Here is a 57,671-nt window from a genome sequence, read left to right as displayed (position 1 = left end):
GTCTATATCTGTGGGGCGGCGTCGGGCGCGGTAAAACCTATTTGATGGATCTGTTTTACGAAGCGTTACCAGGGCAACAAAAGCTGCGGGCGCACTTTCACCACTTTATGTTGCGTATCCATCGCGAACTTAACGATCTCAAAGGCGTGCAAGATCCTTTGCTAGTGATTGCTAAAAGCATGTCGAAGCAATATCGCGTGATCTGCTTTGATGAGTTTTTTGTGCAAGACATTACCGACGCCATGTTGCTCGGCACCTTATTTACCGCCTTATTCGAAAACGGTGTGGCCTTGGTGGCGACCTCGAACATCATTCCCGATGACCTCTACCGTAACGGTTTGCAGCGGGCGCGTTTCCTGCCAGCGATTGCGCAAATTAATGCTAACTGCCAAATCCTTAACGTTGATTCTGGCATCGATTACCGTTTACGCACCTTAGAACAAGCGGAAATTTATCACTATCCACTCGATGAAACCGCCCAATGCAATCTGGCACGTTATTTCGAACAACTCACCAACGGCGCCGAGATCAGCACTAGCCCGCTACATATTGATGGCCGCGATATTCGCACGGTAAAACAGGCCAATGGTGTGCTGTGGTTAGATTTTCGCGCCGTTTGCGATGGCCCTCGTAGTCAACTTGACTACATGGAAATTGCCACTGCTTATCACACCGTGTTGTTGGCTGGGGTAGAACAGATGGGCGCACAGCAGACCGGTGATGACATTGCCCGCCGTTTTCTCGCGTTAGTGGATGAGTTTTATGAGCGCCGGGTAAAGCTGATCATTTCATCGGCGGTGGCCTTAGAACAACTCTATACTGAAGGCTTACTTAGCTTTGAATTTCGCCGTTGTCGCTCGCGTTTGGTGGAGATGCAATCGCGCGAATATTTGGCGCTGGAACATCTGCCGAGTGAGACACCATAATCTCGCTAATTTCTGATGATTTTGCTCAAAAAAGCAGGTGATTTTTAACTCAGCTTTGTCTATAATCCACGCCCTGCCCACGTTACTCCGTCCGTGTTGGGCGGATTAAATGCCAAAATATATTCGAAGGGGTATATCGAAGGCGTGTATTGCTGAGTCATGTTGATTCAGCATGTGACAAATTTTAACTTTGGGTTTTTGTAATAATGAAGACTTTTACTGCCAAGCCAGAAACTGTAGCTCGCGACTGGTATGTTGTTGATGCCGAAGGTAAGACTTTGGGCCGTATCGCCACTGAAATCGCATTGCGTCTACGTGGTAAACACAAGCCTGAATACACTCCTCACGTAGACACTGGTGATTACATCATCGTTGTTAACGCTGAGAAAGTAACCGTAACAGGTAACAAAGCCTTTGGTAAGCAATACTACTCGCATTCAGGCTTCCCAGGTGGAATCAAGCAGATCAACTTTGAAAAACTGCAAGCGCACAAACCAGAGATGATCATCGAGAAAGCAGTTAAAGGTATGCTGCCAAAAGGCCCACTGGGCCGCGCTATGTTCCGTAAACTGAAAGTTTACGCTGGCGCAGAGCACAACCACGCTGCACAACAACCTCAAGTTCTTGATATCTAAACGGGATTAAGCAAATGGCTGCAACTCAGTACTACGGCACTGGCCGTCGCAAAACTTCAACTGCCCGCGTATTTGCCAAAGCAGGTAGTGGTAATATCGTTGTTAACAAACGTCCACTGGACGTTTATTTCGGTCGTGAAACTGCTCGCATGGTAGTTCGTCAACCACTTGAGTTGGTTGAAATGGCTGAAAAACTGGACATCTACGTGACCGTTAAAGGTGGTGGTATCACTGGTCAAGCTGGTGCAATCCGTCACGGTATTACTCGTGCATTAATGGAGCTGGATGAAGCTCTGCGTCCTTCTCTGCGCGCTGCTGGTTTTGTTACCCGCGATGCTCGTCAAGTTGAACGTAAGAAAGTGGGTCTGCGTAAAGCACGTCGTAAACCACAATTCTCTAAACGTTAATTTGCACAATGCGAATTGCAAAAGCCCGGCTATATGCCGGGTTTTTTTATGGAATGTACCTATAAAGGAAACGCACATGAATGGTCACACACTACTGCTAGCGCTGGGGTTAGTGCTGATTATTGAGGGCATTGGCCCATTACTGTTTCCAAAAAGGTGGCAACAATATTTAGCCGAAATGTCACGCCAACCCGCAGCCACGCTACAGTGGCTAGGTGCTGGGTTAGCACTGGTTGGTGCAGTTATTCTGATTATTTTTTCATAAACCGTACCCCCTGAGGTTCAAATCTGTTAGAATTCTTTTTTAACCGCAACCTTGCAGCAAACAATGGGCAAAAATGTAGTTGTTCTCGGCACACAATGGGGTGACGAGGGAAAAGGTAAGATTGTCGACCTTCTAACAGAACAGGCAAAATACGTCGTTCGGTACCAAGGTGGCCATAACGCTGGTCATACACTGGTTATCGATGGTGAGAAAACCGTCCTTCATTTGATTCCATCAGGTATCCTGCGTGATAACGTGAAATGCGTTATTGCCAACGGTGTTGTTTTAGCACCAGATGCGTTGATGAATGAAATCAATATGCTGAAAGAGAAAAATGTTCCCGTTGAAGAACGTTTGCTGATCTCTGAAGCATGTCCACTTATCCTGCCATATCACTGTGCGTTAGATAGTGCCCGCGAAAAAGCGCGTGGTAACAAAGCTATTGGTACGACTGGCCGTGGTATTGGACCAGCATATGAAGACAAGATCTCTCGTCGTGGCCTTCGTGTAGGTGATCTGTTCAATCCAACACTGTTCGCTGAAAAGCTGAAAGAAGTGATGGAATACCACAACTTCACGCTGACTGAGTACTACAAGTGTGAACCTGTGGATTATCAGAAAACCTTAGAAGATGCGTTAGCACTGGCTGACTATCTGAAAGGCATGTGTGTTGATGTAACAGAAATGTTGGATAACGCGCGTAAAGCGGGTGAACCGATTCTGTTCGAAGGTGCTCAAGGTACCATGCTCGACATCGACCACGGTACTTATCCATATGTGACTTCATCAAATACTACTGCTGGCGGCGTCGCTACAGGTAGTGGTATCGGTCCGCGCCACCTCGATTACGTTATGGGTATCATTAAAGCCTATAGCACTCGCGTAGGTGCAGGTCCGTTCCCAACTGAACTGTTGGATGAAATTGGTGATCACTTAGGTACGAAAGGCCAAGAGTTTGGTGCGACTACTGGTCGTAAACGTCGCCCAGGTTGGTTAGATGCTGTGGCAATGCGTCGCGCAGTGCAAATCAACAGTCTTAGCGGCTTCTGTTTGACCAAGCTAGACGTGTTAGATGGCCTGAAAGAAGTGAAAATCTGTGTGGCTTATGAGCTGCCAGATGGTACCACGACTAAAGCGGCTCCTTTGGCGGCTGAAGGCTACGAGTTGGTTAAACCAATTTACGAAACCATGCCAGGTTGGAGTGAGAACACCTTTGGTGCCACTTCACTGGAACAGCTGCCTCAAGCGGCGCTGGATTACATTAAACGGATTGAGGAACTGCTGGAAACGCCGGTTGATATCGTTTCCACTGGACCAGATCGCAATGAGACCATCATTCGCGTCAACCCATTTAGTGAATAATCGAAAAGGCCGCTTAGCGGCCTTTTTTATTGGGGCTAATATAGCCAAGTATTACGATGTCGCTTTAGATTTAGATTATACTGCCGATGATCAGTTATCAGACCCATCATTCAGGTGCTAACTATGCTACTGCGGATACTCTTGTTACTGTTATTGAGCGCGACGGCGTTAACCGCTAAGGCTGAACTCAAGGCGGTAGATATTTATAGTGACGAAGAGTTGTTGCAGTTGATCCGACAGAACACTTATCTGCAGCGGGTCAAACAGGATGATTGTCAGATCGTCAAAGATATTGAAGCACATGCCAGTGTGTTGCAGGAGCCGTTGTACCAGATTTTATGGGGTGAAATGCTCAACTATGGCGTGTGCGTAGCGGCGCAACCTTCACGCGGTGTGGAATGGTTACGCCGGGCCGCAGAGCAAGGCAGCCCAGAGGCGATGCTCAAACTTGCCGAGTATTACGAGCAAGGTAAGTTTTTAATGAAAGATCCCGAGCGAGCGGTGTATTACGTATTCCCTGCCGCATCGGAAGGTAACCTCGCAGCACAGATGAAACTGGTTAAGTTGCTCGGCGAGGGCTACGGTACGCCAAGAGACTATGTATTGGCCTACCACTGGTTATATAACCAAACCTTTGCTGATACGAAGACGCAGCGGCAAAGTGAAAAGTTACTGGCTAAATTAGCGCAGCTGATGCCTGCCAGCCAGTTAGAAAGAGCTAAAGCAGTTCAGCTACACTAAAGACAGCTGAACGCAGAAAATGGAAATTGAATGACTAAAGATCCTCATTTTGAGAGAGAGCAAGATAAATACGACAATCCTATTCCTAGTCGGGAATATATTCTGGAATACCTCCAGTCGCAAAAATCACCCCTCAACCGTGACAGCATCGCTCAGGCACTGGGCATTACCATCCAAGATGAAGAGCAATATGAAGCGCTGCGCCGCCGTTTGCGCGCGATGGAGCGTGATGGCCAGTTAGTATTTACTCGTGGCCAATGTTACGGCTTACCTGAGCGGATGGATTTAATCACCGGTAGCGTGATTGGTCACCGCGATGGCTATGGTTTTTTCCATCCTGATGAAGGTGGCGAGGACCTATTTATCCATCATGGCGATATGCAACGTTATTTTCATGGTGACCGAGTGCTGGCGCAGCGCGCTGGTGTTGAGCGTAAGGGCAAAAGCGAAGCTCGTATTGTACGTTTGCTTGAAGAACGTAAAGCGCCATTGGTAGGGCGTTTCTATGTCGATGGTGGCATGGGCTTTGTGGTGCCAGACGATAAACGTATCGCCCAAGAGATTTTGGTTGAAAGCGCCGACAAAAATGGCGCGCGTGCGGGCGATGTGGTTGTCGTTGAGTTAACTCGTCGTCCTGGTCGCTATGTGAAAGCAGCCGGTAAAGTGACTGAAGTGCTCGGCAAAGAGATGGCACCGGGGATGGAAATTGAAATCGCGCTGCGCAACTACGATTTGCCACACACTTGGTCGAACGTCATCGAGAAAAAACTGCGTAAGATCCCCGACGAAGTACAAGACGAAGATAAAGTCGGCCGTGTTGATCTGCGTGATTTACCGCTAGTGACTATCGACGGCGAAGATGCGCGCGACTTTGATGATGCGGTGTATGCCGAACGCAAACGCGGCGGTGGCTGGCGTTTGTGGGTCGCTATTGCTGATGTCAGCCATTACGTGCGTACCGAATCGGCGTTGGATAAAGAAGCCCGTGCTCGCGGTAACTCAGTGTACTTCCCATCGCAAGTGATCCCGATGTTGCCTGAGAAGTTGTCGAACGGCCTGTGTTCGTTGAACCCCGGCGTTGACCGCTTGTGTATGGTGGCGGAGATGACCATTGCGGCTACCGGTAAGTTATCTGGCTATAAATTCTATCCAGCGGTGATGCATTCGCATGCCCGTTTGACTTACACCAACGTAGCGGCAATGCTGGATACTGGCGAAGTGCCAGAGGAATACCAAGCGTTGTATCCGCACCTGCAAGTGTTGCAAGAGCTGTATTTGACCTTGGATGAGCAACGCCACCAACGTGGTGCGATTGGCTTTGAAACTGAAGAAACCCAATTCATCTTTAATGAGCTGCGTAAGATTGAACGTATTGTGCCGCGTTCGCGCAACCAAGCGCATAAGATCATTGAAGAATGCATGATTATGGCGAACGTGGCCGCAGCCAAGTTCGTGAAAAAACATCAAGGCGAAGTGCTGTATCGCGTGCATGAGGCGCCGTCGGAGCAGAAGCTGACAAACTTCCGTGAATTCCTGCGGGAACGTGGTTTGCAGCTTGGTGGCGGTTTAGATCCGCAACCGATCGACTTCCAACTGCTGATGGAGCAGGTGCGTGAGCGCCCTGATGCCGAGCTTATCCAAGTGATGTTGCTGCGTTCCATGCGCCAAGCGACTTATACGCCAGATAATGACGGTCACTTTGGTTTGGCATTGGAAGAGTATGCCCATTTCACCTCGCCAATCCGCCGTTATCCAGACTTGGTATTGCACCGCGTGATCCGCTATCTGCTGGCCAAAGAGCAGGGCAGTGCCGAGAATAAATGGACCGAAGACGGTGGTTACCATTATCAAGCGGATGAACTGGATTTACTCGGTGAGGAGTGTTCCAATACCGAGCGCCGCGCCGATGAAGCGACTCGCGATGTGTCTGACTGGCTCAAATGTGAGTTTATGCAAGACCATGTCGGTGACGTGTTTGAAGCGGTAGTTGCTTCGGTCACTAGCTTTGGTTTGTTTGTGCGTCTCAAAGAGCTGTTCATTGATGGCTTAGTGCATATCTCAACCTTGGGCAGCGATTATTACCAATACGATCCTGCGCGGCAGCGTCTGCTCGGCGAACATTCAGGGAAGGTTTACCAGATTGGTGATCCTGTCACGGTAAAAGTCGCCGCGGTGAATTTGGATGATCGCCAAATTGATTTGCTGATGGCTGATGAAAGCAGCCGTGGCCGCAAACGTGTAAGCGGCAAGCCTCGTCCGTTGACGGCGCGTGAGCGGGTTAACTTGGAAGGCGCCAAAATCAGTGCCAAAAAAGGCCGTGTTGCCGATAAAAAAGGTGGCAAGTCCGCCACCAAAAAACAGTCCAGCGCCAAGCCTGCTAAAGGCAAAGCGGTTAAACGACCAAAGAGAAAGAAATAGTCGATGAAAAAGCAAGAATTGGTGTTTGGTATTCACGCCGTCTCTTCATTACTTGATCATGCTCCTGAGCGTGTATTAGAGATGTGGCTGATGTCTGGCCGTGTCGATGAACGTATCCAGCCCTTGTTAGCAAAAGCTGCTGCTGTTGGCATTCGTCCACAGCAAGCGGCACGCAAAACCTTAGATGAGAAAGCAGATAGCACGCAGCATCAGGGCATCGTGGTACGAGTCCGTCCCGCTAAAGTGCTGACTGAAAACGATTTAGAAGCGCTGCTAGATGCCACCGCAACACCGTTTTTATTGATCTTGGATGGCGTAACCGATCCGCATAACCTCGGTGCTTGTTTGCGTAACGCCGATGCAGCGGGTGTGCATGGGCTGATTGTGCCCAAAGATAACTCAGCCAGCATTACGCCAGTGGTGAGCAAAGTTGCCTGTGGCGCAGCTGAGACAGTACCGCTATTTCAAGTGACTAACTTGGCTCGCACCATGAAACGCTTACAAGAGCGTGGCGTATGGATTGCGGGGACTGCGGGTGAAGCGGATAGCAACATCTACCAAGCCAACCTGACTGGGCCGTTAGCGATTGCTATGGGCGCGGAAGGTAAGGGCTTACGTCGCTTAAGCCGTGAAGGCTGTGACACCTTGATCTCCATTCCGATGGCGGGCTCGGTTTCTAGCCTTAACGTGTCGGTGGCGACCGGTATCTGCTTATTTGAAGCGGTACGTCAGCGCTTGGGCGAGTAGCGTTGAGTTTTGCACTGAATACGAAAAAGGATGGCGTTTGCCATCCTTTTTGCTATATACCGGCGCAACTTATTGGAAGGTGTACAGCAGGTTGAAGGTGGTGATGGTATCGGTTTGCTCACTACCTTCAGGGACGATCTCGGTGTACTTCATATTGACACCAATTTTAAAAGCCCAGTCTTGGAACAGGGTATTCTTATAGCCGATATCCAGCGTCACGGTATTATTGTTCTCACCAATCTCAGCCGTCAGGTCGGCGTTAAAAGTGGTGTATTCGTGGATCTTTTGCTCAAATTTCGCCGCGGTACGCAAAATCACATCTTTTTCGGCATCCGGATTCGGATCATCTTCGGTGTCGATTGGCAGGTTATATCGATAACCGGGGCCGACTTCTAAACTGAGCTTAGTGCGGCCAGTGCTGATAGCATCGAAACCATAACCGCTCGAAACCGTATAGATATTGGTATATGAACCAAATTGGTCCCACACAAAATCACCACGGCCATACACATAGCCTTTAGTGAGTTTGTAGTTGGCCTGATATTGCAGATCGTATCGCTCAGCGGTGGTGCCTTCGTCATTCGCGGCATAATAGCCTTTAATGGTGCCTTCCTGAGTGGCTTTAGTGGTGTCATAAATCAGCTTGGTTCGTCCGTTGAAACTAGAGGAATCGGTGTTCCCTGTATTCAGCTGAAAGCCAGCTTCAATTTCTGCGCGAAAGTTGTTGGCAGGTTCATGGTAATCGGGCGGTACTAAAGCGAACGCTGGCAGTGAAATAACTGATAACAGCGCCAGTACAGGAGTTTTGGTCATTATTCTGGCTTTCTTCATGTTAGCGACTTCATATCTTGGGCAACATGATACCTGTGATGTGTGGTGAGGCAAAGTTATTGCTTGAGTTTGATGGCGCCTTTATGTACTATTCCGCGCCTAAATCAGTCACTTTACTTCGTTCCTTGCCTCTACGGGTCTGACTGAGCCAAGATGAGGCTAACAAACCGTAAGGAGCAATAAATGCGTCATTACGAAATCGTATTTATGGTTCACCCTGATCAGAGTGAACAGGTACCAGGTATGATCGAACGCTATAGCGGTGTTATCACCGAAGCGGGTGGTCAAATCCATCGTCTGGAAGACTGGGGCCGTCGCCAACTGGCATATCCTATCCAAGACCTGCATAAAGCTCACTACATTCTGTTGAACGTAGAAGCTACTGCTGAGTCAATCGAAGAGCTGGAAACAGCTTTCCGCTTCAACGACGCTGTGCTGCGTAGCTTGGTTATGCGCACTAAAGCTGCTATCACTGAAGCTTCTCCAATGGCTAAAGCAAAAGACGAACGTGATTCACGTCGTGCTGCTGCTAGCGAACGAGTTGCTGAAGAAGCTAACGAAGACTTGGCTGAAGAGAGCGCTGAGTAAGTTTCTCTGTGACCACCAATCATTTGGCGTTGTCAGGACGGGTTCTGCGTAGCAGAGCATTTGATAGTCCAGCAGGGATCCATCACACGGTACTGCAGTTGGAACATAAGTCGCTACGCGTAGAGGCTGATATGCAACGACACGTATATTGTGTGATTCAAGTGATTTTAAGTGGCCCACGCTTTGACAGCGTAACAGAAAAACTGAAAGCCGGTGTGGATATACAAGTTTCAGGATTTATCGCATTGCAACAAAACCGCAATGGACAGAGCCGCTTGGTATTACACGCCGAAAATGTCGAATTGAAAAATTAGGAGACTGTCATCATGGCACGTTATTTCCGTCGTCGTAAATTCTGCCGTTTCACTGCTGAAGGTGTAACGGAGATCGATTACAAAGATATCGCTACTCTGAAAAACTACATCACAGAAAGCGGTAAAATTGTTCCTAGCCGTATTACCGGTACTAGCGCTAAATATCAGCGCCAACTGGCTCGCGCTATCAAACGCGCTCGTTATCTGTCTCTGCTGCCATACACTGATTTGCATCAGTAATTGGCACTGAATTCATTGAATTAAGAGGAATTGATAATGAACGTTATTCTGCTTGATAAAATTGCGAACCTGGGCAACCTGGGTGATCAAGTTTCAGTTAAAGCTGGCTACGCTCGTAACTACCTGCTGCCACAAGGCAAAGCAGTTGTTGCTAACGCTGAAAACGTAAAAGTTTTCGAAGCTCGTCGCGCTGAACTGGAAGCTAAAGTTGCTGCTGAGCTGGCTGCTGCTAACGAACGTGCTGAAAAAATCTCTGCTCTGGAAGCTGTAGTTATCGCTTCTAAAGCTGGTGATGAAGGCAAACTGTTCGGTTCAGTAGGTACTCGTGACATCGCTGATGCTGTAACTGCTGCAGGTGTTGAACTGGCTAAATCAGAAGTTCGTCTGCCACTGGGCGCTCTGCGTACCACTGGTGACTTCGAAGTTGAAGTTCAACTGCACGGTGAAGTTAACGCGACTGTTAAAGTAACTATCGTTGCTGAAGCTTAATTCTTAGAATTAAGTTTAAAGAAAACACCGCCAATTGGCGGTGTTTTTTTATACCCAAAGCAATGCAATGTGTGTGGAGTAAAGTACGCTCAGTTATCTACAGATATGAAAAAGGCGTAACCGAAGTTACGCCTTTAATGTTCCAACTGCTTAAGATTTAGAATGCAACGTTGAAACTTACACGTACATAGCGTGGTGCGACAAACTCTTCAGCTAAGCCGTATGTCGGAGATGTTAGACCGCCTTCATCTAAATACTCATTAGTTTTCGTTACTGTTTGTGCATTAAACAGGTTGAAAACGTCAAGTTTTACGTTGGCGTTAACATCATCCCAGTAGTCAATATTGTAGGTAACGTTGGCATCAACCGTAAAGGTCCAAGCCTCTGTTCCCATACAACCTCGGCTACATTTTACCCCGAATGGGTAGAATGTATCGCCATATTGATATTCTTCTGGGTAATCATCAGGCAATGTCGAATATGACAGGGCATTTTTTGGACGGCCCGACTGGGCAGTGATATTGGTACCAACCGTGACATTGTCAGTTAACTGATAAGCACCAAATACTTTGATGGTATGGCGGCGATCGTTAGGCAAGTTACCGTATGCGCCATCCATCAGATATGGGTAATCCCAGTCAGTTGTTAAACCCGCATCATCTTGACCATTATCAGACTTCACATAACCTTCAGCATTACCATAGCTATGCGCCCATGTATATGATGCATTTAGCATCCAGTCATCATTCCAACGACGGTTTAATGTTAATTCTACAGAGCTATATTTACGTACAGCTTCTGGAAAACCGAGGTCTTCAGCACTTATATGAATTTGTTCTAACGTACCATCGCCATCAGTATCAAAGTAGACGGTCGCGTCTTTACCCGGATTTGACAGGATAAATGGATCGGAAGAACCATCATAGCCCATTGCTTCAAGTCCAGCTTTAATTGAAATATCATCAATTACACTTTTAAGGTCACGGTGTGTAAACTTAATACCCGCAGCCCAATCTTCATCCAAGTTTTGTTGGTAACCCAAGATATATTCATCTTGATACATAGGTTTAATATCTGAGTTAACAATTTCATCTGGAGACGCTGCTACACCATTGCCATAGACTTTTTGAGGGCCTAACGCAGCGCCTAAAATTGGTGTGTCATCCGCATTTACCCCATCTAACGCGTACCAATCACGGGTATATAGCTCTGTGCCTGCTAGACGAATGTTGGTATTTGTGGCAACCGGAATGTGATAGCGACCGAAGTTAGCGAACACTTTCGATTCACCATTATCAAACACATCCCAAGTTAACCCCAAACGAGGGGCCCATTGATTATCAATCTTGATAAAGGTTTGGTCGCTGGCATTCTTGTTTTCAAAAGATTCGTTACGAATACCGATACGCGCCGTTAAGTTGGGCAGAATTGACCAAGTATCTTCAATAAACCAAGCTAAAGATGCACTAGAGAACGTGCCTCCGTTAGTGTAGTTGGTGACTCGGACGTACTCCATAGCTTGATCTAAAACATAGTCGTTGTCTAATTTGTAATCTTTGTCATTAAAGTAATAGTTATAACCGACACCACCAGAATACACTTTCATTTCATTGGCGCTATCATCCTCGTAATCTACACCCAGTTTGATTTGATGATCATCGAAATAGTTAACATAAAAATTCATGTTGTACTGTTTACGCTTATCTGAAGACGCTGTAGGTTGGGCTGTCTGCCAGCAACCTAACGCAACTCCAGCACCGCTACGATAATCAGCAATATAAGGGCAGCTAGCATCTTCAGGTGATTGTTGGGTTGAATCAAACTCTACTTCTGCATACAAAGCATCCATTGACAGCCAGTCGGTAAATCTACCGTCATATTTTACTGACCATGTGGTGCCGCCTGTTTCTAGTACAGAGAATTTCTCGCTCGCTGTTCCTTTTACCCAAGCCTTGGTGCTGTTTTCTTGATCTTTTGCGTCAGAGAAACCCCATACCATCAATTTGTGGTCTTCACTTATCTGCCAATCAATGCGGCCCAACCAAAGTGGGTCATCAATTTTACGGTCAGTATAGGTCAGTCCATTCGCTGATGCGTTACGGTCTTTATAAGATTGCGGTTGAATCAACCCATAGATAAACAATTTATCTTTGATAAGTGGGCCCGAAATCGCTAATTCACCTTCGAATTTCTCTACTTCGTCATGGCTGTTATCTTCGTACATATCAAACGGTTTAATAGATGTACCGTTACCGATTGCGTAACGTACATCTGGGCGATCTTCTCGCAGAGCGTCTGGTTCCCAGCGGCCGTTTATCTCAAACTTCCACTCGTTACCACCACTCTTGGTTACCGCGTTAATTACCCCACCGGTAGAGCGACCAAACTGTGCCGAATAGCCACCAGTTTTCACTTGGAACTCTTCGTAAGCACTGAATGGAATGTCAGCAATGGCAAGACCATTACGGAAACCAGTAATATTCACACCGTTAACAATGTAGCTGTTTTCAGCCACTGAAGAGCCGCCGAAAGAGGCACGGTTACCGAATGCGCCATCACCTTTAGTTGTCCCTGGTGCTAGCAAGGCTACCGATGTCATGTCTTGAGAAATCGGTAAGCGTGCAATTTCTGAAGCAGAGATGCTCAATGCAATTTCAGGGCTGGCGGTATCGACCATTGCCACGCGAGAGCCAGTTACCGAAATACGTTCGATATCACCAGATGTCATAGTGGTGTCGATTGTTACTTCATTACCAATCGTTACGGTTGCTGCTTCGACAACTTGGGTTTCGTAACCCGGTTTTGAAATGGTGATTTTATATTCACCAATCGCTAGAGAGGGAACTCGGAAGTTACCATTTTCATTGGCAGTAACTGTTTTAGTCGCGCCGTTTTCTTTATTAACAATAACAATGGTTGCGCCAGCGAGAGAAGTATTATCTGCTGCTGTAACATGACCTTTAACGCCACCGGTGGAGTTACTTGCTGCGAATATTGGGGTGCTTATTGCGAATAACGCAGAGACTGACGCGGCTAATAGCGTCCGTCGAAACGTAGCTTGTTTCATAATTAACCTTCCGTGAAAAATTTGTTTTTAATGTTATCTTTTGTTTTGTGTGGTTTCCCTTTAAAACCATACAAACAATTACATTAATTAGCTAATTGTTTCAATAGTTGGGTGACAATGTTAATCGTTGGTGGCTTTGTGTGGGCGCTATTAATTTAATGTAACCCCCGCGGGTTGCGGGGGTTTTGGAAAGCCGAAAAGTTCAAAATAGTTTGAATTAATTTTGTGATGTAATTGTAAGCTCTTGTTTCAAACTGTCCGCATGGTCGACTTCATCCATCATCCACAGGATATAACGGATATCTACATGCACGGCGCGTGTTATTGATGTGTTAAAAAACCAGTCTTTGGTAATCGCTTCATAAGTTGAGTCAAAGTTTAGTCCTACCAACTCTCCGTTACCGTTAAACACGGGGGAGCCTGAGTTACCGCCAGTGGTATCAACACTCGATAAAAAATCGACAGGCACAGAGTTGAATTGCTCTGGCGCTGCATCACATGAGAACAGGCGACATAACCACGAGCGGTTATCTGGATAAACGCTTTGCACCAAATGCTCACCAAAGCGGCGCTCTTTAATTGCATCCAGTAGTTTCTGTGGTGAGTTATATGGCGCTACACCGGTGTTTTTCTCCAGAATGCCTTCTACGCGGGTGAATGGTTGTTTGTAGACGGCATCGCGCGATTGATAGCCATCGACCGTCCCGTAGCTGATGCGCAGGGTGCCGTTGGCATCCGGATAAACTGGCTTACCTTGGGCTTTGTTGTAGGCGATGATGGCCGCCATATACGCTGGGCGGGCGATCGATAGCTCACCAGCTAGCTGTTTATGTTGCTGCTCCAGCTGCATATTGGTGTCATACAGTTTCACGGCTAACTGAATGAACGGGTCGTCAGATTGCTCAAAAGCTGCTGGTGATTGCTGCATCCACGCTAGACGTTTGGCTTGGTCGGTCAGTTCACTACGTTGATACAGTTGCTCCACTAACTGCGGTAGGTCGGTTGTATCCTGCGCCGCTAACCATTGGTCAAAGGCGGCGATACGTGCATCTTGCTGGGTATACGCTTCAATATCCATTAACCACAGTTGTTTATCCACGCTGGGGGCAAATGAGGAGTCAATGCGTTTCAAGCGTGAGGCAAACATATCAAGATCACGTGCTTGGTAGCCGGGTTCGCGTTCGGCATCCGGTTTTTGCTGCTCTTTAGCAAGGCGATAAAGCCGAATGGCTGTATCTAGCAGGGTTGATGAGCTGACATTATCAAAGAAGAACTCTTGCTGATAAGCTTGTTGTTGCTGGTTTAGCAACTGCTCTAACGCATTGATTTGCTGTAACGCATTGTCATTCTTTTGTTGTTTTAGCCAGTCGATAAAGGCTTGTTGCTGTTGCTCGCGGATCCCCAGAATATCCGTTTTGTGAAAGCCATCGAGCAGGCCGTTCAGTTTTTTCATGCGATTGGCCATGCTGGCCATGGTGCCGGCATAGCGGATTTCCAGCGCTTTATCGGCGTTACCCATCTCGGTGATGGTATCTATGCGTGCTTGGTAGCGGCTGGCTTGCTGTGGATATTCCCACTCGCTGGCAAATTTCAGCTCTGACGGCAGTTTATAGCGGCTGGTACGTCCCGGATATCCCGCGACAAACACGCCATCGCCCGCTTTGACGCCGTTGCCATTAATTGTCAAAAAGCTTTTAGGCTGATAGGGCACGTTGTCTTCGCTGTACGGGGCCGGTTGCCCATCTTTTCCTACATAGGCACGCAGGAATGAGAAATCACCGCTATGGCGTGGAAACTCGTAGTTATCGATATCACCACCAAAAGCACCAATGCTTTCTGCTGGCGCATATACCAAACGCACGTCACGAATGATCAGCTGTTTGATGAGGTAGTATTCCAAGCCATCGTGAAAACTACGCACGCTACAGCGGTAATCATCTGAACTCTCGCAAGATTTAACCAACGCTTTGCTGCGATCTTCAATCATCTGGTAACGCGCAAGCGCGGCATCTGGCAGGGCATCAGTCACCTCTTTGGTAACGTCTTTGACCTCTTCCGTCACGTATAAGCGTTCGTTGGGGCCAGCCGATGGTTCTTTATCCATTGAACGTGCTAGAAAGCCTTCGTTCATGTAATCATGCTCGGCGCTAGAGTTATACTGAATAGCCCGAAAAGCACAGTGGTGATTAGTGACGACTAAGCCTTTTGGCGAAACAAAACTGGCGGTACAATACCCCAGTCCAACAACGGCATTCATCGGATATTGACTCAGATCCGCCAGTTGTTTTGCGGGAATGGTGATGCCGCTTTCCTTGAGCTTGTCGGCGATTGAAGGCATTTGGTAAGGTTGCCACTGACCTTCATCTGCGAAAGATGCATAAGATGACAGTGCCAGTGCTACAGCCAGAGCGATACGCATGAGTATTCCTTATGTGTTTTGTCCATGGTGGAGCCAATAGAGTTATTTGTATTCATAATTTGTCGCCGATTTTATAACACGTTTTACCCATCGATTGGAGATTCAGAATCGCTATGCCACAGCCTGCTGCTTTCAGCTCACGTGACAAACGCAAAGACGCGCAAACAGAAGCGTTAAAATTGCCACCTCATTCCATAGAAGCAGAGCAATCTGTATTGGGGGGCTTGATGCTGGATGCCGAAGCTTGGGACAAAGTGGCAGAAACAGTGGTGCGGGAAGATTTTTATTCACGCGCCCATAAGCTAATTTTTAGTGCCATGCAAAGTTTGACTGAGCAAGGCCAACCAATCGATTTGATTACGGTATCTGAGCAGTTGGAACTTACCGACGAGCTGGAAGATGCCGGTGGTTTTGCTTACCTTGGTGAGATTGCTAAAAACACCCCGAGCGCGGGTAACATTCTGTCGTACGCCTCCATTGTGCGCGAGCGCGCAGTGGTACGGGAGATGATCCGTGTAGCGCACGAAATTGCCGATGCGGGTTACAACCCTGAAGGGCGAGATTCCAGCGCTTTGCTCGACTTGGCTGAAACCAAAGTATTTAAAATTGCCGAACAACGTGCCAATGCCAACGAAGGTCCAGAAGGGATTAAAACCATTTTGGAAAAAACCGTTGATAAGATTGAGCAACTGTATAACAACCCACATAACGGCGTGACCGGGGTTTCTTCTGGTTTCGGCGACCTCGACAAAATGACCGCTGGCTTCCAATCGGGCGACTTGATCATTGTGGCGGCACGTCCATCTATGGGTAAAACCACCTTTGCGATGAACTTGTGTGAGAACGCTGCCCTGAGTGAAAACAAGCCAGTGTTGATCTTCAGCTTAGAGATGCCGTCAGAACAGATCATGATGCGTATGCTGGCCTCTGTTGGTCGCGTTGACCAAACCCGTATTCGTACCGGTCAGTTGGATGATGACGATTGGGCGCGGGTATCATCAACCATGGGGTTGATGCTTGAAAAAGGCAAAATGTATATCGACGATAGCTCCGGTTTGACACCGACGGAAGTGCGCAGCCGTGCCCGCCGTATCGCGCGTGAATATGGTGGCTTGTCGATGATCATGGTCGACTACCTGCAGCTGATGCAAGTACCGGCGTTGGCCGATAACCGTACCTTAGAGATCGCTGAGATCTCACGCTCACTCAAGGCGCTGGCGAAAGAGCTAGAAATTCCGGTCATCGCACTGTCACAGCTTAACCGCTCGCTCGAACAACGTGCTGACAAACGCCCAGTTAACTCGGATTTGCGTGAATCAGGCTCTATCGAGCAGGACGCCGACTTAATTATGTTTATTTATCGTGATGAGGTTTATCACGATGACTCGCCTGATAAAGGCACCGCCGAAATCATCATCGGTAAACAGCGTAACGGCCCCATCGGCCGCGTGCGCTTGACCTTCCAAGGTAAATTCTCTCGCTTTGACAATTATGCGGGTCCTCAGTTTGAAGAGGATTAGCATTGCGATGTTCGAGTGCGGTACTGCCGCACTTATTAGTATGTAATGAAGGGATAAATTGAAACCTTTTCCAAGAGCTGAAATCAGCCGCCAGGCACTACAGCACAACCTGACGCGTCTTCGTGAAGTTGCTCCCCACAGTAAAATAATGGCTGTTGTTAAAGCCAATGGTTATGGTCACGGCTTACTTAATGTTGCCCAATGTGTCAGTGATGCCGATGGTTTTGGGTTGGCGCGTTTAGGAGAAGCATTACAACTGCGTAATGGTGGCGTTAATGCCAAGCTTTTGTTGTTGGAAGGTTTTTTTAGAGCAGAAGATTTACCCCTGTTGGTAGAACACCACATCGATACCGCGGTGCACCACGAATTTCAGATTGAAATGCTGGAAAAGGCACAGCTTGCTGAGCCAGTCACCGTGTGGATGAAAATCGACAGTGGCATGCACAGGTTAGGTTTTTCACCCGCGCAGTTTGCCGAGGTTTATGCGCGGTTGAATCGTTGTGCCAATGTCGCCAAACCGGTCAATTTCATGAGTCACTTTGCCCGTGCAGATGAACCCGAGCAGCCTCACACCTTGCAGCAGCTCAGTATTTTTGAGCGCTTAGTGCGTGAATTGCCGGGAGAACGCACCTTAGCCAACTCAGCAGGCGTGTTGTTTTGGCCCGAAAGTCAAAAAGAGTGGGTGAGACCGGGTATTGCACTTTATGGCGTGTCACCAGTTAATGGTGATAACGGCCCGAAACATGGCTTAATACCCGCAATGACCTTAGTATCGCAGCTGATCGCCGTTCGACCGCACAAAGCCGGCGACCCGGTGGGTTATGGTGGTTACTGGACGGCGGAACGTGATACCACCTTAGGTGTGGTTGCCATTGGTTATGGTGATGGTTATCCACGTAACGCACCAGAAGGTACACCAGTGTTTATCAATGGTCGCAAAGTGCCGGTGGTTGGTCATGTCTCTATGGATATGCTGACGGTCGATCTTGGCCCTGATGCACAAGATCATGTCGGTGACAGTGCAATTTTGTGGGGCCGTGAATTACCAGTAGAAGAAGTGGCGGAAAAGATTGGCACCATCTCTTACGAGCTAGTGACAAAACTTACACCACGCGTTGCGGTTTGCCTTGAGTAATTCGTATAGCGCTAGGTACAGCTTTTTCCTAGCGCCAGTTTTATTGGTTAACGGCGGACACTAAGCACTTTCGAAACAGATTTCGATATAAGCCGTACCATAGGGCGAAGCAAACGGCACAATAATTTTTTTGCCGTTTGCTTTATGTGAAATGGTGTGGCCCGGCCCCGATACCACTGCGGGGGTAGCCATATCAAATTCGTAGCCTTTCTCAGATAACAGCTTTTTGGCGCCACCGGTGACCATATTGGTCAGCTCACCGACCAAATCTGAAACCTCTTCATTGATCTCGCCGGGGTTCTCACCCAACATCTTTTGCATAATCTCTAATATTAAACCTTGCTCAAAGGTAATCGACATTGAGCCGCGCGTTTGTGGGCCTACCATGCCCATCAGTCCCGATACGTCACCTTTAGCGTAGTGATCCGTCTTCAGCTTTGGTTTGCCAGGGGTGAGTTGTAGGCTCGCCATGGTGGCGGTGACATTCAATAGGGCGCTAAGAAAAGGATTAATAAATTCGACATTCATGTGCAACGACACCTTATCTCATTTAGTGACATTATTACGGGCGTCTAACTAGCTTAGTCCAGTGTTATAGATAGTGTGAGGCAAAGAGAATGTTTTTGAGGCAAAAGTACACGCTAGCGGATAAACACCACTATTAATGTCATGTGATTAAAGCGTTAGAGGTTCGGAACGGGGAACAGCTTGGAAATTGGCCCCTGAACGGGGAAGGCATCGAATGCTCAGACAGGCAATACCTGAAAGGTTGGAATATTACTTAGTGTTTGTTTTTGCAGCTTTTTTACGAGAGTTTTGCAAGTACAAGTGATAGTAGTTTTGCATACCGTAAACCATCATGTTCTCCTTCAGTTTCTATTAGCAAGTGGCAACGTTGTGAGCAGCAAATGCAGGCACACGTTGAGGTTTATCTTCAGTTGCTACTTTATTATTGGTCGCAACAACTTTAGCGTTTTTTACTGCTTTACGCGCTGGGCGTTCATAGTACAGGTAGGCGTAGTTTTGGGCACCGTATACCATAGTTTTCTCCTTGGGTTGAAAGTTAATTTCTTTTGTTGCGCTAATTATAGGCATATCTGTGCACTGTCGCAATATTTTTATGTAAAAAAATTACAGAATTGAATTATTTTTAATATATTATTGATTTTTAAGTATATTGTTATTTTTTGTCATTGTCTTTTATCGTTTTAGCATGCGAATTTTGTGGTTTTTATTGTCATATAATTACGAAAATTAGTTTTTTAACTGTCTGATCACCTATTTTTGTAATTGTATTACATTTTTCGGGGCGGAATGGGGAGCAAACTGAGCAGCCGCATTTTTTGCCCGTCAGCAATTGAGATGTCAGACTGGTTGAATGAGGTTTTAGGGGACTATTGCTGTGTATCGACACGGATGTGGCTGTCGTGCCCGCAAGGTTGCATTATTGCGCTACCAGCCAACAGTCTCTGTGTTGGTGCTTGCTTCCATGATGATGTCTCTGCTCTTTGTTGCGAAACTTTGCACCACGCAAAATAATTTCGCGATTGTAGGCGTAAAATTGCTGGCGAATTGCTAACAACGGAAGATCTACCCGCTCATGGACACAGTCTCACTACAGTTGACTGAAGACGGTTCGCACACCTTATATAATGAAGAACTCAACGAAACCTATCATTCCACTAACGGTGCTATCGCTGAAGCTGAATATGTGTTTATTCGTAGCGGATTGGATGCTCAGTTACCACATTGCTCAGACTCGTTAGCGATTTTAGAGATTGGTTTTGGTACCGGTTTAAATACCTTGATGACCTTAGGGCACATCTGTGAGCGACGAGCGACAGAGTGCTTGCCCGAGATACGCTATGTGTCGTTAGAGCCGTTCCCTATTGATAGTGGCGTGATCGCACGCCTTAACTATCCCGCGCTATTGCCGCGTTTATATCAGTCGCTGTTTACGCAAATTCACCAAGCGGCGTGGGACCAGCCAACGCAGCTGCAAACAGGCTTTAGTTTTACCAAGGCCAACACCACATTGGAGAGTTATTGCGCGGCAGCTGGATCGTTTGATCTGATCTATTTCGATGCTTTTGCACCAAATAAACAGCCAGATGTTTGGCGGCTGAGTAACTTTATAAAGTGTTTTGAGTTGCTGAAACCGAATGGTTTGCTAGTGTCATATTGCGCCAACGGGCAGTTTAAACGCAATTTGAAAGCGGCTGGGTTTACGGTGAAGCCCCATCCTGGTGCTTTGGGAAAACGAGAAATGACTCGAGCATGGAAATTGAATACTGCTGATATTGCAGCTGTTTTGAACGAAGTCACAAATTCGTCGGGAATTTACGCAGAATAAAATGACAGAGATGGACAAACGAATGTAACTATTTATTATTGTTGTCGGGCTCATTTTTATCGTGGGGGCGATTTAAATGACTTGCCCACCTCTGTCGAAACTTCAGCAGATCACTTTTTATTGTTAATCTTTGCCTAGCATGTGATCTGCTGCTTTTCCTTCCTTTCTTGCTTCCTTGTTATCGGTAACTTCCTCATCACCGTATGTATATTCCTTTAAATAAAAACCGACTTAAGTGAACTTAGAAGTAGCGCATTGTTATTATTGTTAGCACATTTTCTATCGTTGGGGGCGATAACAGAGTTCAGCCCACCCAAGTCGTAAAACTGGTTAAGCAATATTGCTGCTCAACCTTGTCTCAGTGTCCTACCGAAGACAGCGTATAAAAATGACAAGATTAAACGTAGAGAAGCGCGAATTTGGGGAGCACACTTTCATCTATCGTTGGGGGCGATAACACAAGGTTTAGTTTAATCTTGCCTAAAATGTTGCTACATCGATACCAAGCGCTTCAGCGCGGATATCCATGCGGCGAAACCATGCTCTGGCATATTGGCGGCGGATTTCTGCTCCGCTGTCCACATAAAGATTGTTTTGGTTGGCAGGCCATATTGCCGTGCAACATCGAAATGTAATTTGCCCAAGGAGATATCGCTTAGCGCTTTAGATTTGATATTAATGTCATTCATATCTGTCTCCTGTTACATTGCCCAAAACATCAGAGCGATTAATCAACATCCCACTGGCTTACGCCCAAGTGTTGAAGCTCACTCCAACACTGCCGACAATCTTTCAAGAATTCGAATAGCTGTTTCATTCTTTCCTCCTTGCCGAAGTGGTCTAACACTTTTGATATATGTAAGAAGTGTGCCAATTTTTAGTGTTAATTTTTTTTCATTAAAAACAGATAGTAACGATTAAGTGTTTAAAAACGCTGATTTTGACCTAGTACCATCAATGTGCACGATGAACCAAAATGGTGCACTTGTTGGTATTAATCTGGGGCAAAACCGAGTGAGTTGGCATGCTTTCATGTCGTCTGATATGGGAGTCATCGGATCAACTGAATGGTGACTGAATCTATCGAGATTAACTAATGAAAGTCATTTGTCAGTGACTAAGTCCCCTATATACTTTCCACATTAGGCTGTCCTAACAGACACTTTAGAAGCAATAAAAAAGGAGATAGTGTCGTGGCTTTTTCAACAAAATTACTCGCGGTATCAGTGATAACGGTATTGTCAGCAGGTTGTACGACAGTGAATCCATATACCAAAGAAGATCAAACGGCAAAGGCGAGCTCTGGTGCTGCAATTGGTGCTGTTGCTGGCGCTGTAATTGGCGTTGCCACCTCTAGCAAACACGACCGAGGCAAAGGGGCGCTAATTGGTGCCGCATCTGGTGCTGCTGTGGGCGGTGGTATCGGTTATTACATGGATGTACAGGAAACGAAACTGCGGCAGAAGCTGGATGCTACCGGTGTTAGCGTTACTCGTAATGGTGACAATATCATCTTGAATATGCCTAATGAACTGACGTTTGGCGTCGATAGTTCATCGCTGAGCGGCAGAGCGCAGTCTGTGTTGGATGGCGTGGCGCTAGTGGTTAACGAATATCAAAAAACTAGGCTCAATATTATTGGTCACACCGATAGCACTGGCAGTGCGTCTTACAACATGCGTTTGTCGCAGGTGCGGGCGTCAGCCGTCGGCAGTTATCTTATTTCACAAGGGGTGAACGGCCAACGCGTTGTGACCTCGGGGGCCGGCGAAAGTCAGCCTATTGCGTCGAACAATAGTGAACAAGGTCGTGCACAGAACCGTCGCGTAGAAATTATTCTGACGCCATTACAATAATCATCGCTTTGTGAGATTGGACTGACCAAGGGTGAGTCCAATCTCAATGCTATTTAATGAGGCTCAAGTAGCTTCATCGAAGCGGGCGTTAACCAATTCACAAATGGCATCTAATGCCGCTTCTGCTTCGGCGCCTTCGGCAACTAACTTAATCGTTTTGCCCATGCCGGTTTCTAACATTAACAACCCTAATACACTCCCTGCCGAGGCTTTTTTACTGCCCTGAACAATGGTGACGTTAGCGTCGAATGCGTTGGCCAGCATCGCGAGTTTGGTTGCCGCGCGGGCATGCAGCCCCAGTTTGTTAATGATGGTAACTTCGCGCTCAATTTTTTGGGTCACGTTGCAGCTCTCTGTGCTTCGCTTGAACGCGATATTTACCATGACTAAAGCGCTGTGCCAACTGTTCGGCAACGTATACTGAGCGGTGTTGTCCACCAGTGCAGCCGATGGCGATGGTCAAATAACTGCGGTTGTTACGTTCTAGGTGAGGTAACCAGGTTTCTATGAGGTTTTCTATCTGCCAGATCAGTTTGTTGACCAATGGTTGACGTGACAGAAATTCCTGTACTGGTTCATCTAGACCGGTATACGGCCGCAAGGCCACTTCCCAATGAGGATTGGGGAGAAACCTTACATCAAATACGAAATCGGCTTCTGCCGGTAAACCATGTTTAAAACCAAAGGACTCGACATTGATCACTAGCTCTTTGGAGGCCGTTCCCAGCAAAATCTCTCGCACCATATCGCTCAATTCGTAAATATTGAGGTTAGAGGTGTCGAGGTAATGGTCCATTAACCGAGAAATCGGCTCTAGCCGTTTACCTTCCTCGTCAATGGCTTCTTTGAGAGTGATATTTTCCTTGGAGAGCGGATGTAGCCTACGTGTCTCACTGTAGCGTTTGAGCAACACTTTATCCGAAGCGTTGAGGAAAAAACTGATCACCTCGGTATTTTCTGGCAGTTTCGCAAGTTGACTTTCGAGCAGTTTATCTTGATTTGGCAGGTTACGAACATCAACACTGATGGCGACCAACTCATTGCTGCCGCGCAGGTTTTCCAGCAGCGCGCCGATCATCTGCAATGGCAGATTGTCGACGCAATAATAGCCCATATCTTCCAGCACTCTCAGTGCAACGGATTTGCCTGAACCTGAGCGGCCGGAAACTATGGCTAACTTCATGCCGTGATCACCTGATAGAGTTCATGTTCGTCAGCGGCTTTACGCAGCTGTTTGAGGATCTGCTTGTCACTGAGCTTTTCAGCCATGGCTGAAAGCGTGCTGAGATGCTGCTGACATTGGTCGGCAGGTACGATCAGCGCAAACAGAATATCAACGGGTTGATTATCAATGGCATCGAATGCAATGGCCTCATCGCATTTGATCAATACGGCCACGGGGGTATCGATGTTTTCGAGACGTCCGTGGGGAATGGCGATGCCATTGCCAATTCCTGTACTACCCATGCGTTCCCGCGCCAACAGACTTTCGAAAATGGCTTGAGAAGATAGGTTGGGATACTGGGCTGCTGCGAGATCGCTGATGAGCTCCAGTACCTTTTTCTTACTGCCCGGAGTGGCACAGGTGGTACATTCCGGCCGCAGGATGGTACTAAGTTCCATCGTTAATATTAGTCAGCTTTTTGAGTTTGAGAACCTGACTTTCAAGCATAATCGCTTGGGAGTCAATGGTGGCGTACATGTCGTCATGTTGAATTTCTGCCATCACTTGGCCACAGATTAAGCGGCGCTGAGCTTTTGCAGTAAATAGTGATTTTTCAACAAGCAGCATGATGACGACATTATTGATCTGTTCGAAATAGCGTTCAAGTTTTGCGAGCAATGCGCAGCTGTAGTCGCGCAATGAATCGACGCTAGCGAGTGCATAAAACCCGGTGTAGGCAGGCATCGACTTTCCTCGCTAGGCCCGTAGATTATAGGCTTTTACGTTGGTTGGACGGTGGGATAAGCATCGCTTCGCGGTACTTGGCGATGGTGCGGCGAGCGACATTAATACCTTGCTCTGCAAGGAGTTGTGCCATTTTGCTGTCGCTGAGAGGTTTTTTAGGATTCTCAGCGGCCACCAGTTTTTTAATGAAAGCGCGAATGGCGGTTGATGAGCATTCGCCACCATCATCAGTGCCTACGTGACTGGAGAAGAAATACTTCAGTTCAAAAATGCCACGCGGCGTGTGCATGTACTTTTGCGTAGTCACGCGGGAGATGGTTGATTCGTGCATCTCTACCGCTTCTGCAATGTCATTCAATACCATAGGTTTCATGGCTTCTTCGCCATATTCAAAGAAACCTTGCTGGAATTGTACGATACAGTTGGCGACTTTGAGCAGCGTATCGTTACGGCTTTCTAAGCTTTTAATAAACCATTTAGCTTCTTGCAGATGACCACGAATAAACTGGCTATCGGATTGGCTGCGCACACTGCGCACCATGGTGGCGTACTGCTGGTTAATACTCAGCTTGGGCATGCAATCTGGGTTGAGTTCTACTACCCAGCGGCCGTTTTTCTTCCACACTGAGACATCAGGGATCACATACTCTTCATCGGCTTCTTGGATCAATAACCCCGGGCGTGGATTTAGCGTTTGGATCAAGTTGATAGCATCACGCAATTCATCCTCTTTGAGGCGGGTTTTGCGCATTAGCGTGCGGTAATCTTTGGCGGCGATCAGGTCGAGATATTCACCAATCAGCATTTTGGCATTGGCCAGATGCTCAGTGTCTTGGGCAAATTGGGCTAACTGGATGAGCAAACATTCTCGCAGATCGCGCGCTGCCACTCCAAGCGGATCAAAGTGTTGGACTCGTTTGAGAACCGCTTCTACTTCATCAACTTCGAGATCATCGATGCCAAGGGCCTCTACAATCTCTTCGACCGATTGGGTTAGATAACCACGCTCGTCAATCGCTTCGATAATCGCGGTGGCAATGGCTTCATCGGTTTCAGAAAATGGCGTGAGGTTTTTCTGCCACTCTAGGTGTTCATGCAGCCCTTCGCTGGTTTCACCTTGAAATGGCATATCATCGTCGCGCATAGCGCCAGAGCTGGAGGTGGGGGCGGCGGTAAACACTTCATCCCACGTGGTATCCATTGGCAATTCTTCAGGCAGCTCTTGGCTGTTGAGTGCATCGCTGGTTTCTAGTGATGAACTGTCTGGTTGCTCGTCATGCTCATGCTGGCCATCATCGTCGCTATCGTTGTTATTTGATGACGTTTGTTCGTCGTGCTGGTTATCGTCGAGAGAATCGCTATCTTCGGCGACTTCCAACATCGGGTTGGCATCCAGCGCTTGCTGAATTTCTTGCTGTAATTCTAGGGACGACAACTGCAGCAAACGAATGGCTTGCTGTAATTGAGGTGTCATGGTGAGTTGCTGACCCAGCTTGAGCTGAAGTGACGCTTTCATGTAACCGCTTGTCCCTAAAATTGATACTTATTGTAAACAGTCCAACAGAGCTGATTGTTTTACAAAATGTTTTTGCTCCCCGGCGCCTACTATAGCCTGAATTGTTCCCCTAAGTACACTGCCCTTACTTGTTGATTGTCGAGGATCTCAGCAGGGGTACCTTCGGCAATCAGTTCGCCATGGCTAACAATATAAGCATGTTCACATACATCAAGCGTTTCGCGCACGTTGTGGTCGGTGATCAACACGCCCAATCCCCGAGATTTCAACTGTTCGATAATTTTTTTGATATCGATAACTGAGATTGGGTCTACCCCAGCAAATGGCTCATCCAGCAAGATAAACTTAGGGTTGGCAGCCAAGGCGCGGGCGATCTCAACTCGGCGTCGTTCCCCCCCCGATAGCGCCATACCTAAGCTGTCGCGAATATGGGTGATATGAAACTCTTCCAACAGTTGTTCGAGGATCTCTTCACGCTGTTGTGAGTTGACATCTTTGCGTACTTGTAGCACAGCCATGATGTTATCGCGTACCGATAGCTTACGGAAAATACTGGCTTCTTGCGGCAGATAACCAATACCTTTGCGGGCGCGCAGGTGCATCGGATCTAAGGTCAACTCATCATCGTCGATGAAGATTTTACCGCGTTCACTTTGAACGAGTCCTACCACCATGTAAAAGGTGGTGGTTTTTCCAGCACCATTGGGGCCGAGTAAGCCAACAATTTGGCCAGTGTTTACTTGCAGACTGACATCTTTGACGACGGTACGTTTTTTATAGCTCTTGGCGAGATTTTGGGCTTTTAAAACGTTGGTCATGGCTGCTCCGGATCAGCATCTTGTTTCTTAGGGGCTGGCTGTTTTGGCAAGTTGTCAGGGCGGATCACTGTGGTTACCTGTTCGTTTTCGTTACTGAAGGCACGATATTGTTGCTTGTTCAGGTCGTAAACGATTTTGTCCGCGGAGTTCATGCTGCCATTTTGCTCAACTTTGGCGGTGCCGATCAGGGTCAGCAGGCGTTGGTTGATATTAAAGTGGATCTCTTGCGCGCTTGCCGTGGTAACAGTGCCATCTTCCTGTTTTTGTTTGAAAGTCGCGGGTTTGCCTTTGGCAATCAAAATACGGTCTTCTTCTTTAGATGGCGAAGAGGCGCTCAGCTCATCGGCGTTAAGGCGCAGTTGTCCCTGAGTCACCAATACTGGCCCCTCATATACCACGCGTCGATTTTTAATATCGGCAAACCAATTTTTGGCTGCAATTTTCACTTCTTGCTGCAGATTGATTTCTGCTGCGGTGGTCATAAAACAGGTGGTGCCGAGGAGGGCTGCCAGAAAAAATTTATTTACTCTCATAGGTACCTTTAATGTCGCTCAACAGTTTCACTTGTTGGGCGTTTAAATCGGCATAAAGCCCAATGCCTGATGTATAAAACCCGCTTCCAGTAATTTCGATCTGTTCTTTGGAAGTCATGATCATCGTCGTTAGATCAAGCTCAAGATACTTGGTGGATAACGACTGGATCGGGTCATCTGGGGTAATGGCGTCGATGATAACATCTTTTTGCAACACCACCTTATGATCTGTGCGGTTTAGACGCCCTTCAACCGCGGTCATTTTCCACTCAGCTTTATTGTTATTGGAGAAGATGTGATACACAGGTTCGGTAAACAGTGTGACATCATCTTTGGCATAATGTGCCATATGCTTAGCGGATACACGAGTTGCCATTTTGCCATTTTCATCAAAGCTGACACTTTTTAGATCAGATGCGGTGTAGTCGGGGCGTTCTTCGGTGCTAACAACTCGAGGCAGTTGCGTATTACGTTTACTCTGCACTTGCCAGTACAGCACCAGCGCGGCGGTGAAAAATGCAATGATGGCGATGGTGACTCGATTCATACACTCATTCCGTGGGCTTGCTGCAATAGATTTTGACTCAATAATAATAGGTCAGCGAGTTCGCGTACGGCGCCATAACCACCGTTGATGGATGTGACAAAATCCGCTTGCTGTTTTACTGCTGGGTGACCATCGGCGACGCAAACGCCTAAGCCAACTTGCTGCATCACAGGCAGATCTACCATGTCATCACCAATATAAGCCACTTGCTCTGGTGTCAGTTGATAGGTTTCCAGCAGGCGCCGAAAAGGCACTAGCTTGTCATCAATCCCTTGGTAAATATGAGTAATTCCCAACGCAGTCATGCGGCGTTCAACAATGTTAGACTGGCGACCCGTGATCACCGCCACTTGGATGTTGCTTGATAACAGCGCTTTAACGCCATAACCATCGCGGGTATGAAAAGCTTTTAGTTCTTCGCCGTCATTGCCCATATAGATGCGGCCATCGGAAAACACGCCATCGACATCGCAAATAAGCAGTTTAATCTGCTGTGCTTTATGCCATGTGGCGTCACTAACTTCGCCATAGAACGTTTGATATTGGCTCACATTACCCCCGCGTTCACTAAATCGAGCATGTTGAGGGCGCCAATGGGCTGCCGTTGTTTATCGACTACAATCAAGCCGTTGATATTGCGGTCATCCATCACTTTCAGTGCTTCAGCCGCCAGAATATTTTCACTCACTGTGGTGCAGTTACGGGTCATGACATCGGCAATGCAGGTTTGGCGCAGGTTAACGTCAGCATCAATCACTCGGCGTAAGTCACCATCGGTGAAGATACCGACCAACAGATTGTCGGCGTTGACAATGGCGGTCATCCCCAAGCCTTTACGCGAGATCTCATACAAGGCCTCGGTAATGGTGATGTTGTCACGCACAATCGGCGTATCTTCACCTTTATGCATGATATCGCTGACTTTCAGCAGCAGTTTGCGACCCAGTGCGCCACCGGGATGAGACATGGCAAAGTCGTCTTTGGTGAAGCCTTTGGCTTGCAATAGTGCAATCGCCAGTGCATCACCCATCACTAATGTTGCGGTGGTGCTTGAGGTGGGTGCCAAACCTAATGGACAGGCTTCCTCTTCAACATGGATACACAGATGCAGTTGCGAGTGCTTAGCCATGGTTGATTCGGGGTTGCCAGTCATGGCTATCACTGGAATACCTTGGCGTTTGATCACGGGGATGAGCGTGAGAATTTCGTGCGACTCTCCCGAGTTAGATATGGTCAGCACGATATCGTTGGGGCTTAATACGCCGAGGTCACCGTGACTTGCTTCGCCTGGATGAACAAAGAATGCTGGCGTGCCTGTGCTGGACAGTGTGGCAGAGATCTTGTTACCGATATGGCCTGATTTCCCCATCCCCATGACGATAACTTTACCCGAGCAATCCAGTATCATCTGGCAAGCTTGAGCAAACTCGGTGGAATCAACAAATTGATACAGGTGATCGAGCGCCTGTTTTTCGATGTCGATAACTTTGCGCCCCCACTGACGCAACTGACTAGCATCTGTCATAGTGTTTCTCGTATTTAGGTCATGTCGTATCGTTGCTGACGATTTTTGTCAGCTCGCTGAGCTGTGCAACGGTACGTTAATCTCATCGCTGATCGTGATTCACATCATTGCTGCTGGGTTGCACTCCCCCAAGATTATTGCAACACATGGCACAATGAGGTGTTTTTTGCTTCCTAATCTATCCTTGGTGGAACAATTTGGCAAAATAGCGCCGCTAAGCGTTGTTGCACCGGTGTTGTTTCGTTGGCTGATAGGTTATTAGCGGTAATTACCAGCAATCTTTCATTAATTTAATGATTATTATCGATTTTTTAAATTGAAATGGCGTTGCTTTAAGCTCTACTCTGCAATAAAAGCCAAATGGCGCAGCCAGTTTTAAATCGATTTTTCAAAAAGTATTGCGCATTGTCGCTGCATTTGCTGCAAATGAAAAGAGCTACGATGCCACGGGGTGGCAGTTGTTTAGACCAACTGAATTGCGTACAATTCAATCCCCACAAATGAGCTTGAAAGTCGCTGTTTTAGCGATTCAGTCAGAGTTCAGAAATCGGTTGCTAGCATGCAGCTAAATTGGGATGAAGGGACTGGAATCATCCTCCACTTGCCCACAGGACAGGTGGCATCTAAATTCATATTCCTGTTCAGGATTTTCTAACGGATTCAGACATGAACCAAGAACAGACCACATTGGTCGAAATCAACAATCTGCGCTTTAGCCGTGGTAATCGGGTGATCTACGAGGATATTAGCCTCAAGATCCCGCGTGGCAAAGTGACCGCCATCATGGGGCCGAGCGGGATTGGGAAAACGACACTACTGAAGTTGATCGGCGGGCAGCTGTATCCCGATAAAGGTGAAGTGCTGTTTGACGGCCAAAACATTCACAAGCTGAGCCGTAATGCACTGTTTGAAGCACGTAAGCGCATGAGCATGTTGTTTCAAAGTGGCGCCTTGTTTACCGACATGAATGTGTTCGACAACGTGGCGTTTGCATTGCGTGAACACTCAGATTTACCGGAAGAGATCATTCGCCGTATTGTGCTGATGAAACTTGAGGCGGTTGGTCTACGCGGGGCTGCCCAACTAATGCCGGGTGAGCTTTCTGGTGGTATGCAACGTCGTGCAGCGTTAGCGCGTGCCATTGCGCTGGAGCCAGAAATGGTGATGTACGACGAGCCGTTTACTGGACAAGACCCGATCTCTATGGGGGTGTTGGTCAAGCTGATTAAAGATCTTTCAGATGCCTTGTCACTGACCTCCGTGGTGGTTTCGCACGATGTGGCCGAAGTCCTTAGCATTGCCGATTATGTCTATGTGATCGCCGAGCAGAAGATTATTGCCCACGGCACGCCTGCTGAGCTGCGGCAAACCGACAACCCTCAGTTACGCCAGTTTATCGATGGCGAGCCAGATGGGCCGGTGCCATTCCACTTCCCAGCCGCGGAGTATAAGAAGGAGCTTTTGTGTGAGCATAGTTGATTCTATTGCCGCGCTAGGCGCTCGAGCGATTGGTATCGTGCTTGGGTTAGGCCGCGCTGGCATCATGTTATGGGGAGCGCTACTGCATCTGCCTCGATTTAAAAAAGGCACACCGCTGCTGATCAAACAGATCTATGTGGTGGGTGTGCAGTCGATGGTGATTGTGATCGTCTCCGGTTTATTTATCGGTATGGTGCTGGCATTGCAGGGCTATACCATTTTGGTCGGGTTTGGCACCGAGCAGAGTCTTGGGCCGTTGGTGGCGTTGAGCTTGCTACGTGAATTGGGCCCGGTGGTGACCGCTTTGCTATTTGCCGGTCGGGCAGGGTCGGCATTAACCGCTGAGCTGGGCTTGATGAAAAGTACCGAGCAGTTGTCCAGCCTTGAAATGATGGCGGTAGACCCGCTGCGTCAAGTGATTGCACCGCGCTTTTGGGCGGGGTTGATCAGTATGCCGTTGTTGTCGGTGATGTTTGTCGCGGTCGGTATTTATGGCGGTTATCTTGTGGGTGTGGCTTGGAAGGGCATCGACGATGGTGCTTTCTGGTCTATCCTGCAAGCGGCGGTTGAATGGCGCCAAGACATAGTTAACTGCCTGATCAAGAGTGTGGTATTTGCTTGGGTAGTGACGTGGATTGCCTTGTATCGCGGTTATCACTTGGTACCGAATCCCGAAGGGATTAGTCGGGCCACCACGCAAACTGTGGTGCAATCAAGTTTGGCCGTATTGGCTTTGGATTTCCTGTTGACCGCCATCATGTTTGGTTAAACATGCGCGATCATATTTGATAAAGAAAAGTGATTGGTAACGAATTATGGTGACGAAAAAGATTGAGTTACTGGTAGGTGTGTTCTTACTAGCTGGCGTGGTGGCGTTTTTGGCTTTGGTCTACAAAGTGGCCAACGTTGACGTGAGTACTAACAGTGATACCTATACTCTGACCGCAGAATTTACCAATATTGGTGGGTTGAAAGTACGTTCTCCCGTCAAAGTGGGTGGTGTAGTGGTTGGTCGTGTGAGTGCGATTAATCTGGATGCGAAGAAATTGGCACCAGTGGTTACGCTCACTATGGATAAGAAATATGCCGATTTTCCAGAAACCAGTTCAGTCGCGGTACTGACTTCGGGTTTGTTAGGGGAGCAGTACATCGGATTGACCCCTGGCTTCATGGATGATGGCATCGAGATTTTGCAAGACGGCGATCGTATTGCCGATACCCATTCCGCTATGGTGCTGGAAGACCTGATTGGCCAGTTCCTGTATAGCAGTAAGGATAAGTAGGAGATAGCGACATGAAAAAATTTATCTATGCTGTGATGCTGTCCATCGCCGCGACATTTGCGTCGCAAGCCATGGCCGCCACCGCACACCAAGAATACAAAGATCCATATGAGATGATCAAAGCCGTAGCAGATCAAACCTTTGCCCGCTTTGAAAAAGATAAGCCTCTCATTGATAAAGACCCTAACCACTTAAAAGTGATTGTCAGTGAAGAGCTGATGCCATATATCGATGGCCGCTACGCTTCATACAAAGTGTTAGGCACTTATCTACGTGAGACCTCTAAAGAGCAACGCGATGCTTTCAGCGATGCGTTTGAAGGTTATTTAGTCTCTACCTACGCACAAGCATTCACTGAATACACTAATCAGAAAGTGGAATTTGGTCGTGCCAGTGACTTCGCTGATGAAAAGATTGTAGATGTGCCAGTGCAAATTGTGGAAAATGGCCGTCCGCCGATTAAGCTGCTGTTTAAAGTGCGTCGTATGAAAGACGACACTTGGAAGGCATTTGACTTGGTGGCTGAAGGTATCAGCCTGCTGAGTTCAAAACAGACAGAAATCGCTTCACTGATCCGTGCCAAAGGCATTGATGAAGTGATTACTATGCTGAAAGAAAAAGCCAACGCGTCTGTTGATGTTAACGGACCAAAAGGTAAGGATGCGCTGTAATGCAAGTTGAGTCACAAGGGACGACTTGCCTTATCAGCGGGCGCTTGGGTCAAGAGGATGTCAAACGCCTCTGGCCACAGCGCAGCAGCTTAATAGCGGCCAATACTCAAGTGCTCGATTTAAGTGCACTTGAGTATGTCGATAGCGCCGGGATGGCGTTTCTTATGGAGTTGCTGAGCCAAGCGAATGGAGAGCTGGTGTTAAAAGCGCCCTCAGAACAGGTAAGAAAACTGGTTTCTTTATACGATTTAGAAGCCTTTTTTACAGAATGATATCGTGAGTAAGGTTAACTCAATGGATACCAAAGAGATCGAACAACTGCTGCAGCAGGCGCTGAACCTCACCGAAGTTTATGTCACGGTGGAAGGTACCCATTTTAAAATTGTTGCTATTGGTGATTGCTTTGACGGCATGAGCAGAATTAAGCAACAACAAGCTATCTATGCACCGCTCATGGATCGCATTACCGGTGGTGAATTACACGCACTGAGTATCAAAACATTTACTCCTGCGCAGTGGCAGCGAGAAAAAATCTTTAACATGCCCGTATAGGGAGCGTTTGTGGATAAGTTATCAATCCAGGCGAGCGGCGCGCTCGCTGGTAGTGTTGTGATTTCTGGCGCCAAAAATGCCGCATTGCCAATCTTGATGGCTGGCGTGCTCACCGATGAGCCGTTCCTGCTTTCCAATGTTCCCAATCTGCGTGACGTTACCACCTCATGTAAGCTGATTAGCTGCCTCGGCGCTAAAGTTGATGCTGACGGTCAAGGCAATGTTGTCATTGATGCCAGCAGCATTAATGAGTTTTGCGCCCCGTATGAGTTGGTCAAAACCATGCGCGCCTCCATTTTGATTTTGGGGCCGCTGTTGGCACGTTTTGGCAAAGCCGACGTATCTTTGCCCGGTGGCTGCGCCATTGGTGCCCGTCCAGTCAACCTGCACTTGCATGGTTTAGAGCTGATGGGCGCTAAGATTGAGGTCAAAGAAGGTTACGTTAAAGCGCGTATCGATGGTCGCTTGCAGGGCGCTCATATTCTGATGGATATGGTCAGTGTTGGCGCGACTGAAAACTTGCTGATGGCCGCGGTGTTGGCTGAAGGCGAGACGGTGATCGAAAACGCCGCCCGTGAACCGGAAGTGGTCGATTTGGCCAATTGCTTGGTGGCTATGGGCGCGAAGATCCAAGGTATTGGTACGGCAACGATACGCATCCAAGGGGTTGAAAAACTGCATGGCTGTCGTTATCGCGTCATGCCTGATCGCATTGAAACCGGCTCATTCTTAGTCGCAGCGGCGGTCACTCGTGGTCGTATTCGCTGTTTAGATGCCGATCCTGCGTCGCTGGACGCAGTGTTGGTGAAGTTGGAAGAAGCGGGCGCTGACATTACTGTGGGCGATGATTGGATTGAGCTGGATATGCACGGCCAACAGCCGAAAGCTATCAGCATCAAAACCCAACCATACCCAGGGTTTCCGACCGATATGCAGGCGCAATTCTGTGTGCTTAACGCCTTAGCCGCGGGCACTGCGCGTATTACTGAAACGATTTTTGAAAACCGTTTCATGCATGTGCCAGAGCTGATCCGTATGGGCGCTAACATGGAGCTGGAAGGCAACACTTGTATCATTCATGGTAAAGAGTACCTCAATGGTGCCCAAGTGATGGCGACCGATCTGCGCGCTTCAGCAAGCTTAGTCATTGCCGGGTTGATGGCAGAAGGCGTTACCGTGGTAGACCGCATCTATCACCTTGACCGTGGCTATGAGCATATTGAAGCCAAGTTTAGCGGTTTAGGTGGCAAGGTGACTCGCATTAGCGAATAACCGCTGCCAACAGCAACCTTAAAATGAAAAACCACTCGCTCGAGTGGTTTTTTGTTGCCTGTGGCTCAGTGACTAATGTGGCCGATGCGTTATGACAGCGCGGGTAATGTCTTCACACAGTTTCTGCCGGAGACTTTGGCTAACGCCAAGGCTTCATCTACTTTATCTAACCACTTGTCGGGCGAGTTCAGTTCATCATCGAGCTGGTAAATTCCAATACTCACGGTGACCTTAACCGTCTGGTTGTTGTAGCTAAATTCCGCCTGTTCGATATCGCGGCGGATCTGTTCGGCTTGAGTAAATGCTGCTGTGTTATCTGTTTGGCTGAGCATAATCCCTAAGGTTTCGCCACCAAAGCGACCGCCAATATCGGTGTCACGCAGGTGCTTTTTCAGAATATGAGCCACATGTTGAATGGCACGGTCGCCAGCCACATGACCTTTACTTTCATTGAGTTGCTTTAGGTGATCGAGGTTGATCATCATCATCGACACTGGCTCATGGTAGCGGGCAAATTGCTCATAGTGCAGTTGTACTTGCTGTAACCAGTGACGCCGATTCAGCAGCAAGGTTAACGCGTCAGTTTGGTTGTGCTGCTGTAGCTTGTCGCCCACCGCTTCCAGCTGCATCTTGTTAATCGCCATGTCGGTGACATCGTACACTATCATGCTGATATGGCTGATTTGGCCGGTAAGCGAGGCCAGTGGCAACAGGGTGATGTTTTGGTACATAAACTCGGCGCGTCCAGTGATCGGCCGATAGTTTTTGAACTTAAACACGTAGGGCCGCTGTTCCCAGCTGATAAAGGCTTGGTTTTTCAGCAGAAACACCGATTCCATTTTCTGCTTCAACCATTGCTCTGGCAGCGCCGGAAAACGTTGAAACAGGTTGTCGCCTTTGATGTCGTTGGGCGATACACCGCTGTGGTTTTCCATAAAGCCATTCCACAGCTGGATATTGAAATTGCGGTCGAGCACCACTAGCCCCACTTCAATGGTTTGTACCATATCGATGAGCCAGTGCAGTTCATTCATTGCGTCCAGATCGTTTGGCATATTTATCAGTTCTCCGCCGCCGTTAGTCCATCAAATAGCCTAGTTTGAACTCCAGTGTCGGCATGGAGTCTTCGGTAAATAGCAGCAATAGATCGCACTGCACGTTGTGGCCTTCAATCCGGTAGTTAATCTCCATCGCCAGCGTGCGGCTCCACCGATCTGAGTTATCGTGAATGAGATCGTTAACGGTGCAGTGACGGCCAAGGACCACCGGATGGGATTGGCTAAAATGCATATCCAACTGTTCGGAAATGCCGTTGAGAAACGCGCCAATCAGCACGTTACCAGTGTCCATCATCACTTCGATTTCGGTATTGGTGGTGTCATTCATGTTCATCAGCTTGGCCATGTCGGCAAAGCTACTATCGTGAAACAACAGTAGCGCTTCTCCCGCAATCCCAGCGCCAATAAAGCCCTGACACAGTGCCGAGACTTTAGCATCGGCTTCGGTGGCTTTGAGTGCCATGGTCAGTTCGCTCACTTCCAACACATTCACGTTGGGAATGGGGAGCAGCACAAACACATCAAGCAGTTTGGAAAGCAGATCCGCCGCGCGTCCCATCGCTACGTTAGCCACCTCTTGGCAGGCATCGCGTAAATCCACTTTGATCATTGGATTGTCGGCTTCTGGCTCGGCGTTTTTCAGCGCCAGCGTGAGAATGCCGTACTCTTCGAGAATGTTGGTGATGGCATCAGCGCTGACCGGTTTTTGAATAAAATCGAGTGCGCCGAGGGCTTTGACGCGCTGGTGCGCTTGGATCTGAATATCGCCCGACACCACAATCACCATGGCGGGCAGGTCTTGCTGCTGAATGTGGCGCAGTACATCGTAGCCATCCATCACCGGCATGTTGAGATCGAGGAACACAATCTCGCCTTTGCCTGCTTTAATCGCTTCTAATCCTTCAGCGCCGTTGGTGGCATAGGTGATGTCCACATCCCACTCTTTGGGTAACGTGCGGGCCATCTGTTTACGGGCCAGCGCGGAGTCGTCACATATAAGCACCGGAATGGTCATAGAAGCTGCATCTCCATGTGGGTTGATTACCAGCGGTAGATTGTTGCGTTCCTAAGTATAAGAACAAAATCAGACCTATGCGGTGGATAAATGTTAAACCTTGGTCGTTAGCGGTTAAATTGCACAGTTGTGGAGCTGTTGCGGCTATCTGAGCGCAGCAACGGACATGCCGCGAATAATGCTAAGGCATTCGGCATAAGCGGTGGGTTGCGACAAATTCAGCGCCAGCTGTTGTTGCCGAGAGCGGCGGGCCACTTGCTCTGCCAACTTCAATTGCCGCTGGGCTTGAGTGGCTAACGAGGCGGGCGCGCCATCGGGCGATTGCAGGTCCAGCACTGGCATGGCAAATAAGCCGTAGTTATTGGCTAACTGGCGATTATATTCCGGGTCGGCAGAGTAGGGATTAACCACCACTAAAAGATTGGGCATGGTGAGCTGTCGTTGGGCGATCATCTCCATCACCAATGCGGCGGTTTGGTTCTCAGTCACCAGTACCCAGCCACCGGGATATTGCTGCATCAATGGGGTGACTTGCTTGATGGCATCGCCCAAATATTGCTGCTGTGCTTGGCGCAGTTGTTGCCATTCTTCATCGCTGCGTTGTGCTGATGCTTGGTTACCACGGCTTTGCACCGTGCCATCGCCCGCTTTACTGACGTCTTCGGCTTTAGTGGTGAAGTTGATCGGTGCGGGTAGCGCTGGGGCGGCAATGCTAAAGGTTGCCCAGCCGTGGATTGGCAGTTCATCCCGTAAGTAGGCAATCAGCCCCGGCGCTTGTGCCGGTTGCCCTAACGACGGCAGCATGATGACCGCACCATGGTGTTGTCTGCCCGCCCACGGATGACTCAGCACTTCGACTTGTTGGCCTTGCACCTCAATGGTTTGTTGCTTGGCTTCGCCCACGGCGCTGTGCTGCGCCAGCGCAGGTAAACAGCCAAACAGTAATAGGGCAAGCCAGCATCTCATTGAGCAATACTCCAACCAAGCGTCTTGGCACATTATAGAAACTGTTGGCGAAATTTAAATGGTGAGATAAAACAAAACCCGCGTTAAGCGGGTTTTGTGGGGCGGGATCAGCTTCAGCTAATGCTGGATTACACGTGGCTCACTAACACTAAGCGGATGGCATCCAATTGCAACTGGCATTGGTCGAGGTATCCGGCTAATTCCGTTTGTTGCTGACGCAGGTAATCCAACTCTTCGTCACGAATGTTTGGGTTGACCGCTTGCAGCGCTTCCATACGGTTCAACTCGCTGTTGAGGCTCGTTTCCATCTGACTACGGGCCTTGGCGATAATCGCTGTCAGTGCCGCTTGTGCATGATTATCGCCTTTTTCCAGCAACGGGTGCAGCAAGGTTTGTGAAGCGTTGACCAGCTTGCTACCAATATGGCGGTTTACTGGGCTCAGCTGCGGGTTCCACTGCTCGTAACTAACTTTATCACCGAGGTTGTTGCCGTCTTTATCCAGCAGCACGCGGATTGGCGTTGCAGGCAGATAACGGAACAGTTGCGATGATTTCGGCGCTGAGGCATCGGCCATGTAGATCATCTCAACAAAGATGGTGCCTGCTGGCAGCGCTTTGTTTTTCAAAATCGCGACCGAGGTGGTGCCGGTGTCCGAGCCAGTGATCATGTCGATACCGGTTTGCACCAGCGGATGCTCCAAGGTGATCAGTGCGATATCGTCACGTGATAACGCTTTTTCACGGTCGAACGTCACGGTGACGCCATCTTCTGGCAGCCCCGGATAAGTTGGGAACATCATGTGCTCAGTTGGACGCAGGATCATGGTGTTTTCACCGTGATCTTCTTCGTCGATACCGAGGATATCCCACAGACGAATAATGCTACCGATGGTGTCGGTGCAATCGTCCATCTTCGCCAAGGTTTCTGCTAACGCTTGCGCCTTACGGCCGCCGTGCGAGTTCAGCTCCAGCAGCTTGTCGCGGCCTTGCTCCATCGCTTGTTTCAGCGCTTTGTATTGGCTGCGGGTCTGATTCAGCAGTGTGGTCAACGCTTCGTCATCTTCGTTGATCAGCAACTGCATCAATTGTTCGCTGTGCGCTTTAAATAGCTCATGGCCGCCCGGACAGGTCAGTTCAAAGGCGTTCAAACCTTCGTGATACCAACGCAGCAGTGTGGTTTGCGCTGAGCCGTTCAAGTACGGCAGATGAATTTCTACATCGTTTTGCTGGCCGATACGGTCCAAACGACCGATACGTTGCTCCAGCAGATCGGGGTTCAACGGCAGATCGAACAGCACTAAGTGGCTGGCGAACTGGAAGTTACGGCCTTCAGAACCAATTTCAGAACAGATCAGTGCTTGCGCGCCGCCTTCTTCTTGGGCGAAGAACGCACCGGCTTTATCGCGCTCGATGATCGACATGTTCTCGTGGAACACGGTCGCCATAATGCCTTCGCGAGTGCGCAGTGCTTCTTCCAACGCCAAGGCGGTGTTGGCTTGGGAAGCGATGATCAGCACTTTTTTGCTGCGATGGGTTTTGAGAAAATCGATCAGCCAATCCACCCGTGGATCAAACTTCCACCACGCATCGGCGTTTTCATCAAACTGCTGGTAGATTTTCTCTGGGCTCAACGCCAAACGTACTTGCGCATCCAGCGGCAGATTGCGGTTCATCATGTTGCTGACGCGCAACGCGGTTTGATACTGTGATGGGATCTCTTGCGGATAGGCGTTGAAAATACGTTTCGGGAAGCCTTTAACCGACGCGCGGCTGTTGCGGAACAACACGCGGCCAGTGCCGTGGCGGTCCAGCAGTTGTTGCAGCAACTCTTCACGGGCGGCTTCACGTTGCTCGGCATCGATATCTTTGGCTTGGATCAGTTTCAGCGCTGGCATGATGTCGTTTTCAGACAACAGCTCTGTTAAACTGCTGATCACGTCATCAGGAATGCGCTCGCCGCTAGCAATTGCATCGGCCGCAATGGCGACTTGGCGATAGTCTTGTTCTTCATTCACAAAGGCTTCGTAATCATAGAAGCGGTTTGGATCGAGCAAACGCAAGCGGGCAAAGTGGCTCTCGTGGCCGAGTTGATCTGGGGTTGCCGTCAGCAGTAGTACGCCGGGGATCACTTGCGACAGGGCATCAACCACTTGATATGGACGGCTGGGTTTGTCGGCTGACCATTCCAGATGGTGCGCTTCATCGACCACCAACAGATCCCATTCGGCATCTAACGCTTGGTCAAGGCGACGTTTGTTGCGCAGCAGGTCAACGGAGCAGATCACCAACTGTTCGGTGTAGAACGGGTTGTCGTGATCGGCAAACGCTTCTACGCAGCGGTCTTCATCAAATACCGCAAAACGCAGGTTAAAGCGGCGCAGCATCTCTACCAGCCATTGGTGGCGTAGCGTGTCAGGTACCAGAATCAGCACCCGCTCGGCGCGGCCAGTCATCAACTGCTGGTGGATGATCAAACCGGCTTCAATGGTTTTACCTAAACCTACTTCGTCCGCTAAAAGTACACGTGGCGCGTGACGGCGGCCAACTTCGCTGGCAATCCACAGCTGATGCGGGATCAAACCCACGCGCGGGCCTTGTAAACCTAACATGGTGGAGGTTGCTAAACGATAGCGCAGTTGTTGTGCTTGATAGCGCACAGTGAAGCGATCAAGACGGTCAATCTGACCGGCAAACAAGCGGTCTTGCGGCTTGTTAAAGCGAATATTGTGGTCCAGCAAGGTTTCGCGCAGTTGGCACTCTTCGCCAGTATCATCGCGAACGCCCGAGTAAAACACTAACCCATTATCTTCGGTCACTGTGTCGATTTTCAGTGACCAGCCTTCGTGGCTCTTAACTGAATCGCCCGGGTTATAAATCACGCGCGTTAATGGCGCATCAATACGGGCAAAAGTACGGTTCTCACCAGTCGCAGGAAACAGCAACGAGACCACCCGGCCTTCGAGTTGCACTACGGTTCCCAATCCAAGCTCTGATTCAGTATCGCTAATCCAGCGTTGGCCTAAAGCAAAGGGCATTTTTCTCTCTCATCCTCGGGGTTGCGGGGGGCGCGTATGTTATACCAATCGGCCACGAATACCAATGCTAGCGCACGCATTGTTCGTTGCAAAAACGAGTAAATTCCTACGGTTTCTTAGTGTTACGAAAATGTTGATTTTGGCGTTGTCATCCCACGGTAAAGGTGCCAGTATAAAACTACAGCGACAAAACGAGTTTAGTGCAGATTTTTATCAACCTAAGGAGGCCACTTTAGTTCAGCATCTATAACAACATTTTCGATAACCATAAGTGCAACAAAATGGAGGCGCTATGGAACAAGACGACAGAAAATTGTTTGTACTTGATACCAATGTGTTATTGCACGAGCCACTGGCGATTTACTCATTTAAAGAACACGATGTTGTTGTACCCATGACGGTCCTCGAAGAGTTGGACCAGATTAAAGACCGCAAACGCGATGTCAGCCGCGATGCCCGCGTTGCCATCCGCGCCTTGGAGGACATCCTCGGCGGCGATATTACTCCTGAACAGATTATCAACGGCGTACCGCTACCTCTGCGCGAAGGCCACACCGATGTATCCGGCACACTATCCATCTTTCCTGATCACCAAATTGAGTTCACCATAGGTTCGCTACCCGGCGACAATAACGATAACCGCATCATCAACACCGCGTTACACCTGCAACAGCAATATCACCCTCGCACCGTGGTGCTAGTCACCAAAGACATCAACATGCGCCTCAAAGCTAAAGGCGCTGGCATGTTATTAGTGGAGGATTACCGCACCGACCAACTGATTGACGATATTCGTTTCTTAGCCAAAGGCTTTCACGAGTTTGATGGCAATTTTTGGGAACATTTGCAAAAGGTGGCAACCGAGCGACAAGGGCGTCACACCATTCACGAAGTGCCGCTGAAAGACCTTGGTGATGACCTCTTCTACGCTAATCAATATCTGCTAGATCAAGAGTCAGACTTTTGTGGCCGCGTGGTGGGGCGCACCGAGTCGACGTTAAGCGTGCTTGATTTAGGCCGCGATCGTTTGCTCAATATGGAAGCGTGGGGCGTTCGTCCAAAAAATGTGTATCAAGGCATGGCGCTGCAAGCTTTGTTAGACCCGAGCATCGACATGGTGATCCTCACCGGCCCCGCGGGCTGTGGTAAAACCTTGCTGGCGATGGCGGCGGCTTTGGAAATGGTGGTCGAGCGTAACCAGTACGACAAAGTGATTGTGACGCGCAATACGCCGGAAATCGCCGAGTCGATTGGCTTCTTGCCCGGTACTGAAGAGGAAAAAATGGCGCCATGGTTGGCGGCTATCACTGATACCTTGGAGGTGTTACACAAGCATGATGTGAACCCCGCTGGGTCGCTCAACTACATCATGGACAAGGCCAACATTCAGTTTAAGTCGATCAACTTTATGCGTGGCCGTTCGATTCAAAACGCGGTGGTGATTTTGGATGAATGCCAAAACCTTACTGCTTCGCAAATCAAAACCATGATCACCCGTATGGGTGAGGGCACTAAGCTGATCTGCAGCGGTAACTTAGCGCAGATTGACTCTAACTACTTAACTGCCGTGACTTCCGGATTAACCTATATTGTCGAGCGTTTTAAAAATTTCGAAGGCAGCGCCAACATCTACCTCAATGGTGTGGTGCGTTCTCGTTTAGCCGAATTTGCCGAAGAGCAACTTTAATACCGTAAATTGATGACAAAGGCCTCGTTGAGGCCTTTGTTTTCCAAGGCAAACTGCTATCATAAAAGGCTATTTTTTCGCTGTAATGCCAGCCGTAATATCCAAGGGTAGCGGATGAAGCCAACTGAGCCAGATCTCCAGTTAAAATCGCCGATTCAAAAAAATTACAACCGAGCGGTGTTTTACACCTATATCGGGGTAATTGTGTTGGCGCTGTTAACGGCTTGGCTGTTCTTCGAGCGGCAAAAGACCGAGCAGATGGTGCAGCGTGAGGAGCAAGTTGATCGCCACGTGATGCAGATTGACTTGCTGCTTGAGTCCAGTATTCGGGCGGTAAAAAGCTTACGCAATATTGCCGTCGATCATCTGCGCCTCGCCGAAGATGTGCGGAAAAACCAGCTCCCGCAATATCAAAAATTCAATGAACAAGGGCAATACTTCACCCTTGAGCCGACGTATGCCAACAATGGTCAACCGTTTACCAATATGGGGCGCATCACCGGTGTTGGCTCGCTCGATGGTCGCAGCGAGAAGTTTTACCAAGAGCTAGAGATGTTGTTTGAGCTGTCGCTGTCGTTTCCGGTTGCCAAAGAAGCGGCGCCCAAAGCATCGGCAATCTATTACATCTCCAAGCGGCGGATGATGTCTTATTTCCCTTGGCCTGCCGATGAAATGCGCTTCCGCGATGACATGCTAACGCGCAAGCAGTTCCAACTGGCCACGCCAGAGATGAACCCGCAGCGCAGCGTGTTTTGGAGTGAGGCCTACGTGGATAGCACGGGTAAAGGTTTGCTGACCACGCTTGGTGTGCCGATCTATCTTGATGATGATTTTATTGGCTCGATTAACCTTGATATGACCTTGGCGTCGTTAGCCAAACAGATCCGCCTCTATTTCAAAATGCCGGGAACGGTGATTCTGCTCGACCAAGGCAACAACATTCTGTCGCACAGCGATTTTGATACCTCGAATATCAATCGGGTGTATCACATCAGCCAACGTTTGCCGCCAGAGCTGCATTCGCTGCCAGAGTCGGAACTGTTTGATGCCCATGAAGGCATGGTGCGCAACGGCTACTATATTCACTCGGTGGCGTTACATAACGCGCCATGGCGTTTGCTGTATCTGCAAAACGTCGACGACATGTTTTCCGATTCGCTGGAAAAATTGAAAGCCACGTTCTTCCTCGTGGTATTGGCGCTGTCGATTCTGGTCACCATCGTGCACTGGCAAACGCGTCGTTCATTCGTCAGCCCAGCATCGCGCTTGTTGTCACATCTTGAAGAGTGCTCGCGCGCGCCCAAAGGGCCACCGAGCCGCATCAACCGTGATTGGCTGCCGTGGTTTAAATTGGTCAGTCGCATCTTTGAAGAAAACGAGCAATACACCAAACACTTGGCCGAACAGAATAAACGGCTGGATAAATTGGTGGCGCGACGTACTGAGCGTCTGCGTGAAACCACTGAGAAGCGTGAACAAGAGTTCGCGTTGCTGCGTTCGCTGTTGGATACCATTCCCGAAGCGATTGTGTTTAAAGATAAAAACGGCAAGTACCTTGGTTGTAACCGTTCTGCTGAGCGAGTATTGGGGTACAGCGAGAGCGACATGATTGGCAAAACCGATGCCGAGCTGACGCCGCCAGAGTTGTCGAAACGCATTCAAGAGGAAGATGAGCGCATTCTGCGTGACAAAACGCCGCTACGTTACCAAGAAAAGGTGGAACTGGCCGGTAAGCCGATTTTGCTCGATACGCTTAAACTGCCGTTTTATAACCGCCGCGGTGAACTGCAAGGTTTGATTGTGGTGTGGCGCGATATCACCCGCGAATACGAATCTGCCGAGCAGTTGCGCCTGTCGGAAGAACGTTATCACTTAGCGATGGACGCAGTAGAAGATGGTTTGTGGGATTGGTATCTCGACTCCGAGCAGATCATCTGTAACGCCTCGTTTTATACCATGTTGGGCTATCAGCCCAATGAGTTCCCGCTGCTGCTGCCGACCATGGGCGAGTTAACCCATCCCGATGACCGCGAGCGCACCGATGAGTATCGTCAGCGTTATCTGACCAATCCTACTGATGCGTATGAGATTGAGTTTCGCATGTTAGGTAAAGACGGCAAATATCACTGGTTGCTGTCGCGCGGCCGGGTGGTGGAGTTCACCGACGATAACCAACCTAAACGTATGTTGGGGACGCACAAAGAGATTACCCGCCAAAAGAGTAACGAAGTGGCGCTGTTGGAAGCCAAACGTGATGCGGAAATGGCTAACCTGTACAAGAGTGAATTCTTGGCCAACATGAGCCATGAGATCCGCACACCAATGAACGCCATTATCGGGATGTTGCAGCTCGCGCAGCGCACGCCGCTGACCACACAACAGCAAGATTATCTCGAAAAAGCCGATTTCTCGGCGCAGTCGTTGTTACGCATCATCAACGATATTCTCGATTTCTCTAAAATCGAAGCCGGTAAAATGGAGTTAGAACGGGTGCCGTTCCAACTGGATAAAGTGCTGGAACATGCGCTGGACCTGAACGCACTCAAGGCGCAAGAGAAGGGCATCGAGCTGCTGTTATACGCGCCGGTGACTGCTGGTTTGGTGCTCAGCGGCGACCCGCTGCGTTTGGGGCAAGTGCTGGTGAACTTACTGTCTAACGCGGTGAAATTTACCAGTGATGGTGAGATCGAGTTAGGTTGTGAGGATGTCGGCGAACGCGATCATCGCATTAGCCTCAAGTTCTGGGTGCGCGATACCGGTATTGGTATTGAACCTGAAAAACAGCTACAGCTATTTGATGCGTTTGCGCAAGCTGACGGCTCTACCACGCGCCGCTACGGTGGCACCGGCCTTGGTTTATCGATCAGTAAACATCTGGTGTCGATGATGGGCGGCGATTTACACGTCACCAGTCAGCCCGGCGACGGTAGCACCTTTAGTTTTACCATCAGCTTTGACATTGCCGAGGAAAGCCAGCCTGCGCCATTGGTGCTGCCTGAAAGCTTTAATCAACGCCGCACGCTGGTGGTAGACGACAATCCATCGGCACTGCAAATTTATGCCTCGCAGCTGCGCGATTTCCATTTTGATGTGGATACCGCTACCAGCGGAGCAGAAGCGTTGGCACTGTTGCAGCAGCATCACTATGATTTGCTGTTACTCGACTGGAAAATGCCAGAGATGGACGGCAGCGATGTGCTAGTGGCGATGGATGAACTGATCAGCAGCGGCGTTATCAAAACGCGGCCTGTGGTGCTGATGATGACCGCCTATTCTGCCGAGCCGATGGCACAAGAGCTGGATAACTCCCGCGTGTATGCCTTGTTGCAAAAACCGTTTAAAGCCTCGGCCTTGTTTAACGAAGTGATGAATGCCTTCTCCGAAGCGCCTGAAGCAACCACAGAAACCGAGATCGCTCCAGAGAGCGACCAGCAGTGTCGAGGCGAGATCCTGCTGGTGGAAGACAACCTGATTAACCAGCAAGTGGCGATGGAACTGTTGCGCAGCGCTGGTTTTAGCGTCGATGTGGCCGAGAACGGCCAAGTGGCGTTAGATATGGTGCCGCAGAAACATTATGACGCGGTACTGATGGACATTCAGATGCCGGTGATGGATGGTTTGACCGCCACCCGTGAGCTGCGCAAAAGCTATTCTGCAGAGCAACTGCCAATTATCGCCATGACTGCTCATGCGATGTCGGGCGATCGCGATAAAAGCTTAGATGCCGGTATGAACGCCCACATCACCAAACCGATTATGCTTAACGAGCTGTTTGATACGCTCAATGAGTGGGTGGGTAAAGCTTGAGTTAAGTAAAACAATCCCTTAACGTAAATTGCTCTAAATAATAACAGCAATAAGGTTGAAGGATGAACACGCTTAAGGGACTACTCGTTAGCGTTTTAGCACTGTTTTGGTGCCAAAACGCACTGGCGCAAGCCACTAACATCGCAGATATCACCGCCCACAGTCAGCAAGCCAAAGGCTTTATTAACTACTTCTTTGAGCCACAATCTGGTGAACTCTACCTCGAAGTTAATCAGCTCAACCAGCCGATGTTATTGGTCAGCAGTCTGCCGCAAGGCGTGGGTTCCAATAAGCTCGAGCTTGATCGCGGTCAGGTGAGTGAGGCGCGATTAGTGCAGTTCGAGCGCCAAGGCCCTTACGTTATCCTCAAACAACTCAACACCCGTTATCGCGCCGATACCGATAATCAGCTTGAGCGCCAGTCGGTACATGAAGCCTTTGCTGAATCGATATTGTGGAAAGGCAAATTACTGCAGGGCGACAAGCTGTTAGTGCCCGTCAATGAGCTGCTGCAACTCGATCTTTATGGCATCAAAGCGACGCTCAGCGCTACCGGCCAAGGGCAATACCAACTGGATGCGAAGCGCTCGGTGATTGTGCCGCAATCAATCAAGTCCTTTGCCGAAAACGCTGATGTTGATGTGTTGCAAACTTATACCGCCGAGCCCGCTGGCGGAGAGGTAGCGAGTGTCACCCCTGATGCGCGTTGGATGTCGATCAAAGTGCGCTATTCATTTGTGAAGGCGCCAGATGCAGGTTATCAACCGCGCGCTTACGATCCTTACAGTGGTTACCAATCCATAAGTTATCGCGATTATGCCACAGCAATTGATGAGCCGATCACTAAACGGCTGCTGCTGCGTCATCGATTACAAAAGCTGCACCCAGGTGCTGCGCCAAGCAAGGTGGTGAAGCCGATTACCTATTATCTCGATCCTGGCGTGCCAGAGCCGATCCGCAGTGCGCTATTAGCCGGTGGCCGCTGGTGGTCAAAAGCGTTTGATGATGCCGGGTTTATCGGCGGCTTCAGAATAGAAATGTTGCCAGAAGGCGCAGATCCGCAGGATATTCGCTACAACATGGTGCAGTGGGTACATCGTTCCACGCGTGGTTGGTCATTGGGGATGTCTGTGATTGACCCGCGCACCGGCGAAATCATTAAAGGGCAGGTCACGTTAGGTAGCTCGCGAGTGCGGCAAGATCATCTGATCGCGCGCGCAGTGACCGCAGGCTGGGCAGATCGTGATGCAGCTGCCAGAGCGGACATGGCACTCGCATTGGCACGTATTCGGCAGCTCGCAGCCCATGAAATTGGCCATACCTTAGGTTTGACCCACAACTTTGCCGCATCGACCAATAACAATGCGTCGGTGATGGACTACCCCCATCCCTATATCGCGTTAAGCGGTGGTCAGATTGACATTAGCCAACCCTATCGTGAAGGACTTGGCGAGTGGGATAACTATGTCATCAAGTACGGTTACGGCGATTTTGGTGATAAAACTGCAACCAATGTGGCGTTAAATCAGTTGCAGCAGCAAGCACAACGACAAGGCTTGCGTTACATCCACGATGCAGATGCTGGGGCTATCTCTGCTGCCAATGCTTTTGCGAGCCAGTGGGATCGCGGTGCTGATCCGGTCCGAGAGCTGCTGAGATTACAGCAGGTGCGTAAACAAGCGTTGCAGCAGTTTAGCGCTAAGGTACTGTTGGCTGGGGAACCTTTGGGCGAACTCTCTGATGCTTTCGTGCCGCTATATCTGCTCAATCGCTATCAAATTGCTGCTGCCAGCAAGTTTATTGGCGGGATTGATTATAGCTATCATGCTGATCTCACCAACGGCACATGGCATTTTGTGGCGCCAGTGCAGCAAAAAGCGGCGTTGAAAGCGTTACTCGCCAGTTTGGCCGTAGATGAACTCTACCTGCCAAGCAACTTACTCGTACGTCTAGTGCCAAAAGCGGGTAACTATCAACGCACTGCCGAAAGCTTTGCATCATCACTCGGTAGCGCTAATGATCCGCAAGCGATGGCAGAGTCGCTGGCGCGGCAAATTTTGAGTTATTTACTGCAGCCGGAGCGATTGAATCGTGTTGCTCAAGCTGCATCGGGTGACGCTGAGCAACTGTCTCTCGCGATGTTACTGGATCAATTAGCTGCACAAACTCTGTTAGCCGAGCTGCCAACCTCGGCGAAAAAGGAAACGGCTATGCGGATCAACGCCGTCGTGATCGATACGGCGCTAACAGCTCTAGCTAGTAAGCAAACTACGCCTGAAGTTAAAGCCGAACTGCGTGCCAAACTTATCTATTGGGCGCAGCAATTTAAACGGTTAGCTAAGCGGGTGAATATGCAAAATGCCGCGCACCATCAGCTTATGCAAACCGTGATTGAAAACAATCTTTCTGGTACACCAATGCGCATGATCGATACGCCAGCCTTGATGCCGCCAGGCTCACCGATTTAGCCGATAGACGTGTACAAAACGCTGTTGCTGAAGATCACAGCGCAGCGTTTTGTGCTTTCGGATTGCGGGGATAGAAGTTATCGGCTTTACGCTCCAGATGACTAAACTCGCGGGTATTTTTATACGGCAGCTTCATAAAGCCAGACACGCCTTGGCCGTGGATCTTATCTACATGCTGCAAAATACGTGCGAGGCAGCCTGCAAAAATTGATTGGCGCTGCGGGTCGAGCAGTCTTAAATAACTGTGGATTTTCAGGTGCGTCGGCAGCGCTTCAAAAATGATACAGCCAGTGTGATGAATATGGTTGAGTCGGCTCAACTCATTCATGATCTCTACCGGTAACTCAAGGTTTTCATCGGGATCTTTGCCGTCTTCAAAATAGGAATGCCAACGGGACTGGGATTCGCTGTTTGGCACATCGCCCACTTCAAACGGTAACTGCTGCGTTGGCTGGCACACAAACGGGCTGGCTTCCGAGCTACGTTCAACATGAATGGTATCTTTGGCGTTAAAAAAACACGCTTTAAAAATACCAATTTTGCGAATGCCACGGGCGAGCGTCACCATATTATTCACCGCCTGCAATAACGCAGGTTGCAGTTGAGCGTCATACAAAGCCAAATTCGAATCGATAAACACGCCTTCATCGCGCCAATGAATCGCTAGCCCGCCAGCAATCGGATATTGTCCAAGCCGACTTACCGAGGCAATAAAACCCTTTTCGGTATCGCCCATGCCCACCAAAAAGTTGCGATAGTATTTTTCTAACTGAATATCATGCTGATTGATTTGTGCATATTGCTCTGAGCCTTGATGGCTTTTGAGAAACGACTTGCGCGAACTGTAGCTGACGGTTTCCACATCGCGATTGTGTGGTTGCAGCCAGACGGGGATTTCGGCGTGTAGCGGCGCTTTGGCTAGGTTGGGTAATAACATGCCTTGGGCGTATTTCATGCTGCTGAGAAAATAGTCGCCGCCGCGTTTGCGCAGTTGTGGGTCGTCACTGAGCATGGCATCCAGTGTACGCGCCAGCTCCTGTGGCAAGCCTAAACTGGTAGCGGGGATCACATGCGAGCCAAAACGGCTGATCTGCCCCGAAGCCAGTGCATATAAGGTAGCGGCTACGCCTTGCTCATCGAAACGTGGGCTGGACAGCTCGCCCGATAGTTGTTCCTCACCAATAAAGTACACGTCGCCCATACGCGCATTGGTTTGATGCTGATCCAGTGACAAGGTGTTGAGAATATTGTCATTGGCCGGGCGGTCTTGTTCATCACGTTGGGCAAATACCGCTGAGCCCCAATCGATCAACGACAGTTTATCTGTGTGCTCATCGTAGATAAGATTCGACGGTTTGATATCGCCGTGCACCAGTGGTCGGCCGATGCGTAGATACATCAAGAGATCAGCCAATTGGCGGGCGATGCTCATGATCTCTTGTACTGGCAGTGGCCCAAGGCGACGACAACGCACGTCGAGGTCTTCGCCGTGTGCCCGCTCCATCACTAAAATGCCTTGGCGGCCAACCCGCTCAAATTTCACTAACGGTGGCACATTGGGGTGATTGAGTTGCCCAAGCACAAAGGCTTCCTCTTCTAATCTGTCTTGGATCTGCTGTGGCAGTGTGACCCGCGAGAACTTAAACACATGTTCTTCATTGGCTTGGTTATGCCCTGCAAACACGAAACCATAAGCGCCTTTACCAATCAGCTCTGGCTGTTGATAGCCCAGTTTTATCAGTTGCTGTTTACACAAACGGATCCACGCCCGGTGTTTGCGGGCATCATTGGCTTTTAGCAGGTAGATAGATTGTTCTTCAGCGATGTAGAAGTGCTGTAATTCGGGCAGTGGCAAGGCAGTATCCTAGCTGAGGCGAGCAAACAACAGTGGTCCATTTAAGCAGCTGGCATTCGGGGCGGCAAGTGTTACAAGGTGAGATCTGGCTTCAATTTTATGCTTCCTATCGAATCTTTTTGTGAAGCACTTTGACATGTATCAACAATCGCTGAATCAGTAATGCGTAATCTGAGCGCATTCCTCTTCTAGTTACTGAGATTGTTAACATGCCTGAGCCTGACAAACATGAGCTAATTACACTGTTTGAATATGCCAGACCCAGGATTATTAAATCCATGGAACTACGCCATTGCCCCCATTCGGGCTTCTATAACGCAGTGGATGAGCGTTGCACTTTTTGTCACCAAGGCATGGAGTGTTTATGGATGAATCGTAACGACGATTTAGTGGCGCTGGAGCAAAAATCGGTGGCGGAACTGCGGCAGCAGTTACTCATGGCCGTAGAATTTGTTGATGCTAGTTTAACACCACACCATCTGTCGCGCCGCCAGTGTCAATGTGATAACTGCCAATGGCTCAAACAGGTTGAAAAGGCACTGGCTAAGTTCAAGTAACGGGCGAGGGGATGTTGACCTTAGCTGGTTGTTTTTACGTTAGGCAGAATGTGGTTTAGCCAAGGCAACTGATGTGCAGTGTAGTTATTCTCCACTAACTGCCACTAGTGTTTCCCATCATGTTTAACTGCGGCTTGGGCTTCATCCTTGCCACGCATTTTGCATCGCGCCCGGTGAATGAGTAGAGTGACGCCATTGATCGTCTGTTTGGAACGTACATGGAACCTCATTTTTGGCATGATCGCTGGCAACGGCAGCAGATCGGCTTTCATCAAGCGCAAATCAATCCTCTACTCGTCAAACATTGGTCAGCATTGAAGGTTGATGCTGGCGCAGTGTTTGTGCCGCTATGCGGTAAAACGCTCGACCTGCACTACTTCGTGCAGCAAGGGCATCCAGTGCTTGGCAACGAATTCAATACCTTGGCTGTGGAGCAGTTTTTTGCGGAGAGTGGGCTAACACCTGATATCACGCCCGCAGCAGAGTTAACGCAGTATCAAGCGCAGCAGTATCGCCTGCTGTTAGGTGATTTTTTTGCGTTAACCCCAGCCCAGTTAGCAGATTGCCGTGCGTTTTATGATCGCGGTGCGTTGGTTGCCTTACCGGAACAGATGCGCCAGCGTTATGCACAGCACTTGAGTAAGATTATTCCAACAGGCTGCAAAGGTTTAGCCGTGCTGCTGGATTATCCGCAAGAGCAGCTTGATGGCCCGGCGTTTGCGGTAAGCCCTGCGTGGTTAAACACGTACTTGGGCGACGCTTTCACCATTGAGCAAATCGCCTCATACGATGTGCTGGCGGAGAACGGCAAATTCGTACAAAACGGTGTGTCTTGGCTGAATGAAAATGTGTTTGTGCTGACGCGAAAGTAGATGCAGTTAGATTACAATCTATAGTATTGATTAATCAGTGAAAATTAATCAACAAAAAAGGCGACACTAGGTCGCCTTTTGTATACTTGTTATCTCAAACGAGATTAGAAGTCGTAACGTACACCTACAGAGAATACGTTGTCGTCGTCTAGGTCAATTTTGTCGCCAGACAGTTTGTAGTCGCCTTCATAGTGAGCATAGTGACCGTACAGCAGAGTGCTTTTTGCTACACGGTAATCAGCACCAACGATGATGTTGGTTACGCTAACGTCATCAATGTTGACGTTGGCATTTGCTGATTTCAGATTATTATCACCACTTGCGTAACGGAAATATTGACCGAAACCGCCATCATCATAGATGTATTCAGCTTTCAGGTTTACACCGTTCAGGTTGTAAGACACGTTCAGCAGGTAAGTGTTACCGTCGATATCGCTGTTAACGGTATTTTCGTTGTTTTGATACAACGCGCCAACTTTGAAGTCAGCCAGTTTAACTTGACCTACAGCACGGTAAGCATCAACACCGTCGATACCTTTGTTGTATGCTACTGCAGCATAGAACACTTCTTGTTTCAGTGCTTTGTCACCAAATACTGCGCTTACTGCGTATTGGCTGCCACCGTCACCTTTATCTACGGTGTCGTTGTTGTCATCAAACAGGTAGGTTGCGTTGACAGTGAATAAACCAGCAATTTTTGGAGAATAGTAGCTAGCAACGTCTGCAGAACGAGTTTGCGCTGGCAGAATACGGTCCATATCGGCGTTGCTGTTACCGAACAGGTCGATGCCGCCTTCAGATTGTTTGAATACGGTATCGTTACGGCCGAATAACGCAGTACCTGCTACAGTTTTGAAGCCCAGATAAGTGTTACGAGAGGTGAATTGGTTGCCACGGCTAGAAGTGTTTTCTACGCCGTATTCCATTTGGTACACAACTTCCAAGCCATCAGCGACTTTCTCAGTACCTTTCACACCTAACCAAGAGAAGTTGTTTTCTAGGTAAGTGCCATTTTGGCCAAAATCAATATTATTGGTGCTGCTTTGAACGGTGTAACCGCCATCAGAGTTGGTCACCATCAGATCTAAACGACCATAGAAGTTAGGACCATCCGCCATAGCGCCAAAAGATGCTGCCGTCAGCAAAGTTGCTACAGAGGCAGAAATAAGACTTTTTTTCATTTGTGTGCTCCCTAGAACCTAAGTTCTAATCCATCTACTTATGTGTGTTTTTTTGCTCTAATTATTCCTGGGCCAGCCTTGAATCGTCCTTCTCAAGACTAAGCTGCGCAGAATCTTACAGTTTTCATTTTTTAAAAATGTGATGAACTTCAAGGTTTTTGCCCGCTTTTCTTATCTAGCGTTCAAAAAACGGTCAAAAACGTTAATTGGTACTCATAATCGCATCAGCACCAATTTTTGATGTTAACAAATCACATGAACAATGTAAGAAATTGCAACGTTTTCAGTATGCTAACCGGTAAACGCTCCCAAGAAGATAATTATCAGCTAGATTAGTGATAGACGAAATTATAAAAAAGTAGAAATTTTTAGATTATTTTTGGCTATTTATCGCCATTTTTCGCGAATTGGATGAGTTGGCGGACACTTTTCGGTAAAATCGCGCCAGTTGGTAAACATCGTTAATGTGTTTGCGTCATCCTCCCTAAATGAGAAGTTCACACCGTTATGTTTGAATCCGAAATCTATCAGCAGCGCTTTGGTGGCATCGCCCGTTTATATGGTGTGGCCGCCCTGCAACGTTTTGCCAAAGCTAACGTGATGGTGATTGGTATCGGTGGGGTAGGGACTTGGGTGGCCGAATCGCTCGCCCGCAGCGGTATTGGTCAAATTCAGTTGATGGATTTAGACGATGTGTGTGTCACCAACTCCAACCGACAAATTCATGCGTTAACTTCGACCATTGGTCAATCTAAAGTCGCGGTGATGGCGGAGCGGATTAAAGCGATCAATCCATTATGCCAAGTCGATGAACTGGAAGATTTTATCGCCGCCGATAACCTCGCTGAATACCTGCCCAAAGAGCGGGCGCCAGATTATGTGATTGATTGTATTGATGCGGTAAAACCGAAAGCGGCGTTGATTGCTTGGTGTAAGCGTAACAAGATTAAAATTATCACCATCGGTGGCGCCGGTGGGCAGATCGATCCGTCTCAGATCAACGTCACCGATCTTTCCAAGACGGTGCAAGATCCGTTGTTGGCTAAAGTCCGCAGTATTTTGCGCAAAGAGTATGGTTTTAGCCAAAACCTGCAGCGCAAGTTTGCGATTGATGCGGTGTTTTCGACTGAACATCTGAAATATCCACAAGCGGATGGTTCAGTATGTGCAACAAAGGAAGGGCTAACGGGCACCATGCGTATGGATTGCGCCTCGGGTTTTGGTGCGGTGTCGGTGGTTACTGGCACTTTTGGCTTTCATGCCGTGGCACGCGTGCTACAAAAATTGGCGGCTATATAAGATTTTTATCGTCAAAAAGTTGATCTGAGTCGCCCCGCATTTTAGGTGGTTGCTGCTAGAATCCAGCCACCTTCTTGCGATAGAACTACCACTATGCAACAAGCTCTTCTAAATCGCTTTCTGCGTTATGTGCAGATCAATACCCAATCGAACAGTAACTCCTTACAATCCCCCAGCTCTGACGGCCAATGGCAGCTAGCCAAACTGCTACAGCAAGAACTTGTTGAGCTGGGATTTAGCGATATTCGCTTAACCGATAACTGTTGTTTATACGCACGTGTCCCCGCCACATTACCGGATGTGCCCACCATTGGTTTTATTGCCCATCTGGACACTGCGCCCGATTTCAGCGGGGCGAATGTGAAACCGCAATTGGTAGAAAACTACCAAGGACAAATTTTGCCACTGGCGGGGCAAGAGCTGTTATCACCGGAGCAGTTTCCTGAACTGCTACATTATATTGGCAAAACCTTGGTGACCACCGATGGCACCACATTATTAGGCGCCGACGATAAGGCGGGGATTGCCGCCATTATTACCGCGCTGCACCATCTGCTGGAACATCCAGATATTCCTCACGGCGAAGTGGTGCTGTGCTTTACACCCGACGAAGAGATCGGTCGCGGCGCACAGCATTTTGACGTGGATTATTTTAATGCCGACTGGGCCTACACCATTGATGGTGGCGCCGTAGGTGAATTGCAGTATGAGAACTTTAATGCCGCAACGGCGGTGATCTCTGCCAAAGGCAATGCATGTCATCCTGGCTCTGCGTTTGGTGTGTTAGTCAATGCGATGACCATGGCTTGTCGTTTTCACGCTAAAATGCCGTTGAACGATACGCCAGAACACAGCGAAGGTTACGATGGCTTTTTCCATCTCGTCTCAATGCAAGGCACCACCGAATGCGCCGAATTGGTGTACATCATTCGTGATTTTGACGCCGACCAGTTTAAGCAACGTAAAGCGTGGTTAACTGAGCTGGTGCATAAATATAATGATGAGCTGACTTCTGGCAGCCTCACCATTGAGATTAAAGATAGCTATCTCAATATGAAGCAAACCATTGAGCCACTGCCACATATCATTGATATAGCAACTAAAGCGATGGAAATGGCGGATGTACATCCAGATATCAAACCGATCCGTGGTGGCACTGATGGCGCACAACTGTCGTATCGCGGTTTGCCGTGTCCCAACCTTTTTGCTGGTGGTCATAATTTTCACGGCAAACACGAGTTTGTGTGTGTCGAGTCGATGGTAAAAGCGGCTGAAGTGATCATCAACATCGCTAAACTTGCTACTCAGCGTTATAACTAGGGAAAGTGCCTGCAAGTTTTTGCGACACTCTGGATGTGTAAGTAAATGCGGCTCAAGGCTGCCAACGGCTGCAATGCCGACTAGCATCAATTAGCGATGAAGGTGTGTACATCTTCCCTGAATATCTTGGCCCTCAAACGGATTACGAGGGCCAAATTCCTCATTTATTGGCATTAGAATTGCTTTAGATCGACCAGCGATCATTTTTTGACACTGGACATGGTTATGAAGCGATTGAATTTGTCAGTACCTAAACATCTTTCTGTACGCGGCATTCTGCTGCCTATTTCGTTGTGGATTATCCTGCTGAGCAGTTTTTTACTGCTAGTGCCATCGTCGGTGCTGGAACTGTTACGCCTTGATGCTCTAGTGCAAGAGTTCACCCCTTATATTGCGCTGATGTTACTGGGCAGTGTGGCTTATCTCGGAGTTTTGGCCGTCAATTTTGTGTTGGATGAAGCGATTCACTATCTGCGTGGCAAGCGCATTGAGGAACAAGTGGAAGAGAAGGTTAAATTGCTCGATCCCGCTGAACGTGCGTTGTTGCGTGAGTTTTTTATCCAAGGTGCTTCAGTGCTGTCGCTGCCACAGGACGACTTGGTGGTACAAGGTTTATTACAGAACCATATTCTTGCTTGTGTCGGCAACGAGAAACACTACGCCATTCAAGGGCCAACGGCAGATTATAAGATTTCAGTGCATGCTCGTAAGTGCTTAAATCGTCGCGTACTGCGTCTGCCAATGGGCGAAATGAGCCAAGATGAATTACAGCAGCTGATGAAATCCCGTCCGGCATTTGTGGCTAACCTTAGCCAAGTGAGAAAGCACGCCGCGTAGCCAACAAAAAGGGCAGCGTTGGCTGCCCTAAAAAGAGATGTTGAATTAGATAAAGCCAAATTGGCAAACTCTACACAGAGCACTCCACACCGCATATCGAAGCGCAAACGCTCAAACCCCACAAAGTAACGCTGAGTTACGCCCTCGCAGAGTAAAGGAAGCTAGTGGCATAGATGTCTAGCAACACCGTGCGAACTTCTCTTTTTGTAAAGCCCTACAAAACTAATACAGACCCTGCTGTTTAAATACGATCCAGATCAATAACTCTGTGAGATTTGGCTTGCGGTCAGCACTGTTAATATCAAAATTTTGCCATAGTGCAAAAAAACAACATAAGCCTGACGCTGCTTGAGCAAACCTGTGGGCGAACGCATTGATATGCGGGCAAATTTGCTGCAGGTTGCTTAGGGGCTGTTTATCTTTGCTGGTTGTTTTTGCAGCAGGCAGAGCGTGATTTAGGCAAGGCAGGTGATGTGCCGTGTAGTATCCTCCACAATCAGCACCTAACGCCGAATAAATTGCGCTCTGTCGCTGCCCGAAGGGTTCGTTTAAACGCGTCCTGAACTTTGTTGCGCCCAGCTTGCTTAGTTGACTAAGCGTCACTGACCGCGCCTCATTCATAACGTGCTTAATTCGAACAAAAATCAAACACTAAAGGTCAACAGCCCCTAGCAGAAACCCTCTTAGCGGAAAAAATAAGCATACGATACAGAAAATGCAAATAGGGTGTGGAAAGCACTTGCGATTCCGTAACGCAACTGTATAATTCGCTCCGTTCTCTGATGAAAGCTTCTCAGGGAATGAATTAAAAATATGTGCCAGAGTGGTGAAATTGGTAGACACAGGGGATTCAAAATCCCCCGCCCTTAAAAGCGTGACGGTTCGAGTCCGTCCTCTGGTACCATCTCTTATAAGAGATAATAGGCCGACGAAAGTCGGTTTTTTTGTGCCTGAAATTTGGTTTTTATCGGTTGGCGTTGCTAGCTAAAACCTGTGAGCACAGGGGATTCGCTTTCAATAACATCGGCCCCGCCATTAACAGCGTGACGGTTCGAGTCCGTCCTCTGGTACCATCTTCTAGAGAGATTATCTAGAATGAGCAAGCCGACATTAAGTCGGTTTTTTTGTGCCTGAAATTTGGTTGTCATCGATTGGTGCTGCTAGCCAACCCTGTGAGCACCGGGGATTCGCTTTCAATAACATCGGCCCCGCCCTTAAAAGCGTGACGGTTCGAGTCCGTCCTCTGGTACCATCTTCTAGAGAGATTATCTAGAATGAGCAAGCCGACATTAAGTC

The 57,671-nt window shown here is 48.6% G+C and carries 54 protein-coding genes and 1 tRNA gene (1 of these 55 running past the window's edge); 32 read left to right on the top strand and 23 right to left on the bottom strand.

Translation table 11 applies throughout. The annotated features are described in order from the left end of the window. The 8 genes from zapE to rlmB all read left to right on the top strand — a co-directional run. On the top strand, positions 1–926 hold the 3' portion of the coding sequence (zapE, locus tag L9G74_RS16830) for a cell division protein ZapE (RefSeq protein WP_238897780.1). It extends 181 nt beyond the left edge of the window; the window shows 926 of its 1,107 coding nt (coding positions 182–1,107); its start codon lies beyond the left edge, outside the window; it ends in the stop codon at positions 924–926. Positions 927–1,132: 206 nt separating this feature from the next. Further along, a complete protein-coding gene (gene rplM / locus L9G74_RS16825; RefSeq protein WP_238897772.1) occupies positions 1,133–1,561 on the top strand; it encodes a 50S ribosomal protein L13 in 429 nt (142 codons plus the stop codon). Between the two features lie 14 nt (positions 1,562–1,575). Continuing rightward, positions 1,576–1,968, top strand: a complete 393-nt coding sequence (gene rpsI / locus L9G74_RS16820; protein ID WP_238897770.1) for a 30S ribosomal protein S9 — start codon at positions 1,576–1,578, stop codon at positions 1,966–1,968. 76 nt (positions 1,969–2,044) lie between these two features. Further along, positions 2,045–2,233: a DUF2065 domain-containing protein gene (locus L9G74_RS16815; protein ID WP_238897768.1), complete on the top strand. Its 189-nt coding sequence runs from the start codon at positions 2,045–2,047 to the stop codon at positions 2,231–2,233. A gap of 63 nt (positions 2,234–2,296) precedes the next feature. Then, positions 2,297–3,595 (top strand): adenylosuccinate synthase, encoded by a 1,299-nt coding sequence (locus L9G74_RS16810; RefSeq protein ID WP_238897765.1) that lies wholly within the window; start codon positions 2,297–2,299, stop codon positions 3,593–3,595. A 123-nt stretch (positions 3,596–3,718) separates the two neighbouring features. Continuing rightward, positions 3,719–4,336, top strand: coding sequence for a tetratricopeptide repeat protein (locus L9G74_RS16805; RefSeq protein ID WP_238897762.1), 618 nt, complete (start codon positions 3,719–3,721; stop codon positions 4,334–4,336). 30 nt (positions 4,337–4,366) lie between these two features. Beyond that, positions 4,367–6,754 carry a ribonuclease R gene (gene rnr, locus L9G74_RS16800; protein ID WP_238897760.1) on the top strand — a complete coding sequence of 796 codons (2,388 nt, stop codon included), beginning with the start codon at positions 4,367–4,369 and terminating at the stop codon, positions 6,752–6,754. Positions 6,755–6,757: 3 nt separating this feature from the next. Further along, a complete protein-coding gene (rlmB, locus tag L9G74_RS16795) occupies positions 6,758–7,501 on the top strand; it encodes a 23S rRNA (guanosine(2251)-2'-O)-methyltransferase RlmB (protein WP_238897758.1) in 744 nt (247 codons plus the stop codon). A 69-nt stretch (positions 7,502–7,570) separates the two neighbouring features. On the opposite strand, the gene L9G74_RS16790 is transcribed toward rlmB, so the two are convergent. Next, positions 7,571–8,314, bottom strand: a complete 744-nt coding sequence (locus L9G74_RS16790; RefSeq protein WP_238897756.1) for a DUF481 domain-containing protein — start codon at positions 8,312–8,314, stop codon at positions 7,571–7,573. Positions 8,315–8,515: 201 nt separating this feature from the next. Between L9G74_RS16790 and rpsF the strand changes: the two genes are divergently transcribed. The 4 genes from rpsF to rplI are packed head-to-tail and all read left to right on the top strand — an operon-like array spanning position 8,516 to position 9,963. Further along, complete coding sequence (gene rpsF / locus L9G74_RS16785; protein WP_238897754.1) at positions 8,516–8,920, top strand: 30S ribosomal protein S6; 405 nt, start codon at positions 8,516–8,518, stop codon at positions 8,918–8,920. 8 nt (positions 8,921–8,928) lie between these two features. Next, positions 8,929–9,234, top strand: coding sequence for a primosomal replication protein N (priB, locus tag L9G74_RS16780; RefSeq protein WP_238897751.1), 306 nt, complete (start codon positions 8,929–8,931; stop codon positions 9,232–9,234). A 12-nt stretch (positions 9,235–9,246) separates the two neighbouring features. Further along, positions 9,247–9,474, top strand: a complete 228-nt coding sequence (rpsR, locus tag L9G74_RS16775; RefSeq protein ID WP_025009344.1) for a 30S ribosomal protein S18 — start codon at positions 9,247–9,249, stop codon at positions 9,472–9,474. Between the two features lie 36 nt (positions 9,475–9,510). Continuing rightward, complete coding sequence (gene rplI, locus L9G74_RS16770; protein WP_238897747.1) at positions 9,511–9,963, top strand: 50S ribosomal protein L9; 453 nt, start codon at positions 9,511–9,513, stop codon at positions 9,961–9,963. A gap of 157 nt (positions 9,964–10,120) precedes the next feature. On the opposite strand, the gene L9G74_RS16765 is transcribed toward rplI, so the two are convergent. Both L9G74_RS16765 and L9G74_RS16760 read right to left on the bottom strand, forming a co-directional pair. Next, on the bottom strand, positions 10,121–13,030 hold the full coding sequence (locus L9G74_RS16765) for a TonB-dependent receptor (protein ID WP_238897744.1): 2,910 nt from the start codon (positions 13,028–13,030) through the stop codon (positions 10,121–10,123). A 217-nt stretch (positions 13,031–13,247) separates the two neighbouring features. Beyond that, a complete protein-coding gene (locus L9G74_RS16760) occupies positions 13,248–15,449 on the bottom strand; it encodes a S46 family peptidase (RefSeq protein WP_238897742.1) in 2,202 nt (733 codons plus the stop codon). Positions 15,450–15,562: 113 nt separating this feature from the next. On the opposite strand from L9G74_RS16760, the gene dnaB reads away from it, so the two are divergent. Next, positions 15,563–16,969, top strand: a complete 1,407-nt coding sequence (gene dnaB / locus L9G74_RS16755) for a replicative DNA helicase (RefSeq protein WP_238897740.1) — start codon at positions 15,563–15,565, stop codon at positions 16,967–16,969. 58 nt (positions 16,970–17,027) lie between these two features. Beyond that, positions 17,028–18,104: an alanine racemase gene (alr, locus tag L9G74_RS16750; RefSeq protein WP_238897738.1), complete on the top strand. Its 1,077-nt coding sequence runs from the start codon at positions 17,028–17,030 to the stop codon at positions 18,102–18,104. A 60-nt stretch (positions 18,105–18,164) separates the two neighbouring features. Here the strand turns inward: alr and L9G74_RS16745 are convergent, their stop codons facing one another. Further along, positions 18,165–18,632: a chemotaxis protein CheX gene (locus L9G74_RS16745; RefSeq protein ID WP_238897736.1), complete on the bottom strand. Its 468-nt coding sequence runs from the start codon at positions 18,630–18,632 to the stop codon at positions 18,165–18,167. A gap of 351 nt (positions 18,633–18,983) precedes the next feature. After that, entirely contained in the window at positions 18,984–19,145 is a 162-nt protein-coding gene (locus L9G74_RS16740) for a hypothetical protein (protein ID WP_238897734.1), read from the bottom strand. 559 nt (positions 19,146–19,704) lie between these two features. Between L9G74_RS16740 and mnmC2 the strand changes: the two genes are divergently transcribed. After that, on the top strand, positions 19,705–20,457 hold the full coding sequence (gene mnmC2 / locus L9G74_RS16735) for a tRNA (5-methylaminomethyl-2-thiouridine)(34)-methyltransferase MnmC2 (RefSeq protein WP_238897733.1): 753 nt from the start codon (positions 19,705–19,707) through the stop codon (positions 20,455–20,457). 491 nt (positions 20,458–20,948) lie between these two features. Here mnmC2 and L9G74_RS16730 read toward each other — a convergent pair whose 3' ends face one another. Then, a complete protein-coding gene (locus tag L9G74_RS16730) occupies positions 20,949–21,146 on the bottom strand; it encodes a hypothetical protein (protein WP_238897726.1) in 198 nt (65 codons plus the stop codon). Between the two features lie 504 nt (positions 21,147–21,650). Here L9G74_RS16730 and L9G74_RS16725 point away from each other — a divergent pair. Further along, entirely contained in the window at positions 21,651–22,313 is a 663-nt protein-coding gene (locus tag L9G74_RS16725; protein WP_238897725.1) for a YiaD family glycine zipper/OmpA-like lipoprotein, read from the top strand. Positions 22,314–22,376: 63 nt separating this feature from the next. Here L9G74_RS16725 and L9G74_RS16720 read toward each other — a convergent pair whose 3' ends face one another. The 10 genes from L9G74_RS16720 to L9G74_RS16675 all read right to left on the bottom strand — a co-directional run bounded on the left by L9G74_RS16720 (position 22,377) and on the right by L9G74_RS16675 (position 29,161). After that, complete coding sequence (locus tag L9G74_RS16720) at positions 22,377–22,655, bottom strand: HPr family phosphocarrier protein (RefSeq protein WP_238897723.1); 279 nt, start codon at positions 22,653–22,655, stop codon at positions 22,377–22,379. Then, positions 22,639–23,496, bottom strand: a complete 858-nt coding sequence (rapZ, locus tag L9G74_RS16715; RefSeq protein WP_238897720.1) for an RNase adapter RapZ — start codon at positions 23,494–23,496, stop codon at positions 22,639–22,641. Before rapZ ends, L9G74_RS16720 begins: the two co-directional genes overlap by 17 nt. Beyond that, positions 23,493–23,936: a PTS IIA-like nitrogen regulatory protein PtsN gene (gene ptsN / locus L9G74_RS16710; RefSeq protein WP_238897717.1), complete on the bottom strand. Its 444-nt coding sequence runs from the start codon at positions 23,934–23,936 to the stop codon at positions 23,493–23,495. The genes rapZ and ptsN overlap by 4 nt, the downstream gene beginning before the upstream one ends. Continuing rightward, the gene (gene hpf / locus L9G74_RS16705; protein ID WP_238897714.1) at positions 23,926–24,222 is read right to left on the bottom strand and encodes a ribosome hibernation-promoting factor, HPF/YfiA family; all 297 of its coding nucleotides are present in this window, start codon (positions 24,220–24,222) and stop codon (positions 23,926–23,928) included. The genes ptsN and hpf overlap by 11 nt, the downstream gene beginning before the upstream one ends. Positions 24,223–24,247: 25 nt before the next feature. After that, positions 24,248–25,738: an RNA polymerase factor sigma-54 gene (locus L9G74_RS16700; RefSeq protein WP_238897712.1), complete on the bottom strand. Its 1,491-nt coding sequence runs from the start codon at positions 25,736–25,738 to the stop codon at positions 24,248–24,250. 89 nt (positions 25,739–25,827) lie between these two features. Continuing rightward, positions 25,828–26,556, bottom strand: a complete 729-nt coding sequence (gene lptB / locus L9G74_RS16695) for an LPS export ABC transporter ATP-binding protein (protein ID WP_238897709.1) — start codon at positions 26,554–26,556, stop codon at positions 25,828–25,830. Then, positions 26,553–27,089 (bottom strand): lipopolysaccharide transport periplasmic protein LptA, encoded by a 537-nt coding sequence (gene lptA, locus L9G74_RS16690; protein WP_238897707.1) that lies wholly within the window; start codon positions 27,087–27,089, stop codon positions 26,553–26,555. The genes lptB and lptA overlap by 4 nt, the downstream gene beginning before the upstream one ends. Next, positions 27,076–27,636, bottom strand: a complete 561-nt coding sequence (gene lptC, locus L9G74_RS16685) for an LPS export ABC transporter periplasmic protein LptC (RefSeq protein WP_238897704.1) — start codon at positions 27,634–27,636, stop codon at positions 27,076–27,078. Before lptC ends, lptA begins: the two co-directional genes overlap by 14 nt. Beyond that, complete coding sequence (gene kdsC / locus L9G74_RS16680; protein WP_238897701.1) at positions 27,633–28,187, bottom strand: 3-deoxy-manno-octulosonate-8-phosphatase KdsC; 555 nt, start codon at positions 28,185–28,187, stop codon at positions 27,633–27,635. The genes lptC and kdsC overlap by 4 nt, the downstream gene beginning before the upstream one ends. Continuing rightward, a complete protein-coding gene (locus L9G74_RS16675) occupies positions 28,184–29,161 on the bottom strand; it encodes a KpsF/GutQ family sugar-phosphate isomerase (protein ID WP_238897691.1) in 978 nt (325 codons plus the stop codon). The genes kdsC and L9G74_RS16675 overlap by 4 nt, the downstream gene beginning before the upstream one ends. Positions 29,162–29,827: 666 nt before the next feature. Between L9G74_RS16675 and mlaF the strand changes: the two genes are divergently transcribed. Genes mlaF through murA form a run of 7 tightly spaced genes read left to right on the top strand, consistent with a single transcriptional unit; the run spans position 29,828 to position 34,418 of the window. Further along, positions 29,828–30,640 carry a phospholipid ABC transporter ATP-binding protein MlaF gene (gene mlaF / locus L9G74_RS16670; protein ID WP_238897688.1) on the top strand — a complete coding sequence of 271 codons (813 nt, stop codon included), beginning with the start codon at positions 29,828–29,830 and terminating at the stop codon, positions 30,638–30,640. After that, the gene (gene mlaE / locus L9G74_RS16665; protein ID WP_238897685.1) at positions 30,627–31,409 is read left to right on the top strand and encodes a lipid asymmetry maintenance ABC transporter permease subunit MlaE; all 783 of its coding nucleotides are present in this window, start codon (positions 30,627–30,629) and stop codon (positions 31,407–31,409) included. The genes mlaF and mlaE overlap by 14 nt, the downstream gene beginning before the upstream one ends. Before the next feature lie 46 nt (positions 31,410–31,455). Further along, positions 31,456–31,923: an outer membrane lipid asymmetry maintenance protein MlaD gene (gene mlaD / locus L9G74_RS16660; RefSeq protein ID WP_238897684.1), complete on the top strand. Its 468-nt coding sequence runs from the start codon at positions 31,456–31,458 to the stop codon at positions 31,921–31,923. A gap of 11 nt (positions 31,924–31,934) precedes the next feature. Next, positions 31,935–32,594: an MlaC/ttg2D family ABC transporter substrate-binding protein gene (locus L9G74_RS16655; protein WP_438944582.1), complete on the top strand. Its 660-nt coding sequence runs from the start codon at positions 31,935–31,937 to the stop codon at positions 32,592–32,594. Next, complete coding sequence (locus L9G74_RS16650) at positions 32,594–32,866, top strand: STAS domain-containing protein (RefSeq protein ID WP_238897683.1); 273 nt, start codon at positions 32,594–32,596, stop codon at positions 32,864–32,866. The genes L9G74_RS16655 and L9G74_RS16650 overlap by 1 nt, the downstream gene beginning before the upstream one ends. Before the next feature lie 22 nt (positions 32,867–32,888). Continuing rightward, the gene (locus L9G74_RS16645; RefSeq protein ID WP_238897681.1) at positions 32,889–33,146 is read left to right on the top strand and encodes a BolA family protein; all 258 of its coding nucleotides are present in this window, start codon (positions 32,889–32,891) and stop codon (positions 33,144–33,146) included. Between the two features lie 9 nt (positions 33,147–33,155). Then, on the top strand, positions 33,156–34,418 hold the full coding sequence (gene murA, locus L9G74_RS16640) for a UDP-N-acetylglucosamine 1-carboxyvinyltransferase (protein ID WP_238897679.1): 1,263 nt from the start codon (positions 33,156–33,158) through the stop codon (positions 34,416–34,418). 89 nt (positions 34,419–34,507) lie between these two features. Here murA and L9G74_RS16635 read toward each other — a convergent pair whose 3' ends face one another. The 4 genes from L9G74_RS16635 to rapA form a co-directional block, all read right to left on the bottom strand. Continuing rightward, the gene (locus L9G74_RS16635; RefSeq protein WP_238897676.1) at positions 34,508–35,473 is read right to left on the bottom strand and encodes a sensor domain-containing diguanylate cyclase; all 966 of its coding nucleotides are present in this window, start codon (positions 35,471–35,473) and stop codon (positions 34,508–34,510) included. Positions 35,474–35,495: 22 nt separating this feature from the next. Continuing rightward, positions 35,496–36,491 (bottom strand): response regulator, encoded by a 996-nt coding sequence (locus tag L9G74_RS16630; RefSeq protein ID WP_238897674.1) that lies wholly within the window; start codon positions 36,489–36,491, stop codon positions 35,496–35,498. A gap of 144 nt (positions 36,492–36,635) precedes the next feature. After that, the gene (locus tag L9G74_RS16625; protein WP_238897672.1) at positions 36,636–37,457 is read right to left on the bottom strand and encodes a DUF3530 family protein; all 822 of its coding nucleotides are present in this window, start codon (positions 37,455–37,457) and stop codon (positions 36,636–36,638) included. Between the two features lie 128 nt (positions 37,458–37,585). Beyond that, complete coding sequence (rapA, locus tag L9G74_RS16620; RefSeq protein ID WP_238897661.1) at positions 37,586–40,492, bottom strand: RNA polymerase-associated protein RapA; 2,907 nt, start codon at positions 40,490–40,492, stop codon at positions 37,586–37,588. 292 nt (positions 40,493–40,784) lie between these two features. On the opposite strand from rapA, the gene L9G74_RS16615 reads away from it, so the two are divergent. The 3 genes from L9G74_RS16615 to L9G74_RS16605 all read left to right on the top strand — a co-directional run bounded on the left by L9G74_RS16615 (position 40,785) and on the right by L9G74_RS16605 (position 48,454). After that, entirely contained in the window at positions 40,785–42,179 is a 1,395-nt protein-coding gene (locus L9G74_RS16615; RefSeq protein WP_238897658.1) for a PhoH family protein, read from the top strand. A gap of 114 nt (positions 42,180–42,293) precedes the next feature. Beyond that, entirely contained in the window at positions 42,294–45,986 is a 3,693-nt protein-coding gene (locus L9G74_RS16610) for a response regulator (RefSeq protein WP_238897655.1), read from the top strand. Positions 45,987–46,048: 62 nt separating this feature from the next. After that, positions 46,049–48,454 (top strand): zinc-dependent metalloprotease, encoded by a 2,406-nt coding sequence (locus L9G74_RS16605; RefSeq protein ID WP_238897654.1) that lies wholly within the window; start codon positions 46,049–46,051, stop codon positions 48,452–48,454. A 34-nt stretch (positions 48,455–48,488) separates the two neighbouring features. Here L9G74_RS16605 and L9G74_RS16600 read toward each other — a convergent pair whose 3' ends face one another. Next, positions 48,489–50,309 carry a protein kinase domain-containing protein gene (locus tag L9G74_RS16600; protein ID WP_238897652.1) on the bottom strand — a complete coding sequence of 607 codons (1,821 nt, stop codon included), beginning with the start codon at positions 50,307–50,309 and terminating at the stop codon, positions 48,489–48,491. Positions 50,310–50,518: 209 nt separating this feature from the next. Between L9G74_RS16600 and L9G74_RS16595 the strand changes: the two genes are divergently transcribed. Together L9G74_RS16595 and L9G74_RS16590 are read left to right on the top strand one after the other, a co-directional pair. After that, on the top strand, positions 50,519–50,866 hold the full coding sequence (locus tag L9G74_RS16595; protein ID WP_238897651.1) for a hypothetical protein: 348 nt from the start codon (positions 50,519–50,521) through the stop codon (positions 50,864–50,866). Between the two features lie 218 nt (positions 50,867–51,084). Continuing rightward, a complete protein-coding gene (locus L9G74_RS16590) occupies positions 51,085–51,738 on the top strand; it encodes a thiopurine S-methyltransferase (RefSeq protein WP_238897650.1) in 654 nt (217 codons plus the stop codon). 104 nt (positions 51,739–51,842) lie between these two features. On the opposite strand, the gene L9G74_RS16585 is transcribed toward L9G74_RS16590, so the two are convergent. Further along, the gene (locus L9G74_RS16585) at positions 51,843–52,919 is read right to left on the bottom strand and encodes a porin (RefSeq protein ID WP_238897649.1); all 1,077 of its coding nucleotides are present in this window, start codon (positions 52,917–52,919) and stop codon (positions 51,843–51,845) included. Positions 52,920–53,426: 507 nt separating this feature from the next. Between L9G74_RS16585 and tcdA the strand changes: the two genes are divergently transcribed. The 3 genes from tcdA to L9G74_RS16570 all read left to right on the top strand — a co-directional run bounded on the left by tcdA (position 53,427) and on the right by L9G74_RS16570 (position 56,375). Next, positions 53,427–54,218, top strand: a complete 792-nt coding sequence (gene tcdA / locus L9G74_RS16580) for a tRNA cyclic N6-threonylcarbamoyladenosine(37) synthase TcdA (protein ID WP_238897648.1) — start codon at positions 53,427–53,429, stop codon at positions 54,216–54,218. Between the two features lie 93 nt (positions 54,219–54,311). After that, positions 54,312–55,538 carry a peptidase T gene (pepT, locus tag L9G74_RS16575; protein WP_238897647.1) on the top strand — a complete coding sequence of 409 codons (1,227 nt, stop codon included), beginning with the start codon at positions 54,312–54,314 and terminating at the stop codon, positions 55,536–55,538. A gap of 225 nt (positions 55,539–55,763) precedes the next feature. Continuing rightward, positions 55,764–56,375 carry a superinfection exclusion B family protein gene (locus L9G74_RS16570; protein WP_238897646.1) on the top strand — a complete coding sequence of 204 codons (612 nt, stop codon included), beginning with the start codon at positions 55,764–55,766 and terminating at the stop codon, positions 56,373–56,375. Positions 56,376–56,597: 222 nt separating this feature from the next. Here L9G74_RS16570 and L9G74_RS16565 read toward each other — a convergent pair whose 3' ends face one another. Continuing rightward, positions 56,598–56,978, bottom strand: coding sequence for a hypothetical protein (locus L9G74_RS16565; RefSeq protein ID WP_238897645.1), 381 nt, complete (start codon positions 56,976–56,978; stop codon positions 56,598–56,600). Positions 56,979–57,192: 214 nt separating this feature from the next. Here L9G74_RS16565 and L9G74_RS16560 point away from each other — a divergent pair. Next, positions 57,193–57,279, top strand: a tRNA-Leu gene (locus L9G74_RS16560). Positions 57,280–57,671 lie beyond the last annotated feature (392 nt).

The sequence above is a fragment of the Shewanella electrica genome (assembly GCF_022321485.1).
GTDB classification, from domain to species: domain Bacteria; phylum Pseudomonadota; class Gammaproteobacteria; order Enterobacterales; family Shewanellaceae; genus Shewanella; species Shewanella electrica.
Note: the sequence above shows the minus strand (reverse complement) of the source record. Positions and strands in the feature narration are given on the sequence as shown.

Bases quoted from the DNA above. Each gene is read 5' to 3' on its own strand.
- L9G74_RS16730 (WP_238897726.1), bottom strand. From the start codon at position 21,146: ATGAATGACATTAATATCAAATCTAAAGCGCTAAGCGATATCTCCTTG.
- rapA (WP_238897661.1), bottom strand. From the start codon at position 40,492: ATGCCCTTTGCTTTAGGCCAACGCTGGATTAGCGATACTGAATCAGAG.
- rnr (WP_238897760.1), top strand. From the start codon at position 4,367: ATGACTAAAGATCCTCATTTTGAGAGAGAGCAAGATAAATACGACAAT.
- L9G74_RS16805 (WP_238897762.1), top strand. From the start codon at position 3,719: ATGCTACTGCGGATACTCTTGTTACTGTTATTGAGCGCGACGGCGTTA.
- L9G74_RS16585 (WP_238897649.1), bottom strand. From the start codon at position 52,919: ATGAAAAAAAGTCTTATTTCTGCCTCTGTAGCAACTTTGCTGACGGCA.
- hpf (WP_238897714.1), bottom strand. From the start codon at position 24,222: ATGCCTGCCTACACCGGGTTTTATGCACTCGCTAGCGTCGATTCATTG.
- L9G74_RS16650 (WP_238897683.1), top strand. From the start codon at position 32,594: ATGCAAGTTGAGTCACAAGGGACGACTTGCCTTATCAGCGGGCGCTTG.
- L9G74_RS16740 (WP_238897734.1), bottom strand. From the start codon at position 19,145: ATGGTATACGGTGCCCAAAACTACGCCTACCTGTACTATGAACGCCCA.
- L9G74_RS16615 (WP_238897658.1), top strand. From the start codon at position 40,785: ATGGAACAAGACGACAGAAAATTGTTTGTACTTGATACCAATGTGTTA.
- L9G74_RS16810 (WP_238897765.1), top strand. From the start codon at position 2,297: ATGGGCAAAAATGTAGTTGTTCTCGGCACACAATGGGGTGACGAGGGA.
- rpsF (WP_238897754.1), top strand. From the start codon at position 8,516: ATGCGTCATTACGAAATCGTATTTATGGTTCACCCTGATCAGAGTGAA.
- L9G74_RS16625 (WP_238897672.1), bottom strand. From the start codon at position 37,457: ATGAGATGCTGGCTTGCCCTATTACTGTTTGGCTGTTTACCTGCGCTG.
- L9G74_RS16645 (WP_238897681.1), top strand. From the start codon at position 32,889: ATGGATACCAAAGAGATCGAACAACTGCTGCAGCAGGCGCTGAACCTC.
- L9G74_RS16760 (WP_238897742.1), bottom strand. From the start codon at position 15,449: ATGCGTATCGCTCTGGCTGTAGCACTGGCACTGTCATCTTATGCATCT.
- rplI (WP_238897747.1), top strand. From the start codon at position 9,511: ATGAACGTTATTCTGCTTGATAAAATTGCGAACCTGGGCAACCTGGGT.
- L9G74_RS16605 (WP_238897654.1), top strand. From the start codon at position 46,049: ATGAACACGCTTAAGGGACTACTCGTTAGCGTTTTAGCACTGTTTTGG.
- rpsI (WP_238897770.1), top strand. From the start codon at position 1,576: ATGGCTGCAACTCAGTACTACGGCACTGGCCGTCGCAAAACTTCAACT.
- L9G74_RS16635 (WP_238897676.1), bottom strand. From the start codon at position 35,473: ATGCCAAACGATCTGGACGCAATGAATGAACTGCACTGGCTCATCGAT.
- L9G74_RS16570 (WP_238897646.1), top strand. From the start codon at position 55,764: ATGAAGCGATTGAATTTGTCAGTACCTAAACATCTTTCTGTACGCGGC.
- mlaD (WP_238897684.1), top strand. From the start codon at position 31,456: ATGGTGACGAAAAAGATTGAGTTACTGGTAGGTGTGTTCTTACTAGCT.
- lptA (WP_238897707.1), bottom strand. From the start codon at position 27,089: ATGAGAGTAAATAAATTTTTTCTGGCAGCCCTCCTCGGCACCACCTGT.
- L9G74_RS16790 (WP_238897756.1), bottom strand. From the start codon at position 8,314: ATGACCAAAACTCCTGTACTGGCGCTGTTATCAGTTATTTCACTGCCA.
- lptC (WP_238897704.1), bottom strand. From the start codon at position 27,636: ATGAATCGAGTCACCATCGCCATCATTGCATTTTTCACCGCCGCGCTG.
- rplM (WP_238897772.1), top strand. From the start codon at position 1,133: ATGAAGACTTTTACTGCCAAGCCAGAAACTGTAGCTCGCGACTGGTAT.
- tcdA (WP_238897648.1), top strand. From the start codon at position 53,427: ATGTTTGAATCCGAAATCTATCAGCAGCGCTTTGGTGGCATCGCCCGT.
- L9G74_RS16815 (WP_238897768.1), top strand. From the start codon at position 2,045: ATGAATGGTCACACACTACTGCTAGCGCTGGGGTTAGTGCTGATTATT.
- L9G74_RS16655 (WP_438944582.1), top strand. From the start codon at position 31,935: ATGAAAAAATTTATCTATGCTGTGATGCTGTCCATCGCCGCGACATTT.
- L9G74_RS16765 (WP_238897744.1), bottom strand. From the start codon at position 13,030: ATGAAACAAGCTACGTTTCGACGGACGCTATTAGCCGCGTCAGTCTCT.
- L9G74_RS16630 (WP_238897674.1), bottom strand. From the start codon at position 36,491: ATGACCATTCCGGTGCTTATATGTGACGACTCCGCGCTGGCCCGTAAA.
- dnaB (WP_238897740.1), top strand. From the start codon at position 15,563: ATGCCACAGCCTGCTGCTTTCAGCTCACGTGACAAACGCAAAGACGCG.
- L9G74_RS16595 (WP_238897651.1), top strand. From the start codon at position 50,519: ATGCCTGAGCCTGACAAACATGAGCTAATTACACTGTTTGAATATGCC.
- rpsR (WP_025009344.1), top strand. From the start codon at position 9,247: ATGGCACGTTATTTCCGTCGTCGTAAATTCTGCCGTTTCACTGCTGAA.
- lptB (WP_238897709.1), bottom strand. From the start codon at position 26,556: ATGACCAACGTTTTAAAAGCCCAAAATCTCGCCAAGAGCTATAAAAAA.
- mlaF (WP_238897688.1), top strand. From the start codon at position 29,828: ATGAACCAAGAACAGACCACATTGGTCGAAATCAACAATCTGCGCTTT.
- L9G74_RS16590 (WP_238897650.1), top strand. From the start codon at position 51,085: ATGGAACCTCATTTTTGGCATGATCGCTGGCAACGGCAGCAGATCGGC.
- rapZ (WP_238897720.1), bottom strand. From the start codon at position 23,496: ATGAAGTTAGCCATAGTTTCCGGCCGCTCAGGTTCAGGCAAATCCGTT.
- L9G74_RS16610 (WP_238897655.1), top strand. From the start codon at position 42,294: ATGAAGCCAACTGAGCCAGATCTCCAGTTAAAATCGCCGATTCAAAAA.
- pepT (WP_238897647.1), top strand. From the start codon at position 54,312: ATGCAACAAGCTCTTCTAAATCGCTTTCTGCGTTATGTGCAGATCAAT.
- ptsN (WP_238897717.1), bottom strand. From the start codon at position 23,936: ATGGAACTTAGTACCATCCTGCGGCCGGAATGTACCACCTGTGCCACT.
- L9G74_RS16745 (WP_238897736.1), bottom strand. From the start codon at position 18,632: ATGAATGTCGAATTTATTAATCCTTTTCTTAGCGCCCTATTGAATGTC.
- L9G74_RS16700 (WP_238897712.1), bottom strand. From the start codon at position 25,738: ATGAAAGCGTCACTTCAGCTCAAGCTGGGTCAGCAACTCACCATGACA.
- rlmB (WP_238897758.1), top strand. From the start codon at position 6,758: ATGAAAAAGCAAGAATTGGTGTTTGGTATTCACGCCGTCTCTTCATTA.
- L9G74_RS16675 (WP_238897691.1), bottom strand. From the start codon at position 29,161: ATGACAGATGCTAGTCAGTTGCGTCAGTGGGGGCGCAAAGTTATCGAC.
- mnmC2 (WP_238897733.1), top strand. From the start codon at position 19,705: ATGGACACAGTCTCACTACAGTTGACTGAAGACGGTTCGCACACCTTA.